Here is a 57,454-nt window from a genome sequence, read left to right as displayed (position 1 = left end):
ACCAGCTGCACTACACGCAGGCTATTGCTGCGCAGGATGCCCAGCACTTCCACCACAAGAGCACTGATGAAGACAGGCAGGAAGACGAGCACTTCTTCTGGCAAGCCGACAGTGGTGTGCGTCTGTCAAAGGTCGATCTGTATCGCGACCCTTTGGCCCCCATGCTGCAGACCAAGCCCACCACCTTGGTGCACTACAGCTACAGCACTGAGGGTGATTTAGTGTCTGTCACCAACCGCCACGGCCAAGTGGTGCGCCGCTTTGCCTGGCGCAACCACTTGATGATTGCCCACCAGGAGCGCAGCGGGCCGGAGCACCACTATGCGTATGACCGGTATGAGCCAGGCGGCCAAGCCATCGAGCAGCGCAACCAAGAGGGCTTGGATTACAAGTTCGACTACCAAGAGCTACCGGAGGTCGATGGTCAGCCTCGAAGAGCATGTGTCGTCACGGACAGCTTGGGCCGGGTCGATAAATACATCTTTCAGGGTGAAGCAGGGCTGCAGCGCCTCGTAGAACACACCCGGGCTGATGGGAGCACCATCAAACGCAAGTACAACCAGTACGGTCATCTCAGCGAAGTCACCGACCCTCTTGGCCGCAGCGTGTACATGGCCGTCAGCCCCATGGGTCAGTTGCTGGCAACCCAGGGCCCCGATGGCTCCCGCAGCAGCCAGCGTTTTGACGACACGACCAACCTGCTGCAAAGCAGCACCGATGCCGCTGGCCGCACCACCCACTACGAGTACGACTTCCACAACCGCCTGACGCGGGTGACCTTGCCGGATGGCAGTAGCGAGCAATACCACTACTCCAACATCACCGGCGGCCCCGCAGACCTGGCGACCCGCGCCAATTCCGACAAGCCCATCCGCATCACCGATGCCAATGGTCGCGACAAACATATTGCCTACACCCCCACGGGCCAAACTGCCAGCTACACCGATTGCTCCGGTCAAAGCACCCACTACGAATACAGCCGCTGGGGCCAGACCACGGCGGTGCGTAACGCGCTGGGCGAGCGGGTGGCCTACGAATACAACGAGGAGGACCAGCTGCGGACGGTGCACTACCCCGATGGGGGCAAGGAGCACTACAGCTATGACGCTCGGGGCCAGGTGGTGGAAGTCAAAGCCGGGCGCCGTGATGACAGAGACAGCAAAACCCCCATCAGCACTACGGCACCGAGCGTTCGCATGGCCTATGACCTCTGGGGCCGCCTCACCAGCCGCAGCCACGCGGGCCAGCACCTGGGCTTTGCCTACGACACGGCCGGGCGCCTGACCCAGCTCACCAACGAGAACGGCGAGCACACCCGCTTTGCATGGGATGTGATGGACCGGCTTAGCCAGGAGACCGGCTTTGATGCGCGGGTGCAGAGCTACCAATACGACGCGGCTGGCCAGCTTGTCCAATCCAGCGATGGATGGGCTGCAGAGCAAGGCCTGCCAGCGCACACCAGCCATTACGAATGGATCATCACCGGCCAATTGGCGGCCCGCCATCTACCAGCAACCGACCTGCTGCCCGCCACCACCCAACGCTATGAATGGGGCAAAGTGGGTGAGTTGCTGCAGGCGAGCGTGTGGCACCAAACAGAAACTGGCAGCGAAGGCCCAAGCCAACGTCCAGCCCAAGAAGGCATCTTGCAAAGCCAAGCCGTCATCGAACGCGATGCAGCCGGCCGGGTCGTCGGCGAAGTCCAGCGCCTCTACAAAACCCCCACCCAGGACGAACTGCAAGACCGGTTCTTTACCCCCGAGATCGAGTTTGAACACCGCATCAGCCACCAGCTAGACGCCCTGGGCCACCGCCAAGGCAGCCAGCTCCAAGGCCTGGGCAACGTCGGCTACCTGCTCTACGGCGCAGGTCACGTGCACGACATCACCTGGCAAGGCGAGAGCCTGGTGAACTTTGAGCGCGACGCGCTGCACCGAGAGATTCACCGCCAAGTTCTCACCGACATCAATAGCCAAGCGCCCGGCGAGAACACCGCCAAACCCCTCTACCGCAAGCTCAGCTGGGATGCAGCCGGGCGCATGGAAACGATGCAGTGGATGGGCCTGGAGCAAGGCAGCGCGCTGGATGACATGCTTGCCACGCCCGGTGGGCAAGCCCCGATCCGCGTTCCGCCAACCTTGCTAGGCGCCATGACCGCCCGCCAGTACTACTACGACAGCCTGGGCCAGATGGTCGGTATGCGCAGCCATGCCGGCATCAGCCGCTTTGCCTACGACGGAGCAGGACGCCTGACCGGCGCGCACACGCCGCATGCTGGCTCCCAGCGCTGGCAGTTCGACCCGGCGGGCAACCGGCTACCCATCGCAGGCCCAGAAACCCAGCCCACCGCAGCCGACGCCATCACCGGCCACCTCAACGAAACCGACCGCCTGCGCGCCCAGCAACGCGCAGCCGCCCAAGCCAACCCCATCACCAAAGAGCAACTGCTGCGCAGCGACTTCAACCCGCTCCAAGCGAACCCAGATCCCTCTCTCCACCAGCCCCTGCACACCAGCAAACGCTGGGCCGGTAACCGTGTGGCCTATTACGAGAACCAGGAAGACGCGAGCAGCCAAGGGGCAAAGATTCACTACCAATATGACAGCCGAGGCAATCGCACCCAAAGCCTGGACGAGGCCACGGGCCGCAAGCTGGAGCTGGCGTATGACAGTGGCAACCAGTTGGTGCAGGTAGTCGTTGAAGAAGCAGGTCAGCGCCACACTCAGAGCTACCGATACGACGCGTTTGGGCGGCGTCTTGCCAAGTACAACGCGCCGAGCAATGCCGGATCAAGCGAAGAGAAAGAAACCGATTACTTCGGCTGGGACGGCGACCGCTTGATCCACACCGAGCGCTTTAACAGCGCGAACCTGCAGGACAGCGAAGGCGCTGCCCGACCCGAAGTCATCCACACCATCTACGAGCCCGGGTCGTTTACCCCGCTGATCCAGCTGCGCAGAGCCACCAAAGCCGAACCAGACCTGGGCGAACAGTTGCTCGCCAACACCTCTCCAGGCGTGGTGCAAGACGCCTTGCGCAAAGCCCTGGCAGATATCAAAGAGCTCAGCGCCACTCTGCCCCAAAACATCGCCTTTAAGTCCATGTCCAAGGATGTGCAGATCTTTATGCGCGAGCAGCTGCAGGAGTATGAGCAAACCTTGAGCGACCAACGCAAAGAAGCTGCAGAAAAAGTCGAGATCCGCCACTACCTCTGCGACCACCTGGGCACGCCCAATGCCTTGATCCGGGAAGACAGCCGGCTGGACTGGGCGGTGCAATTAGATGCTTGGGGGAATGTGCGGGCGGAGCATAACCCGGGGAAGTTGTACCAACCAATTCGGTTGCCGGGACAGCATGCGGATGGGGTGACGGGGCTTTATTACAACCGGCATCGGTATTATGAGTCGGAGATTGGAGACTACATAAATCAAGATCCGATTGGTTTGCTCGGAGGGATCCAAACAAGTGGATATGTTCGTAGTCCATTAATGAAATCTGATTCTTTAGGGCTTATAGAAGAACTTGCTCACGTTTGGAATATCGGACCATTAGATGCATGGAATACAAGAGCTGATAATTCAGAAGCATTTAAAAGGACTAGAGAAAAATTTCCTCCAAGTGAACGCCATAATGGTACCGGAGACGCTTTCAGACATTGCTACTGGTCTTGCTTGATGAGTATAAGGATGGGTGTGGATCAAGCTAAAAAGGTGGGTGACACGCACGAGGTATATGGTACAAAAGAATTACAGCCGAAAAAAGAGGAAATTATGGATTATCACAATAACAGTAAAGGTCGGGAGCGCTCCGTTTTATCAAAAGATAAAAACGACTGTGAAATGAAATGCGACGAGAAATTGGGCAATGGAGAGCTATGGTTTATCGATAAATCAACAGGATTGCTTGATACGGCGATAAAAATACCGTGATCATTATGGCAAAGAGCTCTCTAGTTATTTTTCTTTCATTACTTCTGTTGATTCAGGATTCCACGATCGATTTAAATGAATCCGATTATATTTGTGTTTTCCCTCCATATACCGAAAAATCAGATATAGAAAAGGAAATAAAAAAATATGCTACATCATTTAAGATAATGCGCTATTTTGAACCTTCTATAAGCGATGTAAAAGTGACTCATGCAGTAATTCATAACAAAAAACTTATATTAATAAGAACCGAAAAAAGAAAAAACTGGTTGGAGTATGAAGAGGGCTGTCGCAAAAATCGAGAATCCACATCCACCGAATCTCTACATTGATAGATCACTGACACGCAAACGAAGACAAGTGCCGAGAACATCAACCTGCACGTATTGTAGAAAGCGGCTTATATATTAAGCTAAGTAGATAAAAAATCATCAACTAATGAAACCCCTCATTAACTACAAGTCAACATCAACCCTTTCCTTGATTGGCTGCAAAACATTGCAATTCCTGATTTCTTCATGCATGACATAGAAGACAAATACTCCAATCAGCAATCAAAATCAGTCATTCAATACGACAAATAACTTTATTCAACAAATTATTAAAGAATCTTCTGAATAGAAGCTTCATCATTATATAAAAATTAAAATCAGCAGGCTTTATCTTTTGCAGAGTTAAAACCGTTCCAACCTCATATTCAATGATATCGATCATGTTAAGCAAAAAATTATTTGCTTACTTCACAATGTCATTTGTAATTTCGATTGTCATGCTAAAAGTGGGCTTTGCATTTATTCATTCTGGAATATACATACTTATAATCCTTAGCCCTGCATACTTTTATATTGAAAACAACGGGGATGCATCAAATCCATCGCTTAAGCATCTCGCGATATATATGACTACTCAAGCTTTATATTATTTTATTGCGATGAAAACTTATCTTTTCTTCAGATACAAACTAAACAAACATGGCTGATCATCCAATGACGGCCTTGGTATTCAGACAGGATTAAAGCTAAATTTCTGCAATGCGAGAATCAGAGAGTAAATTCACGCAGTGAAGCGAGGCCATCGAAATGAATTCTCTTAAACGGTGAAGACTATATGGGCTTTCACAGTTTCAAACCCTAATGCGGATTTGCTTTGCACCAATAGCCAAATAGCGTTGCAGCGCCCTGAGGATGAACAGAGAGACGCCGCACTGCATCGAGACGGGGCTGAGCTTTTGTCATGGATATCTGAGCGCGCAGGCAAGAGGCACCTCCGTCATCCTCGACGAAGGTGATGCACGGCGAAACTTGATAGCCCGTGCCGGGCCAGCGCTCAAAGGGCCGCCAGATAACCCAAAGCCGCCAGCGGTGCCGTCTCGGCGCGCAGCACGCGCGGGCCCAGGGTGACCGGCGCAAAGCCGTTGCCGCGTGCCAGCGCTTCCTCGGCGGGAGACAGGCCGCCTTCTGGACCGGACAGAAAGACAAGGGGCTGGTTGCCCGCTTGCTGCACCGCCTGGGCCAGCGGCTGCGTGCCTTCGGCCAGCGACAGCACCAGGCGCTGCGCATCGGCCAGGCCGCCGGCCTTGATCCATTGCACCAGGTCCATGGGCGCATGGATGCGCGGCACCTGGTTGCGGCCGCATTGCTCGCAGGCGCTGGCGGCAATCGCCTGCCAGCGCTCCTGGCGCTTGGTGGCGCGGTCGCCCTTGAGGCGGGTGACCGAGCGCTCGGCCTCCAGCGGCGTGATGCTGGCCACGCCCAACTCGGTCGCCTTCTCCACCAACCACTCCATGCGCTCGCCCGCGGTAATGCCGGCCAGCAGGTGCACGGCACGGGCCGCTTCGCGCTCGATGGCCGTGTGGCCCTCAATCTGCACGGTCACATGGCTGCGGCCCATTTGCACAATGCTGGCGTCGTACTCGCCCGCCGGGCTGCCCGCCTCGCCGTTGAACAGGGTGATGCGTTCGCCGGGCTGCATGCGAAACACCTGCACATGGCGCGCCGCCTCGGGCGGCAGATCCAGGGTGGCGCCTACGCGCAGCTCAACGGGGCAATAAAAACGGGGCATGGGGATCGGACAAAGTGGATGGCGGTTAGGGGCTAGAGCTTCGGGTCAGGGCCTTAGCCCCGGCCCATCATCCAGCCGCCTTGCTCTTCAATGCCTTCGACCTCATGGATCAGGCGCATCAGCGGCACCAGCTCGCGGTAGCGCGAGGCCGTCGCGCGGATGTAGTGGAGAAAGCGGGGTGCATCGGCCAGGTAGCGCGGCTTGCCGTCGCGCAGGGTCAGGCGGGCAAAGATGCCGGCGACCTTGAGGTGGCGCTGGATGCCCATCCATTCGACTGCGCGGTAGAAGTCACCAAAATCCGCGCCAAAGCCCGAGGGGCTGTCGGCACCCAGCAGACCGGCCTTGCGCGCCTTTTCCCAGTAGCGGATGGTGATGTCCACCACAAAATCCTCTTCCCAGCTGATGAAGGCATCGCGCATCAGGCTGGCGATGTCATAGGTGATGGGGCCGTAGAGGGCATCCTGGAAATCGAGCACGCCCAGCGGAGCGCCAGCAGTGGGCGGCACCATCAGGTTGCGCATCATGAAGTCGCGGTGCACAAAGACGCGGGGCACCGACAGGTTCTGGGCCACGATGGCGTCAAAGGCGTTCTTGAGCACGGCCTGCTGCTTGTCGCTCAGCTGCACCTGGCGGTGCTGGGCGATGTACCAATCGGGGAACAGCTGCAGCTCGCGGCGCAGAATGGCCTCGTCATAGACCGGCAGCACGCCTTCGCGCGATGCCTTTTGCCAGTCCACCAGAATATCGACCGCCTGCATGTACCACTGGTAGGCGGCCTGGGAATCGGGCGGCTGCAGCTTCTCGATCACCGTCTGCGTGCCCAGATCGGACAGCAGCATGAAACCGTGGGCGGCATCCCAGTCCAGCACCTGGGGCGCATTCAGGCCGGCTTGCACCAGCAGCGCTTGCACCTTCACAAAGGGTTCGCTGTTTTCCTTGTCCGGCGGCGCATCCATGATGATGCGCGTGCCGCCTTGCTGGTCATCCACCCGCAGGTAACGGCGAAAGCTGGCATCGGCCGAGGCCAGGCGCAGGCTCTCGGGCCGCAGGCCATGGCGGGCCGCTACCGCTGCCAGCCACTGGTCAAACTGCGCGGCACGGGCGGCATCGGCCCACACGACGGGGGTAACGCCCTGTAAAGATTGCTTGGCGCTGTCAGGCTGGGGTGCTACAGAAGCTGCAGCAATAGGGTCAGACATGGGGGAAATTGGTTGGCTCATGGATAATGCAGATTCTACAAAGCCCTGCCGCCCGGCTGGGCCCCAGATCCAGATCCGTGTGCATGTATGCACCGCAGATGCACAGGCCAGTGGCTATTTCCCATGGATATTCACGCTTTCACCGATGTGGCGCCCGCCTCGCCCCGCCCTGCTGGCGCCGCCGCAGGGCTGCATGCGCGCGCAAAGACCCACACATCGCCCCGCACCTTGTCCCTCACCCCACTCCGCTTTTCCCCCACCGCCATTGCCCGGCTGTGCATGGCCATGCTCTGGGCCTCGCCCGCACTGGTGCTGGCCCAGGCGCCCGCTGGCAACGATGACGCCGGCCTGGTGCTGCGCTCCAGCCCCCGCCTGCAAGAAAGCCTGGGCTCTGACCAGCGCGGCAAGATGCCGGTCTACCTGGAAGGCGATGAGCTCACGGGCCAGACGGCGGACATGACCACCGTCACCGGCAATGCCAGCCTGCGCCGCGCCGACACCATGATCCGCGCCGACCGCCTGCGCTTTTACGAGCCCAGCAACACCGCCTATGCCGATGGCAATGTGCACATCAACCGTGCAGGCAGCGTGTTTGACGGCACCGAGCTGCAGATGCAGCTCGATTCGAACGAGGGTTTCTTCAAGGACGCCAACTACCGCCTGCTGCCCAACAACGGCTATGGCGTGGCATCGCGTGTGGATTTCATCGACCGCGAGCGCTCGGTCGTGCATGAAGGCACCTACACCACCTGCCAGCGCAACGACGAAGCCAGCTGGCAGCCGGACTGGATCATCCGTGCTGAAAAAATCAGCATCGACAACCTCGAAGAAGTCGGTGTGGCCGAGAACGGCGTGCTCGAATTCAAGGGCGTGCCGATCATCCCCATCCCCAAGATGAGCTTTCCGCTGTCGGAAAAGCGCAAATCGGGCCTGCTGCCGCCCACCATGTCGCTCGACAGTGACAGCGGCTTCACCTACGCCCAGCCTTACTACTGGAACATTGCGCCCAACCGCGACGCCACCATTACGCCGACGGCCATGGTCAAGCGCGGCCTGGCGCTGGGCGGCGAGTTCCGCTACCTGGAGCCCACCTACAGCGGCACCTTGGCCGGTCTGTACATGCCGGGCGACCGCCTGCGCGACCGCGACCGCTGGTCCTGGCTGTGGATGCACAACGGCAGCCTGGATACGCCGATTGGCGGCCTGGGGCTGAACATCAACGCCAAGCGCGTGAGCGATTCGGACTACTGGCGCGACTTCCAGGGCAACAGCTACAAGCTCAACGAGCGCCTGCTCAACAGCGAAGCCTCGGCCAGTTGGTCGCGCGACGACCACAGCCTGCTGCTGCGCGCGCAGAAGTGGCAAACCCTGCAGGATCCGCTCTCGCCAATCGTGCCGCCGTATGACCGCATGCCCCAGCTGCAGTACCGCTACACGCCGCAGAACCTGCCGCTGGGCCTGGAAGGCTCGATCGAGGCCGATGCCACGCGTTTCCGAGCCGACACCAGCCTGCTCAACCAGCCCAATGCCGACCGGGGCTATATCCAGGCCGAGCTGAGCCGCCCCTTTATTGCGCCGCAGGGTTACATCACGCCCAAGCTGATGCTCAACACCCGGCACTACAACTTTGACAACTCGGGCCTGTCCACCGTCAGCAGCGCCAGCATCACGGTGCCCACCGTCAGCCTGGACAGCGGGCTGACCTTTGAGCGCAACACGCGCCTGTTTGGCCGCAACCTGATCCAGACGCTGGAGCCGCGCGCCTTCTACACCTATACGCCCTACCGCGACCAGAGCATGATCCCGGTCTACGACACGGCGCCGTATGACTTCAGCTTTGCGACCATCTTCAGCTCGAACTCGTTCAGCGGCTATGACCGCATTGCCGACAACAACATGCTGACCGTGGGCGCCACCACGCGCTTCCTCGATGCCGAGACCGGCGCCGAGGCGGCGCGCTTTGGCATTGCCCAGCGCCTGCGCTTCTCGGACCAGCAGGTGGTCATGCCCAATGCCAGCTCGGTCAACGAGCGCTGGTCGGACATCATGCTGGGCGCCGGCATCAACTGGACGCCCAAGTGGGGCTTTGACACCACGGTGCAGTTCAACCCCGACAGCGGCCGCTCGGTGCGCTCGACCATGCAGGCGCGCTACAAGCCCGGCGACTACAAGACCCTGGCACTGGCCTACCGCTACCAGGCACAGAACAGCGAACAGATGGACCTGGGCTGGCAGTGGCCGGTCAATGAGATCTTTGGCTCCGGGGGCAAAAAAGCCAAGGGCGAAGGCCGCTGGTACACTGTGGGCCGCCTGAACTACAGCATGCGCGACAAGAAACTGGTGGACTCCGTCATTGGCTTGGAATACAGCGGTTGCTGCTGGAGCAGCCGCGTGGTGCTGCAACGTTTGCAGAACTCGCTGGTACAGGCGAACACCAAACTGCTGTTCCAGATGGAATTCACCGGCCTGACCAAACTCACCCTGGGCGCTGACCCGCTGGCCAGCATGCGCGAAAACGTGCCCGGCTACCAGTCTCTGCCCAGCGGCAACGCCTCTGCAGCGCCCAGCCGTTTCAGCAATTACGATTGAAGCATTCCCTGACCATGAAACAACGCATTCTCTCTTTGAGCGTGGCCTGCAGCCTGGCTTTGCTCGCTGGTGCCAGCGCAGCGCAAGGCTTCAAGACCAACGACAACGCATCCGCCGGCATGCGGGCGCCAGGCGCAGGCCTGAGCACCCCCACGGCCGTGCCTTCGGTGGCCGTCCCCGCTGCCTCGCTGGCCCAGCGCAGCAGCAATGCCCCCCGCTCTGCGGACTTCATCGTCGCGGTGGTCAATTCCGAGCCGGTCACCAATGTGGAAGTGCAGCAGCAGTACGACCGCCTGCGTGCCCAGGCTGAAGCCAACAACATCCCGGTTGAGACCGCGCGCCGCCAAGCGCTGGAGATGCTGATCGGCCAGAAGATCCAGCTGCAGATGGCTGCCGAGCGCAACATCACGGTGGACAACTTTGCCGTGCAACAGGCCGAAGAGTCCGTCGCGCGCCAGAACAGCATGACCATGCCCGAGCTGCGCCGCCGTCTGGCCAGCGAAGGCATTCCCGAGGAGCAGTTCCGCGCCGATCTGAAAAAGCAGCTGGTGATCCAGAAGCTGCGTGAGGCCGAGGTCGACTCCAAGGTACGCGTCAGCGACCTCGACATCGACCAGTACCTGCGCGAGCAAAAAGCCAAGGCGGGCCTGGCCAATGCCGCCACCCAGCTCAACCTGGGCCACATCCTGATCACCGTGCCGGAAAACGCCAGCGAAGACCAGGTCAAGCAGCTGCAGGCCAAAGCCCAGCAGGCAGTCGACAAGATCCGCGCCGGCGAAGACTTCAACGCGGCCGTGGCCGAATTCTCCGATGTGCCCGAAGGCAAGGGCGGCGGCGCGATGGGCCTGCGCCCGGCAGACCGCTACCCAGAGCTGTTCGTCAAGGCCACCCAGTCCACCGCACAAGGCGCGATTGCCGGCCCGGTGCGCTCGCCCGCGGGCTTCCACATCCTGAAGGTGCTGGAGAAGACCAGCGGTGAGGTGCCCGCCATCGTCACCCAAAGCCATGCCCGCCACATCCTGCTGCGCCCCAGCCCCCAGCTGAGCGAAGCCCAGGCCGTGGAACGCCTGGAAGACTACCGCCGCCGCGTGCTCGCCCACCAGGACACCTTTGAGGACCTGGCCAAGCGCTACTCGGAAGACGGCAGCGCCAAGGAAGGCGGCGATCTGGGCTGGGCCAGCCCACGCAAGTTCGTGCCCGAGTTCGAAGAAGCGCTCAACGCGCTGCAGCCCGGCGAGATCAGCCAGCCCATCGCCAGCCGCTTCGGTATCCACCTGATTCAGCTGATCGAGCGCCGCGAAGCCAAGCTCAACCAGCGCGAGCAGCGTGACATGGTGCGCTCCATCGTGCGCGAGAACAAGCTCGAGCAGGCCTTCAGCACCTGGGCGCAAGAAGCCCGTGCGCGGGCCTATGTGGAATACCGCGACCCACCCCAGTAACAGACCAGCCGCCTAAGAACGTGTTTATGATCTCCTCGCGCCGCGACAGTGTCTTTGCGGGATGGGATGCTAGGCGCAGTGCGCAGCCAATAGCTAGCTATTGGCAAGCGCTGCAACGCCGCAGACCGCCCGCAAAGACACTATCCCGCAGGGTTGGAGTGAAATCGGGCGATTTCTTCGCGCTGGCCCTTGCTTGCACCCCGGTGCAAGCTGCGGACCAGCCCTTCGAACTCATCCCGATTGCACTCCAACGCGGCTGCGTAGAGATCGTAAACACGTTCTAAGCGATGACCCTGCCCTGCGCTGTGGCGCTGCGGCGGTGTCATCATCGGCCCAGGCCTGCCAACCCAAGAGCGGTGCTTTCGCACCGCTTTGTCATTGCATGAAACACATTCCCCGCAAGCGCTTTGGCCAGAACTTTCTGACCGACCGCGCCGTCATCGACGCGATTGTCGACGCCATCAACCCGCAGCCCGGCCAAACCGTGGTCGAGATCGGCCCCGGCCTGATGGCGCTGACCCAGCCGCTGGTCGAGCGCCTGGGCAAGCTCAGCGTCATCGAGCTGGACCGTGACCTGGCCGTGCGCCTGCGTAGCCACCCGCAGCTCGATGTGGTCGAGTCCGATGTGCTGAAGGTGGACTTCCGCGCGCTGGCCCAGCGTCTGGGCGTCGCCAAGCTGCGCGTGGCCGGCAACCTGCCCTACAACATCTCCAGCCCCATCCTGTTCCACCTGCTCGAACAGGTGGATGTGGTTGAAGACCAGCACTTCATGCTGCAAAAAGAGGTGATCGACCGCATGGTCGCCGCACCCGCCACCTCGGACTACGGCCGCCTCACCGTCATGCTGCAGTGGCGCTATGCGATGGAGAACGTGCTCTTTGTGCCGCCCGAGAGCTTTGACCCGCCTCCCAAGGTGGACAGCGCCGTAGTGCGCATGGTCCCGCGCGCGCAACCCGCCCAGCTCGACGCCAAGCTGCTCGAAGAGCTGGTGCGCGTGGCCTTCAGCCAGCGCCGCAAGATCTTGCGCAACACCCTGGGCAAATGGCTGGAGGAAAAAGGCTACAGCGGCAGCTTCGATCTGCAGCGCCGGGCCGAAGAAGTGCCGGTTGCCGAATACGAGCAAGCGGCTGCCAGCCTGTCGGCACCTACGGCAGCCTGAGCACTGCCGGATAGAAGCGGCACATCCCACAAGCAAAACGCCCGGCGCAAGCCGGGCGTTTTTTCTGGGGAATCAGCCAACCGATCAGAGGAAAGAGTAGAAGCAGCGAAAGGGCACCTTGCGCTCGGCCCAGTACTCGGCCGCATCGCGGAACACATCCAGCAGTTGCTCGCGCGCTTCGCGGTCAAACTTCATTGCAGTAGGAATCTGGTCCAGCACCACGACAAACCCCGGCTGGGGGCCGCTTTTGTGCAAAGGGTCCGTCAGGCAGTCGAACAGCGCATCGAAGTTCTTGCCGTAGTGCGACGGAAAATAAAACTGCATGCCAATTAGTTCGAGCACATCAGCCTTCGACAGGGCGTGCGCCAGATTGGCGTACAAAAAGTGCTGCCCCAGGTTCTGGGCTGCATCACGCAGGTCTTCCAACCGATAGGCACGAATGGCCTGCACGATATTGGGACGCACGAAACGCAGCGATGTATCTTGTACCTGACGAAGTGGAGTGTCCATCTCCGTTGCTCTTTCCATTAGCATTTTTTAAAAACCACACCCCATCCCTGGAGCTCATTGGGCATTGTTGACTTAGCACATCACTCTGCGCAAGACATCTCTTGCGGAAAAGCGACATAGGAGGAATCTGACTGGCTAATTCACAATACGCCGAAAGCTGCTGTAGTGATCCTGGGTGTAGTAGCAAGTATCGGGCATTGTGGCGACCTGGCCACCACAAATAATGCGACGCGCCCCGCGATCGCGGGAACCGGGTGTCTTGACGGTGTATTCCCGGTAGTAACCACGCTGGTGCCTGGGCAGTATGCGTTCACGGTTACCAAATACCGAGCCGTCCTTGTCATAGGGAAAAGGGCCGCCTTCGAAGATCAGCGCATAGGTTTTGCGGCCTTGCGGCGGCAATTCGGCGACGGCCACCACGGGCCCATCGAAAGCGGATGACCCACTGCCACGGGCCTGAACCCCAGGCGGCAGCACAGCCATCACCGCAGCAAGCACGCCAGCCTTCACAGACGAGCGGGCCAGAAAACCCCATGCTTTGAGCATCAACAACACCTTTCAGAACTGCGGTCTTACCGCAAGTTCAGCCGGTCAGTGTGACGGATTGCCCCTCAAAATGCAAGAAGCCTGCCCAAAATTTGAGCAGGCTTCTCAGTATTTTTACAGTCGCTGGCGTTGCAGCATCAGCACAACTGCGCTGTAAATTCCTCTATCAGCGCGCAAAATTCGCGTCTGCAACGGCAACCGCCGTCATATTGACAATGCGGCGCACCGTGGCGCTAGGGGTCAAAATATGCACCGGCTGGGCGGCACCCAGCAAGATCGGGCCAATGGCGATATTGCCACCTGCCGCTGTTTTGAGCAGGTTGTAGCTGATATTGGCCGCATCGATATTGGGCAGCACCAGCAGATTGGCATTACCGACCAGGGGGCTCTCGGGCATGATGCTGGCGCGCTGCTTCTGGTCCAGGGCCACATCACCGTGCATTTCGCCGTCCACTTCCAGCCAGGGGGCCTGGATGCGCAGCAGCTCCAGGGTCTGGCGCATCTTGACGGCGCTAGGCTGGTTGCTGGAGCCAAAGTTCGAGTGCGACAGCAGCGCGGCCTTGGGCTTGATACCAAAGCGCATCATCTCCTCGGCCGCCATGATGGTGATCTCGGCGAGCTGCTCGGCCGTCGGGTCGTAGTTCACATGGGTGTCAACCAGGAAGACCTGGCGCTCGGGCAGCAGCAGGCCGTTCATGCAGGCATAGGTCGCCGTGCCGGCACGCTTGCCAATCACCTGGTCGATGTAGTGCAGGTGGATGGCGGTGTTGTTCCAGGTGCCGCAGATCAGGCCATCGACCTCGCCCTTGTGCAGCAGCATGCAGCCGATCAGGGTCAGGCGGCGGCGCATTTCGATCTTGGCGATCGGCACGGTCACGCCCTTGCGCTCGGCCATGCGGTGGTAGGACTGCCAGAAATCGCGGTAGCGGTCGTCATGCTCGACGTTCACCACATCGTAGTCCGTGCCTTCCTTCAGGCGCAGGCCAAACTTCTCGATGCGCTGGGCAATGATGGCAGGGCGGCCGATCAGGGTGGGGCGCGCCACGCGCTCGTCCACCACGATCTGGGCGGCACGCAGGATGCGCTCTTCCTCGCCCTCGGCGTAGGCAATGCGTTTTTTCGCTGCGCGCTTGGCCGCCATGAAGATGGGCTTCATCGCCGTGCCGGAGGCGTAGACAAAAGTCTGCAAGTGCTCACGGTAGGCATCCATGTCCTGGATGGGGCGCTCGGCCACACCGCATTCCGCTGCCGCCTGCGCCACGGCCGGCGCAATCTTCATCATCAGGCGCGGGTCAAACGGCTTGGGGATCAGGTACTCGGGGCCAAAGGACAGGTCCTGGCCGGCATAGGCATTGGCGACCTCTTCGGTCTGCTCGGCCTGGGCCAGGTCGGCAATCGCGTGCACGGTGGCGATTTCCATCTCGGTGGTGATGGTGGTCGCGCCGCAGTCGAGTGCACCCCGGAAGATATAGGGGAAGCACAGCACGTTGTTGACCTGGTTCGGGTAGTCCGAACGGCCGGTCGCCATGATGATGTCGTCGCGCACCGCCTTGGCGTCTTCGGGCGAGATCTCGGGGTTGGGGTTGGCCAACGCAAAAATGATGGGGCGCGCAGCCATGCGCTGCACCATGTCAGGCTTGAGCACGCCGCCCGCCGACAGACCCAGGAACACATCGGCGCCGTCAATGACCTGCGACAAGGTGCGCTTGTCGGTTTCTTGCGCGAAAAGCTCCTTATCTTCGTCCATCAGCTCGGTACGGCCTTTGTGGACCACGCCAACGATGTCGGTGACCATCACGTTCTCGCGCTTCAGGCCAATCTCCAGCAGCAGGTTCAGGCAGGCCAGCGCTGCCGCGCCCGCACCCGAAGCCACCAGCTTCACTTCCTCAATCTTCTTGCCCGCGACCTTGAGGGCATTGACCATGGCTGCCGCCACGGTGATGGCGGTGCCGTGCTGGTCGTCATGGAAGACCGGGATCTTCATGCGCTTGCGCAGCTCGCGCTCCACATAGAAGCACTCGGGCGCCTTGATGTCTTCCAGGTTGATGGCGCCAAAGGTCGGCTCCAGTGCGGCGATCACTTCCACCAGCTTCTGGGGGTCTTTTTCGTTGATTTCGATGTCAAAAACATCAACGCCGGCAAACTTCTTGAACAGAACGCCCTTGCCTTCCATCACCGGCTTGGAAGCCAGCGCACCGATGTCACCCAGGCCCAGCACGGCCGTGCCGTTGGAGATGACGGCCACCAGGTTGCCCCGGCTGGTGTACTTGAAAGCAGCAGCCGGGTCCTTGACGATCTCTTCGCAGGGTGCGGCCACGCCAGGCGAATAGGCTAGCGCCAGGTCATGCTGGTTGGCCATGGGCTTGGTGGCAGCAATCGCCACCTTGCCGGGGCGGGGAAACTGGTGGTACTCCAGTGCGGACTGGCGCAGCAGTGCGCGCTTGTCCAAAGCAGCGGGGGTTGAATTCTTCTCAGTCATGGCGGTCTCCGGCATCACGCAGCGTTCACTACGAAAAACAGCTGGAACATGCTGCCATCTGCATGCATGTCCCAACCGTATGTCCAAGGCCCAGAACGATTTCTCCAGCGCCGACAGCGGTGGATCGTATACAAGGCACGCTCCATTCTAGGCGCAGGCTAAAAATCAAGTATTCCAGTCGCCGACTAGAACTATGAAAAAGATTTATAACTTTTTCCAGTTAATGCATACATTGCGTAAAGAGCCCTGCTTCTGCCAGAGGCCAAGGTCTACAATGGCTAACGTTTGCGCTATATAGGCTCTGCAAGGCCTCATTTGTCATGGATTTAATGCTGCTGGTTGTTCTCATCTTGGGCGTGAGCTTTGTGCTGCGCGCCAAGGCCCAAAAGCAGCGCATCGCCTTGTTGGCCCAATATTTGCGTAATTACGACATTGAGAAGCTGATGGAACGCCTCGTCAGCAGCTATATGCGGGCGCTGGACGAGAAAGACAGCAACCGCCAGCAGCAAATCTGGGAACTGCAGGCCTCGGTGGAAAACAGCTTGGCCAGCCAGTTCAGCAGCTTTGCCGACACCCTGGCCAAGGCGCCCGAGCCCGCCAATGGCGCCACCTTCAAGATCAGCACCCAGGCCTTCTACTTCCCCTTCTCCCACCTGCTGGAAAAGGTGATGGGCAACCGCAACTCCTTTGACCTGCGCACTGCCATCCGCCTGCATGCCGACGGCATTGCCCGCGTGGTCGCCAACACCGCCGGCCGCAGCCCCAAGGAGCGCGCCTTCACCCTGCTGGCTGAGATGTATCTGATGCAGCACACCTGCCACTGGTACTGCAAATCCAAGGCCGTGGCCTCGGCGCGCATGCAGCTGCGCAACCAGACCACCTACGAGCAGGTCATCCAGAGCGTGTCGCCCGAAACGCGCCATGCCTACCTGGCCCTGCTGGGCGCGCGCTGATTTCCGTGATTGGCTGACACCTGGGCGCCGCGCCAGCGGCGACAATCAGCGGATTGACACCACCAATCCAGGGGAAGCCCATGCCAGCCATTCCAACCCGACTTGCCGCCCTGGCAGCCGTCGTTGCCACTGCCAGCCTGCTGAGCGCCTGTGACGAACGTCCCGGACCGATGAAGCCCATCTCCGGCACCGTAGCGGCCTCGCGCCAGCCCATGCCCGACAAGCCGCTGTTCAACGCGCCCATCATCGACAGCCACTCGGTCCTGCCCCATGCCAAGGCCGACACGCATGACCCGCTGCCCCCTGCCGTGCCACTGGCCTCGGCCGATGATCCCAAGACTTCCAACGGCGGTGCCACGGCCGAAGGCGGCAGCGTGAACCCTTCCGCAGGTATGGGCGCCGTCATCACCGACAGCAAGGGCGCGCAGCACGAAGCGGACGGCAAGCCTTGATGGCGGCGTAGCGGCCCTCCAACGGACGGCGGCCTCCTGAAAGCAGGCACCGTCCTTGCATGTCCTGGAAGCTATGCATCAAGCCCAAACCACTCCTTCGAACCGTCTAGAGGCCCGGCCTCTGACGGCGCACAACTTCTCGGCCTTTGGCACCGTAATCGGCCTGGCCGACCCCAGCCTGCCCAGCCAGTCCATCAACCAGGGCAACGCGCTGCGCTATGACCTGCTGCCCGATCTGCAGCTGACGGCGCAAGGCGGCTGGCCCATGCTGGCGCTGTTCCGTGCGCAGGCACGGCAGTTTCCGCTGGACGTCACCGAGGTCGAATGCCATGCGCTGGGCAGCCAGAGCTTTGTGCCGCTGGGCACGCAGCGCTTTGTTGTGGTGGTGGCCGCCGCCGGCCCAGCGCCCAAGGCGGAGGATCTGCAGGCCTTTGTGACCGATGGCCGCCAGGGCATCGTGCTCGCACCCGGCACCTGGCACCATGCCTTGCTGGCCGTCGAAGGCGGCGATTTTGCCGTCATAGAGCGGCGCGCCGATACGCTGGACTGCCGCTGCGAGGCGATCAGCGCGCCCTTGCAGGTCAGCCTGCCTGCTGACCTGGTCTAAGCCTCAAGCAGCAGCCAGCTGCTGCGCAATGGCGATCAAGCTGCGGTCCGTGCCTGCCGGGCCCAGCAGCGAGATGCCCAGCGGCGCACCGTTGCGGCTGGCCAGCGGCAGCGAGATCTGTGGAAAGCCCGCCAACCCCGCCAGGCACAGCATCTGCACCGCCTGGTTGCGGTAGGCCTCCAGCGATGCCTCATCGGCCGTGCGCAGCGGCGCAATATCGGGCATGCTCGGCATCACCAGCACGCCATCGCTGCCCAGCACATCCGCCAGATGCTGGCGGAAACGCGCACGGAACTGCTCGGCCTCCTGCATCTGCACATCCGTCACCTTGCTCGACCAGTCAAAACGCTCCTTCACGCCCGGGCCCAGCACGGGCGCATAGCGGCTGATGAAGGCGCCATCGGTCATCCAGGCCTCGCGGCCCTGGATATAGCGAAAGCTCCAGTACATCGCATCAAAGGAATCGAGCACCACCTGGCAGTCCTGCGCGCTGCCCAGCAGCTGCGTGATCTGCTGCAGCGCGCCATCCCAGGCCGGGCGCACGGCGCTGTCCACCAGGCCCCAGACATCGCTGGGCATCAGCAGGCGGGGGCGCGCGGGCAGCGGTGTGGTGTCGGGCGCCATCAGCACATCGGCCACGCGGGCAAAGGTATGGGCATCGCGGGCAAACCAGCCGCAGGTGTCAAAGCTGTGGCACAACGCCAGGGCCGATTCCAGGCTCACCCGGCCATGGGTGGGCCGTATGCCATACAGGCCGCAGTGGCTGGCAGGCGCACGCACCGAGCCGCCCGTGTCCGTACCCAGCGCAAAATCGCAGAGCCGGCTGGACACCGCCGAGGCCGAGCCCGACGACGAACCACCGGTGATGCGCTCGGGCGCATTGCCATTGATCGGTGCGCCAAAGTGGGCGTTGTTGCCATTCATCGAGAAGGCCAGCTCATCGGTCACCGTCTTGCCGGCCAGCGCCGCGCCCGCATCCAGCAGCCTCTGCACCGTCGGCGCCGTCTGCGTCTTGATGCCGGACATGGCCAGCAGCAGCGGGTTGCCGCCACCGGTCGGGTAGCCGGCAATATCGAACAAGTCCTTCACCCCAAAGTACAGGCCGCTGAGCGGGCCGGTGGCCGCATGGCGCACGGGCACATCGGGGTAGGGAACAAAGGCATGGGCAGGGTCGTGCAAGGGCATGGTGAGATCAATCCAGAGCAAAAAAGACGGTAGAAATGCAGCAGCCTAAGCGGCGGCCAACACGTTGGGGGCATAGGCAGCCGCCGTTGCAGTGTGCACGCAGCGCGCCATATGGCCAGGCGCCAGCGTGACTGGCTCCGGCACCGCTTGCAGGCAGGCAGCCGTGGCCAGCTTGCAGCGCGGCGCAAAGGCGCAGCCCGGTGGGATGGCGGTCAGATCGGGCGGCGCGCCAGCAATGGTCTGCAGCGGCTGGCCACGCTCCATCGCGCCATGGGATCGGCTTTGCAGCAAGGCCATGGTGTAGGGGTGGCGCGGGCTGCGGATCAGCTGCTCGGCCGTGCCCTCTTCCACGATGCGGCCGGCATACATCACCGCAATGCGGTCGGCCACTTCCACCGCCGCACCAATATCGTGGGTCACAAACACAATGCCCAGGCCCAGCTCACGCTGCAGCTCGCGCAGCAGCAGCAGGATCTGGATCTGCACCGTGGCGTCCAGCGCGGTGGTGGGCTCATCGGCCAGCAGTACCTGGGGGTTGCAGGCCAGGGCCAGCGCAATCATGGCCCGCTGGCGCATGCCGCCCGACATCTCATGCGGGTAGGCCTTGAGCCGCTGCTCGGGGCTGGGAATGCGCACCCGCTCGAACAGCGCCAGCGCGCGCTGCTGCGCCTCGCTCTGGCTCACGCGCTCGTGGCGACGTATGGCTTCCACAATCTGCGCGCCCACCGGGTAGACCGGGTCCAGCGCCAGCAAGGGGTCCTGAAAAATCATCGCGCAGGTCTTGCCCCTAAAGTCGTTGAGCGCGCCGCCGCGCAGCGCCAGCACATCCTGGCCCGCGACCCGGATCTGGCCCTTCATCGTGGTCTTGCGCTCGGGGTGCAGGCGCAGCAGGCTGCGCAGGGTCACGCTCTTGCCCGATCCGGATTCGCCAATCAGCGCAACCGCTTCGCCCTTGGCGACCGACAGGCTCACACCGCTGACGGCCTGGACCACTTTCTTGCCGCTGGCAAACTGCACATTCAGGTCCTGGATCTGGACCAGGGGAGGAGAGGCTGTGTTCATCGTGGTGCTCCGGGTTCAGGCGGCCAGCGCTGTGGCGGCGGCCAGGGGGTGGCCACTGCCGGGCTCATGCACCAGGCAGCGCGCGGCATGGTGCAGCTGCACCGGGGTGACGGCCGGCTCGGCCTGGGCACAAACCGGCGCCGCCTGCGGGCAGCGCGGGTGAAAACGGCAGCCCGTGGGCGGGTTGATGGGGTTGGGCGGGTCACCAGCCAGCGGTGCCACCAGGGTGCGGTGGCTGGGGTCCATCGACGGCACCGACGACAGCAAGGCCTTGGTATAGGGGTGGGCCGGCGCGGCAAACAGCGCATCCGAGGGGCCGATCTCGGCCACCTGGCCCAGGTACATCACCATCACCCGGTCGCTGATGTAGTGCACCACGCCCAGGTCATGGCTGATGAAGACATAGGTCAGGCCAAATTCGCGCTTCAGGTCGGCCAGCAGGTTCAGCACCTGGGCCTCCACCGATTTGTCGAGCGCCGAGACCGCCTCGTCCAGAATCACCATGCGCGGCTGCAAGGCCAGCGCGCGGGCAATGTTGATGCGCTGGCGCTGGCCGCCGGAGAGCTCATGCGGGTAGCGCTCGGCAAAGCGGGCCGGCGCCAGGCCCACCCGGTCCATCAGGTGGTGGGCGCGGGCGACTGCCTCCTTGCGCGAGACGCCATGCACCTGCGGGCCAAAGGCGATCGAGTCCTCGATCGTCAGGCGCGGGTTGAGCGAGGCATAGCTGTCCTGGAACACCATCTGCACCTGGCGGCGAAACTCTTTCAGGCTCAGGTCGCGCGAGCCCACCGTGCGGCCATCGAACACCAGCTCGCCCTGCGTCGGGTCCATCAGGTGCATCAACAGGCGTGCGGTGGTCGACTTGCCGCAACCGGACTCGCCGACCACGCCCAGGGTCTCGCCCTTGAGCACCTCGAAATCCACGCCATCCACCGCGCGCACCAGCTTGCCTTGCTTGAGCGGGAAATGCTTGGTCAAACCACGCACCGTCAACAGCGGCTGGGCAGGGCCCCCCACATCGGTGGCCAGCGCGGCGGTAGGGGCTAAAGAAGAATGCTGGAGCATGGCTTAACCCTTGTTGTCCATGGCCGAGCGCAGGCCATCGGAGAGCAGATTGAAGGAGATGGAGGTGATGAAGATCATCAGCCCCGGCAAGGCTGCCACCCAGGGCTGGGTGTAGATCGCCGTGCGCAAGGTGTTGAGCATCAGGCCCCATTCGGGCTCGGGCGGCTTCACGCCCAGGCCCAGAAACGACAGGCCCGAGGCCAGGATCATCGACACCGCAATCAGGCTGGTGGCGTAGACAAAGATGGGGCCCAGCACATTGCCCAGCACATGCACCCGCACGATGGTGAAGGCGCTCGCCCCGGTGGCGCGCGCCGCCTCCACATAGTCGCGGTTGCGGGCCTGGGCCGTCACGCTCTCGGCCACGCGGGCGATCTGCGGGATGAAGACAATCGTCAGCGACACCAGCGAGTTGAAAATGCCCGCGCCCAACGCACCCGACAGCGCAATGGCCAGCAGCACCGAGGGGAAGGCATAGAACACATCGATGGTGCGCATGATCACCGTGTTGGTGCGGCCACCGGCGTAGCCGGCCACAATGCCGATGCCCGTGCCGATCACAAAGGCCATCAGCACCGGGGTGATGCCCATGAACAGCGACAGGCGCGCGCCCATCATCAGGCGCGACAGCATGTCGCGGCCCAGCTCATCGCTGCCCAGCGGCAGGCCTGTGGTGCCAATGGGCTTGAGCCGCTTGAGCATGGAGGCCAGATAGGGATCGGACGGCGTGATCCAGGGCGCCAGCGCCGCCACCGCAATCAGCAGCAGGATGACGGCGGCCGCGCCCATGGCCACCGGGTCGCGCAGCAGGCGCTGCAGCACCGAGGACCAATAGCCGCGTGAGCGCTGGGCCGGCAGCGGCTGCACCTGGGCCGCTGCAGCATCGGGAAGGGAAAGACTGGTCATGGGGACGGAACCTCCGGGGGTCTGCGCTCAGCGGGCGATGCGGGGATCAAGCAGGGTCTGCACCACATCGATGATGAGGTTGAGCAGCACAAAGAAAACGGCCAGCACCAGGATGGAGCCCTGCAGCAGCGGCAGATCGCGCTGGAAGATGGCCTGGTTCAGCAGAAAGCCGGTGCCCGGCCAGGAGAACACGGTCTCGATCAGGATGGAGCCGCCCAGCAGGTAGCCCAGCTGCAGGCCCATCACCGCCAGCGCCGTGGGCGCTGCATTCTTCAGCACATGGCGGAAGATGCCCAGATGGCCCAGGCCCTTGGCCTTGAGGCCGAGGATGAACTCCTGGTCCAGCAGCTCGGCCACCAGCGCCCGCACGGTGCGCGCAATGATGCCCATGGGGATCACCGACATGGTGATGGCCGGCAGGATCATGAACTGCACATGCGCCCAGTCCCAGGCCCAGTCACCCGAGCCGCCCGGCCCCGCGCCGGTGGCGGGCAGCCACATCAGCTGCGACGAGAAGACGATCACCATCACCATGCCCAGCCAGTAGTGCGGCACGCTGACGCCCAGCATGGACAGCATCGAGCAGCTGCGGTCCACCCAGGAGTTGCGGAAATAGCCCGCCACAAAGCCAAACAGACTGCCCAGCACAAAGCCGATCAAGGTCGCCACCACCGCCAGGCGCAAGGTGTTGACCACGGCGGCCATCACCTCGGTGGTCACCGGCCGGCTGCTGGCAATCGACTGGCCCAGATCGCCCTGCAGCGCGCGCCAGACCCAGCGCAGAAACTGCTCGGGCAGCGGCCGGTTAAAGCCATAGAGCTCGCGCATCTGGGCCTGCAGCTCGGCCGATGCATCGGCGGGCAAGACCGACACCAGGGGGTCACCCGGCGCGATATGCACCAGGGCAAAGCACAGCAGGGCCACGCCCAGCATGATGGGCAGGGTATAGACAATGCGTCTGATCAGGTAGGCAAGCATGGCGGTTCAAAGGTTCGTGGGGAGAGGCGGACCATGCGGGGTCGCACTGATGGGTGGGGCCATCGGCCTGCGGCCGGCATGCAGCGGTGTCTCAGCACCGTCTGCATGCCTGGCGCGGCCCGGCTTACTTCATCGTCATCGTTGCGATATCGATGAACCAGCTTTGCGGCTGCACCACGTTGCCCACCTTGGCGGACATCGCGCGTGGGCCCACATCGTGGGCGACAAACAGGAAGGGCGACTCATCAACCACCAGGGTGTGCAGCTCGGCCAAGGCCTTGTCGCGCTCCTTGGCATCAAAGGTGGTGCGGGCCTTGTCCACCACCGCATCGACCTGCTTGTTGCTGTAGAAGCCCCAGTTGTTGGACAGCGGCGGGAAGGACTTGGTGCTGACAAAACGCACCATCGCAAAGAAGGGGTCCATGGTGGCTGCCGTCACATTGGTGGCGCTGGCCTTGTTGGCACCCGGGTCCTTGGCGCCCAGGCGCCAGCCGGAGAACAGCGTGTTCCACTCCACCACATCGAACTCGACGTCAAAGAAGCATTCCTTGAGGTTCTGCTGGATGAACTCGTTCATCGGCAGCGGCTGCATCTGGCCCGAGCCCGAGGCCGAGGTCTGGATCTTCACCTTGATCGGCTTGCTGGCGCTGAAGCCCGCCTGCGTCATCAGCGCCTGGGCGGCCTTCACGTCGTACTTGATCTGGAAGCTGGGGCTGCCGCGCCAGGGGTGGCCGGGCTCAAAGATGCCGGTGGCCGGCTCCATCTGGCCATTGAGCAACTGCTTCATGCTGGCGCGGTCCACACACAGGTTGGCCGCATGGCGCACACGCTTGTCCAGCCAGGGCGAGCCCTCGACAAAGGAGAACTGCCATGGCCAGATGTGGGGCTGCAGGTTGGAATAGACCTTGAAGCCGCGTGCCTTGATGGCATCGAGCGCATCGGGCGCCGGCGCCTCGATCCAGTCCACTTGGCCGCTCATCAGCGCAGCGGTGCGCGAGTTGGCCTCGGGCAGCGGCAGCAGCACCACCTTGTCGATGGTCGGCGTACGCTTGGGGTCCCAGTAGCTGGCGTTCTTCACCATCTCAAAGCGCTCGCGCGGCACCAGGCGTGCACCCTTGAAGGGGCCGGTGCCCGAAGGATCAGCCGCAAACGCCGTCCAGGCGGCCTTGCTGCGCTCGGCCTTGCCGCTGACGGAGGCCGGCACCGCCGCCAGCTTCTTGGCCCAGTGCGCGGGCGAGGCCATGAACAGATTGCTCAGGTTGATCGGCAAGAAGGAATCGGGCTCGGTGGTGGTCAGCTCCACCGTCAGGTCATCGATCTTCTTGGCGGACTTGAGCGTAGGCATGCGCGATGCGGTCACGCCCACCTGGGCCGGGTCAAACTGCTCGGCCTCCTTGTCCAGCACCTTGTTCACGTTCCAGACCACCGCATCGGCCGTGAAGGCGCTGCCGTCGTGGAACTTGACACCGGGGCGCAGCTTGAACAGCCACTTGGTCTTGTCCTTGGCATCCACCTCCCAGGACAGCGCCAGGCCCGGCACCAGCTCGCTGGGCTTGTCAGCCTTGCTCAGGTCCCACTGGGTCAGCGCGTCGTACATCGGAATGCCGGTGAAACGGTTGCCTTCAAAACCCTGGTCCGGCTGGCCCGAGGTGCGCGGGATATCGCCCGCAGTCATCGCAATGCGCAGCACCTTTTCCTGGGCCATGGCAGCACCAGCGCCCAGCGCCAGGGTGACAGCCAGAGCCAGGCTTTTGAGCGCGGGACGGGAGAAGGAGAAACCGGAAGACGCTTGCATCACAGGACCTTTCCAAGGAGTGGGGGGATGACAAGTCCAAAGCAAGCTGCGTGCCACATCACACATATCGTTTATCGATACAAGTGATTGATTCATCGATATTTTTGGCATGCTTTATGCGAACGCTCTGCGCATTGTTCGCCCAACCCAAGGAGTAGCCGCATGACCCCAATAGACAGCCTGCGCATTGATGAAAACCGCCTCTGGCAATCGCTGATGGCCCTGGCCCAGATAGGGGCCACGCCCAAAGGCGGCGTCTGCCGCATTGCCTTGACCGACGAGGACAAGGCCGGCCGCGACCAGGTGGTGCAGTGGTTCCGCGACGCAGGCCTGCAGGTGCGCGTGGACGAAGTGGGCAATGTGTTTGGCCGCCGCGCCGGCAGCGATCCGCAGGCACGCGCCGTGGCCACCGGCAGCCATATCGACACCCAGCCCACGGGCGGCAAGTTCGATGGCAACTACGGCGTGCTCGCCGGGCTGGAAGTGGTGCGCACGCTCAACAGCCACGGCATCCAGACCGTCGCGCCATTGGAAGTGGCTTTCTGGATGAACGAGGAAGGCACGCGCTTCACGCCGGTGATGATGGGCTCTGGTGCATTTGCGGGAATTTTTGGTGCAGACCACATCCGCTCGCAACAAGATGGTGCAGGCCTCAGCGTCGGCGATGAGCTGGCCCGCATTGGCTACCTGGGCGATGTGGCCTGTGGCGATGTGCCCGGTGGCGCCTTTGCCGCTTACTTTGAAGCGCATATCGAACAAGGCCCGGTGCTCGAAGCCTATGACAAGCCCATCGGCATCGTCAGCGGCGCGCTGGGCCAGCAGTGGTATGACGTGACCGTTACCGGCATGGACGCCCATGCCGGCCCCACGCCAATGAACCTGCGCCATGACGCAATGCTGGCCGCTGCCCGTATGGTCGAAGCCGTCAACCGCATTGCGCTGGACCAGGCCCCACACGGGCGCGGAACCGTCGGCCATCTGCAGGTGCTGCCCAACTCGCGCAATGTGATCCCCGGCCAGGTCAAGTTCAGCGTCGACTTTCGCAACCTTTCACAGACGGGGCTGGATGCCATGGACGCCGCCATGCGCGCAGAGTTTGCGCGGCTGGCCGCGCAGTGCCAATGCCAGGTGGAGATCACGCAGGTAGTGCGCTTTGCGCCCTGCATCTTCCACCCCGACTGCGTGGCCAGCGTGCGCGGCGCGGCCGATCGCCTGGGCTATGCGCACATGGAGGTGGTCAGCGGCGCCGGGCACGACGCCGTCTATGTGCACAGCGTGGCGCCCACCGCGATGATCTTTGTGCCCTGCAAGGACGGCATCAGCCACAACGAGATCGAGGACGCCAAATCCGAGCACCTAGCCGCTGGCTGCAATGTGCTGCTGCATGCGATGCTGGCGCATGCCGGGGTGGCCGCCTAATCGGCTGGTAATAGCTGGGACACCGCCCGCGCGCATTCGATCACCAGCGGCGCCAGCGCCTGCTGGGCATCGGCCATGTTCCAGCGGCTGGTGGGCGGCGCCAGGTGGATGGCGCCCACCACCACGCCGCGCGCATTGAACACCGGCGCGGCAATGCCCATGTCGCCCAGAAACAGCTCTTCGCAGTTGGTGGCATAGCCCGTCTGCTGGCACTGCACCAATTGCGCCATGACGGCATCCACCGTCGTCAAGGTGGCGCGCGTGCGTGCCGGCATGGGCGCCTGCTGCAGCAGTGCCTGGGCCTGCGCAGCCGGCAGCTGGCTCAGGTAGGCGCGGCCGCAGCTGCTGGCATACAGCGGCACCTGGGTGCCCACCGGTGTCAGCACCGGGATGTGTTGGGTCGTCAGCACCTGGGCCAGGTAGACCATGTGCGTGCCCGCAGGCTCGGACAAGGTGGCCGTCTCACCGCTTTGCCGCGCCAGCTGCGCCAGGTAGGTGTGGGCGGCGCTGATCATCGGATGCGCATCCAGGTAGTTGAAGCCCAGCTCCACCACACGCGGCAGCAGCACAAAGCGCCGCGTGCTCGGGTGCTTGCCGATATAGCCCAGCGCCTGCAAGGTATGCACCGAGCGCTGCGCCGAGGCCTTGGTCATGCCGGCAGCCTGCGCAATCTCGGCCAGGGTCATGCTGCGGTGCGCCGCATTGAAGGCGCGCAGCACCTGCAGGCCCTTGGCCAGCGAGAGGTTGAACAGGCTGTCGGAAGCTGGCTCAGACAAAGACGCCACCGGTGGGTAGGCCGGTGGCGTGTCTGGGGAGGTGCTGGGGGCGGCAGCTTCGGCAGAAGCTGCGGTGTCCGAAGTTCGGTGGTGGTCGGTGCTGGTGCGCATGGTGCGAAGGCTGGGGGCAAAGGCCTCAGCCTTCGCAAGAAACGCACCAACTTGCAGCCGGGCCCGTTGCCGGGCGGCTGCATGCCGGTCTTAGCGGCTGCTGGGGAAGCTGAACACCGCGCCATCGCGCACACCGGCGCTGGGCCAGCGCTGGGTGATGGTCTTGCGCTTGGTGTAGAAGCGCACGGCATCGGGGCCGTAGGCATGCAGATCACCAAACAGGCTGCGCTTCCAGCCGCCAAACGAGTGGTAGGCAACCGGCACAGGCAGCGGCACATTGATGCCGACCATGCCGACCAGAATGTGGTCGCTGAAGTAGCGCGCGGCTTCGCCATCGCGGGTGAAGATGCAGGTGCCGTTGCCGTACTCATGCGCATTGATCAGGTCCATCGCCTCTTGCAAGGTCTTGACCCGCACAATGCCCAGCACCGGGCCAAAGATCTCTTCCTGGTAGATCTTCATGCCGGGGCGCACGTTGTCGAACAGGCAGGGGCCGAGGAAGTAGCCGTCCTCATGGCCAGCCACCTGCAGGCTGCGGCCGTCGATCAGCAGCTTGGCGCCCTCTTCCACACCGCTGTCCACATAGGCCTTGACCTTCTCGAAATGCGGCTTGGTGATCAGCGGACCCATGTCGTTGCTGTTGTCGGTGCCCGGGCCCACCTTCATCTTGGCGATCTCGGCACTCAGGCCGGCGATCATCTGGTCGGCCACCTCATCGCCCACGGCCACCACCAGCGGCACGGCCATGCAGCGCTCGCCGCAGCTGCCGTAGGCGGCGCCCATCATCGCGGTCACGGCGTTGCTGATGTCGGCATCGGGCATCACCACCGCATGGTTCTTGGCACCACCCAGCGCCTGCACGCGCTTGCCGCTCTTGCAGCCTTCGCCGTAGATGTACTCGGCAATCGGGGTCGATCCCACAAAGCTCACGGCCTTGACGCGCGGGTCATGCAGCAGGGTGTCGACTGCTTCCTTGTCGCCATTGACGACGTTGAGCACGCCCGGTGGCAGGCCGGCTTCTTGCGCCAGCTGGGCAATGAAGAGCGCGCTGGTCGGGTCGCGCTCGGAGGGCTTGAGCACAAAGGTATTGCCGCAGGCCACGGCCATGGGCCACATCCACAAAGGCACCATCGCGGGGAAGTTGAAGGGCGTGATGCCGGCCGTCACACCCAGCGCCTGGAACTCGCTCCAGCTGTCGATGTTGGGGCCCACATTGCGGCTGTGCTCACCCTTGAGCAGCTCAGGCGCGTAGCTGGCGAACTCGACGTTCTCGATACCGCGTTGCAGCTCGCCATGCGCATCGGCCAGCACCTTGCCGTGCTCGGCGGTGATCATCGCGGCGATCTTGTCGGCGTTCTGCTCCAGCAGCACCTTGAGCTGGCCCATGATGCGCGCGCGCTTGAGCGGCGGCGTATTGCGCCAGGCGGGGAAGGCCTTTTCGCCAGAGGCAATCGCGGCCTCCACCGTGGCCTTGCTGGCCAGCTCCACGCTCACGGTCGATTGGCCCGTTGCCGGGTTGAACACCGGCTGCGTGCGGCCGCCATCATGCACGATCTTGCCGTCGATCAAATGGCCTACGGTGGCCGTCACATTCTTGTCGTGATTCATGTCAGTCTCTCTTGGGTTCAATTCAAAAACAGCACCGGCGCCAACGTAGTGGCGCCAGATAGCACATAGCTCTTACGGGTGTCAGTTGGTCTCAGCCAGCGCATCACCCAGCGCGTTGATCAGGCGGTCGATCTCGGCCTTCTCGCTGATGAAGGGCGGCGCCAGCTGGATGGTGTCGCCACCATAGCGCACGTAGAAGCCTTTTTCCCAGCACTTCATCGCGATCTCATAAGGGCGCTTGGCGGGCTCGCCTGGCAAGGCCGCAATCGTGAAGCCTGCGGCCAGACCGTAGTTGCGGATGTCGGCCACATGCTTGGCACCCTTGAGGCTGTGCACGGCGTTTTCAAAGTAAGGCGCCAGCGCCTTCACGCGGCCGGGCATGTCTTCCTTCTCCAGAATGTCCATCACCGCCAGGCCTGCCGCGCAAGCGACGGGGTGGGCCGAGTAGGTGTAGCCGTGGGCAAACTCCAGCATGTACTCGGGGCCGCCTGCGGCCATGAAGGTGTCGTAGATTTCCTTGGTCACCACGCAGCCACCCAGCGGCTGGGCGCCATTGGTCACCTGCTTGGCAAAGTTCATGATGTCGGGCACAACGCCAAAGGCTTCGGCACCGGTCCAGGCACCGCAGCGGCCAAAGCCGGTGATGACTTCATCAAAAATCAGCAGAATGCCGTTTTGCGTGCAGATCTCGCGGATGCGTTCCAGGTAGCCCTTGGGCGGGATCACCACGCCGGCCGAGCCCGAGAACGGCTCCACAATCACCGCGGCGATATTGCTGGCGTCATGCAGCGCGATCACATCGAGCAGCTTGTCGGCCAGCGCGCGGCCGCCTTCATCGGACATGCCCTTCTGGAAGGTGCCGGCGGGTGGCTGGGTGTGGGGCAGGTGGTCGGCCACAATGCCCTGGCCAAACATCTTGCGGTTGCCGGCAATGCCGCCCACCGAGATGCCGCCGTAGTTCACACCGTGGTAGCCCTTCTCGCGGCCTACCAGCACGGTCTTGCCAGCCTGGCCCTTGAGGCGCCAGTAGGCGCGCACCATCTTCAGCGAAGTGTCGGCCGCTTCCGAGCCCGAGCCGGTGAAGAACACATGGTCCAGACCGGCGGGCGTGTGCTCCTTGATCTTGTTGGCCAGCGCGAACGATGCCGGATGGCCAAACTGGAAAGCGGGTGCGTAATCCAGCTGCAACGCCGCCTTGCCGATCGCCTCGGCCACTTCCTTGCGGCCATGGCCAATGCCCGAGCACCACAGGCCCGAGAGGCCGTCAAAAATCTTGCGGCCATCGCCATCGGTGTAGTAGGCGCCCTGGCCGCTGACGATCATGCGCGGCTGCGCCTTGAAGTTGCGGTTGCCGGTAAAGGGCATCCAGTGCGCGTCCAGCCAGGCTGCATCAGTGCGCAGCGCGGAGCCTGCTTTTTGGTCGTCGATCTGCACAAAGCTCATGGTTTTCTCCTTGGAACGGCGGCGTCCCATGTTTTCCAGTGTTGATGTGCCATTGTGGGCCGGTTTTTTTCTTATTCAAATATTGACATATCAAAGCTCACTTGCGGAATTTTGCAAGTAATGCGGGTGACAAAACCGGGCGGAATGCGGCTGCCCAGCGCGGGTCTCTGCCGTTCTCAGTGGTAGAAATTGCTATTAATACCATAGCTCTCATCGTTGATGAATGAATCATTTACAGGCTGTTTCAGGCTTCATCCCGGCGTCATCTCTGCGGGCTATCTTGGCGTTTTTGTTGCCAGCGGTACCGCCACCATGAGCTCCCACGACTCTTACGCCCGCCGCCGCTTTCTGCTCTCTTCCAGCGCCATCGCAGGCACGGGCCTGCTGCCCGGCATCCTGCGTGCGCAAACGGCACCTGCCGCCATCACCCGGGATGCGGCGCGGCCACTGCTGCTGTCGGGCCTGCAAAGCGGCGATGTGCTGGCCAACAGCGCCATCGTCTGGGCGCGGGCCAGCCGCGAGGCGCGCATGCGGGTGGAGTGGTCCACCACCAGCCACTTTGCCCAAAGCACCCTGGTGCGCGGCCCCGATCTGCTGCCCGATACCGATGGCACCGGCCGCGTCGATCTGCAGGGCCTGCCCGCCGGGCAGGACATCTTCTACCGCGTGCTGCTCGATGACCTGGCCAGCAGCAACACCCGCAGCCCGGCAGTGCTGGGGCATTTCCGCACCCCGCTGGCCAGCCAGGGCCCTGCCAGCCGCCCTTTCCGCCTGGTGTGGAGCGGCGACACCGTCGGCCAGGGCTATGGCATCAACGAGGGCATCGGCGGCATGCGCATCTATGACGAGATGCGCAAGACCAACCCCGATGTCTTTCTGCACAGCGGCGACACCATCTACGCCGACGGCCCCATCGCCGAGACGGTCGCCCTGCCCGATGGCAGCACCTGGAAGAACCTGGTCACGCCCCAGGTCGCCAAGGTGGCCGAAACGCTGGACGAGTACCGGGGCCGCTACCGCTACAACCTGATGGACCAGAACGTGCGCGCACTGGGCAGCGAGGTGGCGCAGATCTGGCAGTGGGATGACCACGAGGTGACCAACAACTACTCGGACAGCAAGAGCGTTGCCAACGACAAGCGCTATTCAGAAAAGAATGTGCAGCTGCTCACCGCCCGGGGCCACCGCGCCTTTATGGAATACGCGCCCATGCGCCCCTTTGGCGCGGCCGAGCAGCAGCGCGTGTACCGCCACCTGCCGCAAGGCCCGCTGGCCGACATCTTTGTGCTGGACATGCGCAGCTACCGGGGCCCCAACAGCCACAACCTGCAGACGCTGGAAAGCGCCGAGACCGACTTCCTCGGGCGCCCCCAGCTCGACTGGCTGCTGGCCGGCCTGAAGGCCAGCACCGCCACCTGGAAGCTGATTGCCGCCGACATGCCCATCGGCCTGTTTGTGCCCGACGGCAAGGACGCCGAAGGCCGCGACCAGTGGGAGGCCATTGCCAATGGCGAACACGGCGTGCCCAAGGGGCGCGAGCTGGAGATGGCGCGCCTGTTGAAGGGCATCAAGGATGCCGGCATCCGCAATGTTGTCTGGCTGACCGCCGATGTGCACTACACCGCCGCCCACCACTACAGCCCCGAGCGCGCGCAGTTCAAGGATTTCGCACCGTTCTGGGAATTCGTCTCCGGCCCCCTCAATGCCGGCGGCTTTGGGCCCAACGAGGCCGACCAGACCTTTGGCCTGGACGTTGTCTTCCACAAGGCGCCACCCAAGGCCAACTCGGCCCCAAGCGAGGGCTACCAGTTCTTCGGCCAGCTCGACATCCACCACCAAAGCCGGGCGCTGACCGTGGTGCTGAAGGACCTGCAGGGTGCCGCGCTCTACACCAAGACATTGGAGCCGCAGCAGGCCTGAGCGGCGGGCCTCCGCTGCAAGGCGGAGCTTGGGCGCATACTGCGCCCTTAAGTCCATCTTTGGAGCAAGCCCCATGCCTACCACCACCTCACTGGTCGATGCCCTCGACCACCTGGTGCTCACCGTGCAGAGCATCCCCCGCAGCATTGCCTTTTACGAGCGGGTGCTGGGCATGGAGGCCAAAGAGTTCAAGCCAGGCCGTTATGCGCTGCACTTTGGCCGGCAAAAGATCAACCTGCACGAGGTGGGCCATGTGGTAGACCCGAACGTGAAACATGCAACGCCAGGCTCTGCCGATGTCTGTTTTCTGACCCGCATGCCCTTGGCCGAGGTCATTGCCCATTTGCAGCGCGAGCAGGTCGCCATCGTGCAGGGGCCGGTGCGGGCTACTGGTGCGCAGGCCACGCTCCAATCGTTGTACTTCTACGACCCCGATGAGAACCTGATCGAGGTCGCCAACGAGGTGCAGGCAGGCTGATGGCTAGCGCGCTAGAACTTAGCGCTTGACCGCCGCATCGCACCAGCGCTGGGCCACGGCGGGCGATGTCATGCACACCACCTCCTGGGTGACGGTCGTCACCGCTCGTTCCAGCAGCTGGATATCGGCCTCATGCTGGCGTGCCACATGCGGGTCTTCAAAGAAGATCGCGCGCTGGCAGCGGCGCTCCAGCACCAGGTCGGCGATTTGCGCATCTCCCCCCAACGGGCCGCTGTTGAAACGATCCACCCAGGGCTTGTCGGCAGGCCAGCCCTTGCTCCAGGCCAGCTCATTGAGCTTTTGGCCGGTGGTGCCGGTGCCCACGCGGCGGCGGTAGCGCGAGAGCAGCGCAAAATTGCGCTCGCAAAAGTCCAGCATCGCCGGCTTCATTGCATCGTGGGCAATCAGTGCCAGGGTCTGGTTGCCGTAGTCGTGCAGGCGGTCGGCCTGGCGGTCGGGCGCCAGCCCGGCGTGGATGCGCTCCATCTCCACCCAGTCGCGGGCGCTGGCTGCCGTCGAGATAAAGGGCTTGCCGTGGATCACGCACTGGCGCTTCAAGGCCAGCGCTTCGGGGAAGATCGAGGACGGGTCCACCGGGTCGATCAGGTAGATGGCGCCGTCGAGCACGCGGTTGTCGCCCGGCATGCCCACCACCTCGGCCACCAGCTTCATCAGGCCGCCTTCGCGGCCATAGGGGTAGCGCACCAGGCCCTTGTGGCCCTTAAGCATTTCTGCCGCTGCAATCGCGTCATAGGTGCGGCCCACCGCATGGAACCCGATGTTCAGCTCGCGAATCCCCTGCTCGCAGGCGCGCAAAAAGCTGAACAGTGCAGCATCCTCGTTCTGGTGGTGCAAACGGTTGGCGGCAAGGCCTAAAAGCATGGTCTATCCCGTGGGTGTGGCAAGCGAGTGGAAAGCATAGCGCCAAATCCGCAGCGCCGGTATGACAGCCGACTGGCGCAGTGGCTCAATGCACTAGCAAATACATAGCACCAAACCGCTACACCACGGGTATCCAGCTTCCTTTAGCGCGCCATCCCACCGACCACCGCATCAGGCCCGGCTGGTCCACCAGGTCTGCCACCGGAACCCCAGCCATAGCACCAGCAGCATGGCCGCGCCAAACACCCAGCCGCTCAGCGCTCCGGCCATGCCGCCCGACAGCAAGGTGCCGACGGTGCAACCAATGCCTGTCATGGCACCCCAACCCAGCAGCAGCCCGCCGAGCACACCCCGGCCCGCATCGCGCCCGGTAGGCAGGCGCGGCTGGAACTGGCGGCTGGCAAAGGCGGCGATAAAGGCGCCGGCCAGCAAGCCCAGCAGCACCAGCGCATTCGGCGTGGCCCAGGTCGCAGCCGGCAAGGTGGCGCAGCCGGCAAAGCCATCCAAGCCATTGAGGCGGTCAGGTACCCAGCCCTGGCCTTGCAGCGCGCCGCGCACCTGGCTGCCGATCAGGGCCGTCACGCCCAGCGGCCGCATGCGAACAATGGCAGCGGTGGCGATCAGGCCCACCAGCAGGCCGCCCAAGGCATAGTTCCAGCGCCCTTGCCACAGGCTGTGCCACAGCGCGGGCAGGCTGCGCGGCGCAGCCGCTGTGGGCGCTGTAGCCAACGGCAGGCTGCGCTTGCGCTGCTGCACATGGCGCTGCCACACCCAGGCCGCCCAGGCCGCCAGCACGCCCAGCTGCAGCAGCAGCGCGCCGCCATAGCCCAGTTGCTGCGGCAGCCAGATGACGGGCGCATCGGCCACCGCCAGGCTGTAGAGCGGGTTCCAGGTCTGAAAGCCCAAGGCAAAGCCCAGCGCCGTACCCAGCAGTGCAAATGGCGATGCCGCCGACCCCTCGGCCAGCCGGTACCAGTGCGCGCTGATGCAGGAGCCCGACACCAGCATGCCCGCCCCAAAGGCCAGGCCCGCCAGCACCAGCACCCAGCTGACCGGGCCAATGTGCATATCGGGCGGCAACTGCCCCGCCTGCGGGTTGGGCAGCCAGCTGCTCTGCACCACCGTCATGCCCACCAGCCCCACGGCCAGCGCCAGCATGATCGCCAAAATCCCGCGCGGGTCATCGCGCTGCAGCCAATCGCGCGCATGGCAATAAAAGCAAAAGCGCGAGCGCTGCAGCACCACACCCAGCGCCAGCCCAATCGCCAGTGCAAACACGAGGGTGCGGCCGCCATCGCGCTGCAGCAAGGCTTGCTGCAATGGCCACAGCGCCAGCAGCAATACCGCCGCTGCCACGGGCTGCCAATAGGCGCTGATGCCCCCGGCCGCACGCTGCCCGACTGCAGTGCCCGCGCCCCCCAAACCCAAGCTGGAATCAGTCATGGCCATCCATCCAAAAAAATGCCCGCGCTAGGCGGGCAGTGAACACAGGACCAAGGCCCATGCGGAGACATTCAATACATTCAGGATTGGGCTTACTTGGCAGCCCAGATCGTGCCGGCCGGGTTGCTGATCGGCACGCCGACGCTGTTGCCGTATTCGGTCCAGGAGCCGTCATAGTTCTTCACTTGGTAGCCCAGGATTTTGCTGAGCGCAAACCAGGTGTGGCTGCTGCGCTCGCCAATGCGGCAGTAGGTGATGATGGGCTTGCTGCCGTCTATGCCGGCATCGGCATAGAGCTTTTGCAGATCGGCCCGCGATTTGAAGGTACCGTCTTCATTGACCGCCTTGCCCCAGGGCACATTCACCGCGCCAGGGATATGGCCTGCCCGGATCGACAGCTCGGGCACACCGGCAGGTGCAAACACCTTGCCCTGGTATTCATCGGCCGAGCGGATATCCACCAGCTGCGTGGCGCCCTTGGTCTCTACCGCTGCCAGCGCATCGCCCAGGCGGGCCCGCAGATCGGTGTTGACCTGGCCCACGCGGTAGTTGGTGGTGGCGTAGTCCGGCGCGCGGTTGTTCAGCGCGCGGTTCTCGGCCTCCCACTTCTTGCGGCCGCCATCGAGCAGCTTCACGTTCTTGACGCCATACACATCAAACACCCAGGCGCCCCAGGCCGCAAACCAGTTGTTGGTATCGCCGTAGAGCACGACGGTGGTGTTGTCGCTCACGCCGCCCTTGGACAGCAATTGCTCGAACGCCTCCTTGCTGACAATGTCGCGGCGCACCTTGTCATTGAGGTCGTTGTGCCAGGAGAAGTTGACCGCCCCGGGAATATGCGCCCGCTCATACAGCCCCGGGTTCACGCTCACCTCGATCACCCGCACATCGGGCCGCTGCAGGTTGGCAGCCAGCCATTCGGTGCTGACCAGCGCGCCCGAGGGCACCGCCTGCGGCGTGTTGGCAAAGGCAGGGCTTGCGCCCCAAACGGTTGCCGCGATGGTGCCGGCAATCAAAACGCGCCAAGGCGCTGCTGTGCGGATAGTCATGCTGTGTCGTCCTTCAGTACATGGGAGAAAAGGCTGCCATCACGGCAGGGCCTGCTTGCACTGTGCATGTTGCAAGCAGCTACTCCAACTGAGGAATGCGCAGATGCATATGTGATCTGCGCGCTTGACAGGGGACAAGCATGAACGACATCGGTGCAGCGCCAGTGTGCACTGGGCTGGGCTGCTTCGACTTTGGGAGCTAGAACGCCTCCTTAGCGCCTTGGGCTAACCCCGGCCAAGCCGGGTTTCTCAAGCCTGGCTGACCGAATCCGCCCACTGCTGCGCCGTCTGCAGCCGCGCACGCGGGCCAAAGCTGCTGGTGCTGCTGAGGGTGATGTTGTGGTGCGCAATCACCTGCTGCGGCGTGACGGCGGCATTGCCGCAAGTGGTGTGCGCATCCTCCAGCAGCACCACTGGGTAGCCATGGCGCAGCGCCGCGCGCGTGGTCACATCCACGCAGTACTCCGTGTGCATGCCGCCAATCACCAGCTCCTGCACACCCAGGTTTTGCAGCATGGGCAGCAGGTCGGTCTTCCAGAAGGCATCGCCGGTGGTTTTGTCCAGGGTCAGGTCAGCGCTGTCCACCTGCAGGCCATCGGCCAACTGCCATCCGGGCGTGCCCGCTTCCAGGCCAGGCTCGGCGTGGCGCACCCAGATGATGGGGGTGTTGGCCTGGCGCGCGGCGGCGGTGACCTGGTTGATGCGGGCGATCAGGCTGGGGCAATCCCAGGCGGCGTTGGGGCCGGTGCAGAGGGATTGTTGGATGTCTATGAGGAGGAGGGCGGTGGACATGGGGTTTCGATAGGCCAGATTTAAATATCTGATGAAGGTCAGCGAAGAATGATTGCCATATTTGAGTATACATTGAGCCGGATTATAGATATCCAGCAGATACCAAATTAAACCTTTTATTAGGAAGATGGCAGGACAACGGATCTATCATATTTAAGCAAATGGTTATATTTGCACAGAAAACCTACAAAGCTACATCAGTATACAAAAATACTTATACTGCAGATTGATAGCTAAATTCATTTAATCCGCAGCACGCATGCATATCGACAACCATCGAAAATGACGTCTTCATGCACAATAAATGTGAACTCTATTCGATACAAAGGTATCTCAAAACAGACTCCCCCACCCTCTCAATACCATATCATAGAAATGAGATCAAGTGGCAGTACACTTGCTTGTGCAAACGCTTCAAACAGCCATGAAAAATTTACCATTCAAAACCTTTTCAACACCACACAGATGGTTTGATGGCAACTATGCGTAATCATAAAAAACAAACGATTGTCGTTACATTTATTGTGGGAATACTTATTTTGGGAAGTATTTTTTCACTTGTCACCAATGATGCCATTCAAGACGAATCTCCTATTCACTGTCTGTCAGCCCAAGATGCCAGCAAGCTACTGACCAATAATCTTCCTCACCCAATCGCTGACGCGCCTTTGCGAGAAGCAGATCCATCGGCCTTGCAGACCCTTAGACAAATGAAACGAGACAGGCTTTTTGACTATTCGAGATCAGGCAACTTCGCAGATACCCACCAGACTTTAAAAACTGCATTAGCCGATGACCTGATCAGTGAAAAGGAATACTATGGGGAGCTCGCACACATGCTCCATGCACCTGTTGCAAATGCCCATAATATCATTGCAGAAATCATCAAATCCAACAATGATTATGGATTTGAAGTGATGGTATCAAACCTTCAAGAAAATTATGAATTAGCAAAATCCATGAATGCAGATGAGCGCCAAGACGTTTTCGAACTATTGAACAAAAACAAACCCGAGATGGTCAGCGACATGAGCCTCTTAGGCGTTGGCAGCGTTTCAAAATACACCAGCTGGGTTGGTTCGCTGAAAGCTTTTTCGACTGAAGAAGCATTCGTCAAAAACCTTAACGATCTTATTGAAAATAGAATTTCAGATCCCCGAGAAGCGTTTGGCCTGTACGAGATTATTGTAAAAAAGAACTATGCTGAAAAAGTAAGCAACTCAGCATTGAGAAAATACAACTTTCTCATATCAACCTACAAAGAGAGCTATCCCGAGAACAGGATGGCGGAGTTGGTTTCTTCCGGTCATTGGTGAACCTGCGTTCTGCGCAGGAATGGCTTCCAGCGCAACGTCCACCAAGCGGCCTACCGGCAAGTATTTCGCCGTGCACCAGCTCTGCATGCGTACCAGTTCATCGCTGTATGCAGAACCCGCTTTCAGAGTTCGGCACCCTCCAGCCTTGCGGTCTTCTCATGTCCCCAACAGGTCACCCGGTGCCAATCCCTCCCAGCACCCAGGTCGGAATATAGGACTACGCTGTATGCCGTTCCAGCAGTCTGTCGATGCATCCCGCCTGCGCCACCTTTGACGCACGGGATCATCCACATCCGCAGCGCAAACCAACCGGACACCCACCCATGCAAAGAACCACCGACCCATCACTCACCCCCACCAGCACCGCAGCCCCCTCGCAGCTGTTCCAGCCCCTCACCCTGTCCCAGCTCACCCTCCCCAACCGCATCGTCATCGCCCCGATGTGCCAGTACTCGGCGCAAGAGGGCAATGCCAATGACTGGCATTTGATGCACTACGGCAGCCTGGCGGTATCGGGCGCGGGCATGCTGGTGCTGGAGGCCACGGCGGTGTCGGCGGTGGGGCGTATTACCGATGCGGACCTGGGCATTTATTCGGACGACAACCAGCAGGCGCTGGGGCGGCTGATGGGGTCGCTGCGCAAGATCTCGGCCATTCCGGTCGCTATCCAGTTGGCCCATGCGGGCCGCAAGGCGTCCAGCCATTTGCCTTGGGAAGGCGCTGCGCAGATTGCGCCCGATGCGCCCCGGGGCTGGGTGGCGCAGGCACCTTCGGCGATTGCCCATGCGGCGGGCGAGGTGCCGCCGGCCGAGATGAGCCCTGCCGAGCTGGCAGAGGTGAAGGATGCGTTTGTGGCAGCGGCCAAGGCGGCCGATGCGCTGGGCATCGATGGCATCGAGATCCACATGGCCCATGGCTATTTGCTGCACGAGTTCCTCTCGCCCCTATCCAACACCCGCAGCGATGCCTACGGCGGCAGCCTGGAGAACCGCCTGCGCTACCCGCTGGAGGTGTTTGCCGCCGTGCGCGCGGCCGTGCCTGCGGCCAAGCCGGTGTGGGTGCGTATCTCGGCATCGGATTGGGCGCCGGGTGGTTGGGATATCGATGGCTCGATCGCGCTGGCCCAAGGGCTGAAGACGCTGAGTTGCAGCGCCATCCATGTGTCCTCGGGCGGGCTGTCGACCGCCCAGCAGATCCCCGTGCAGCCGGGCTATCAGGTGGGTTTTGCCGAGGCCATCAAACAGGCCACCGGCCTGACCACGATGGCCGTCGGCTTGGTGACCGAGCCTGCGCAGGCCGAGCACATTGTGGCCTCGGGCCAGGCCGATGCGGTCGCCATTGGCCGCGCTGCCTTGTATGACCCGCGCTGGCCCTGGCATGCGGCCGCCAGCCTGGGCGCGCAGGTGGATGCACCGCGCCAGTACTGGCGCAGCCAGCCGCGGGAGTACAGCAAGCTTTTCCGTGGCGCAGCAGTAGGCGTGCGCTAAGAGCCACTCACACAACCCTTGATACGTCGTTGCCTCGCCGGCCGCGCCAAGCCTTGTCGTACTTCTGTACTGCCTGCGGCTTGGCGCCTAGTCTCAACCGCAAACCTTCGGTTTGCTGGGCCGTGTAAGCGGCTCTAAACAGCTTCTGTAAACACTGAGGGCGGCAGCATCCAAAGCCGCTAAGCTATGCGGATGCCTGCCCGCCCTCCCGTGTTTGCCTCCCCACCCCACCCCCCCGCCGCTGCCCGCCGCGCCCGCGCGGTGCTGGGCCAGCTCAGCGATATGGATTTGCGGCTGCTGCAGGTCTTCAAGAGCGTGGTGGAGTGCGGGGGCATGTCGGCCGCCGAGCTGGAGCTCAACATCGGCACGTCGACCCTGAGCCGGCACATGAAGGACCTGGAGACCCGCCTGGGCATGGTGCTGTGCCGGCGCGGGCGCGCGGGCTTTGCGCTGACGCCGGAGGGCCACCAGGTCTACGAGGCCACCTTGCAGCTGCTGGGCGGCGTGGATCTGTTCCGCAGCCGCATTGACGATATCCACGCTCGCATGGGCGGCAATCTGGAGATCGCCATCTTCGACAAGACGGTGAGCAACCCGCAGGCCCAGATCCACCGCGCGATTGCGCAGTTCCACGGCCAGGCGCCGGATGTGAACCTGCAGCTGCATGTCAGCTCGATCAACGCGATCGAGCGCGGCCTGATGGATGGGCGTTTCCATGTGGGCATCATCCCGGCGCACCGCAGCTCGGCCAGCCTGGTCTACCGCGATCTGTTTGCCGAGAACATGCAGCTGTACTGCGCCGGCGGCCATGACCTCTGGGAGCAGGATCACCAGGCGCTGGACTGGGAGCAGCTGCGCAGCTACCCCTTTGCCGGTTTGGGCTACCACTCGCCCAATATGGAGCTGAGCCACAGCGTGCGGCTGCCGCGCGCGGCGACGGGGTTTGACCAGGAGTCGATTGCCACCTTGATTTTGTCCGGGTGTTTTTTGGGATTTCTGCCGGACCACTATGCAGCCAGTTTTGAAAACCAAGGTTTGATGCGGGCTGTACGGCCAGAACGCTTCCATTACCGTTGCCAATTCGTGGCCATGTGGCGCTTATCGCCCGCTCCCAGCCGTGTGGCGCAGGCCTTTATTGATTGCCTCCTTGATGCCCACACAGCACTTGACTAAGTTGCTATGAAATTAACTTATCCACAGAAACCGGCTTCCCGGTGTGCATTTCTTTCCTAGAGGGAGATTGCAGGGAGTTTCTCGCGCAACAACGGCAACATTGCACAAAATTATCCACAGGCGCAAAGTCGGAGAATCCTGACAAGCACCGCGATCCGACCGGCGGCTGTGGAAGGCCGGAACCAGTCACCCACGCCAGCCGCCCACCACAGCACCTGCGCGACTGCCCCCCCCGCACCACGGGCATGCCAGGGCCGGGCCACTGCGGTTCGGCGCTACCATCGCTACCGTAACGACCACCCTGGATTGCCCCGTGCCCAAGCCTGCGCCCACCGCCACTCCATCGCGCCCCTGCCCACCCGGGGCAGCCAGCCCAGCGCCTGCCAAGGCCCGGGCCACGATTGCCGATGTGGCGCTGGCGGCCCAGGTCTCCAAGGCCACGGTGTCGCGCTACCTCAATGGCCGCACCGACATCCTCACCCCCGACATGGCCAAGCGCGTGCAAGAGGCCATTGCCAGCCTGCAGTACCGGCCCAGCCCGATGGCGCAGGCGCTCAAGCATGGCCGCACCCGCCTGATCGGCCTGGCCGTGGCCGATGTGACCAACCCCTTCTCGGTGGCAGTGCTGCAGGGCGCAGAAAAGGCCTGCCAGGCCGCCGGCTACCTGCTGGTGCTGTTCAACCTGGGCAATGAGGCAGGGCGCGAGCGCGATGCCATGCATGCGCTGTCCGCCTACCAGCTCGACGGCATGATCCTCAACCGCGTGGACACCAGCGCCCAGCTCTGGCAGGACGCGCAGCTGCACGGCAAACCCATCGTGCTGGTGGACCGGTTCCAGGAAGGGCTGGACGCCGATTTTGTGACCGTGGACAACCCCGGCGTGGTCCAGATTGCGATGGACCACCTGCAGCAGCAAGGCTTTGACGAGGTGCTGCTGGTGACCGAGCCGATTGCCGATGTGAGCTCGCGCACCGCGCGCCAGCAGGCCTTTGCCCGCTACCTGCAAGGCCAGGCCAGCAAGCGGCGCGGCAAGCCTGCCGCCATGCAGGGCGATGTGTGGGAGAGCACACCGCACAACGCCAGCGCCTTGCAGCAGCACCTGCAGCAGTGGCAGCAGCAGGCGCTGCAAGCCGGCCGCCGCCCTGCGGTACTGGCCGGCAATGCCGTGGCCAGCCTGCGCGTGGCCACCGCCGTGCACGCACTGGGCTGGGTGCCCGGGCGCGAGCTCGGCATCATTGGCGTGGACGAAACCGACTGGGCCGCGCTGGTGGGCCCGGGCCTCAGCACCGTGGCCCAGCCCACCGATGCACTGGGCCAGGCCGCCGCCACCTGCCTGATCGAGCGCATCCAGGGCCTGCAAAGCCCCGCCCGAACAGTCGAGTTACCAGGCACCATCATTGTGCGCGGCTCGACAAAATCTCCAACCAATTGATTCTTAACGGCTAAAAAAGGCGTTACGCACCAAACTAGGGCAAACCCTAGTAATCGCTCCGTAACCTTACGTTAAACTGCGGCGCTACTGAAACCGGTTTCAAACGCGCCGCATCGCCATGAACTACACGTTCCAATTCGACCAGGTCCTGGCAGCCTGGCCGCAGCTATTGCAGGGCACCTGGGTGACCATCCAGCTGTCTTTTCTCGCCATGATCATCGGCCTGGCCGTCGCGATCGTCTGCGCCTGGGGCAAGACCTCGGGCCCAGCGCCGCTGCGCTTTGTCATCAATGCCTACATCGAGCTGATCCGCAACACACCCTTCCTGGTGCAGTTGTTTTTCTTCTTCTTTGCGCTACCGGCCGTAGGCCTGCGCTGGTCGCCCCAAACCGCCGCACTGGTGGCCATGGTGGTCAACCTGGGCGCCTATGCCACCGAAATCATCCGCGCCGGCATTGAATCCATCCCCAAGGGCCAGATCGAAGCCGGCCTGGCACTGGATCTGAAACGCTGGGAAATTTTCCGCTTTGTGATCCTCAAGCCCGCGCTCAAGACCATCTACCCGGCGCTGACCAGCCAATTCATCCTGCTGATGCTGAGCTCGGCCGTGGTGTCCGTGATCTCGGCTGACGACCTGACCTCGGTGGCCGCCAACATCCAGTCCGAGACCTTCCGCAGCTTTGAGGTCTACATCGTCGTAGCCCTCATCTACCTGCTGCTGTCGCTGGCCTTCAACCTGCTGTTCAAGCTCATCTACCAGATGGCCTTGAACTATCCAGACCGCCGATAAGTCACCCTCGGAGAACAAGAAATGCGTACTTTTGGTTGGCCCGAGCTGTGGTTCATCGTTGAAGCGGCCAAGTGGACCGTGGCCCTGTCCCTGATCGCCTTTATCGGCGGAGCCCTGGTGGGCCTGGTGATTGCGCTGTCGCGCACGTCAGAGAACGGCCTGGCGCGCGGCATTGCCACCGCCTTTACCCAGATTTTTCAGGGCACCCCGCTGCTGCTGCAGCTGTTCCTGGTGTTCTTTGGCGCGCCCATTCTGGGCTTTGAGATCAACCCCTGGATTGCAGCCGCTGCTGCGCTGATTCTGAACAGCGGCGCGTTCCTGGGCGAAATCTGGCGCGGCTGTATCCAGGCGGTGCCACGCGGCCAGTGGGAAGCAGCCGATGCCCTGTCGCTGTCCTACTTCTGGCGCATGCGCGCCGTCGTGCTGCCCCAGGCGATGAAGATTGCCGTGGCCCCCACCGTGGGCTACCTGGTACAGATCATCAAGGGCACCTCGCTGGCGGCCATCATCGGCTTTACCGAGATCACGCGCGCCGGCCAGATCATCAACAACGCCACCTTCCAGCCGATGCTGGTGTTCGGTGTCGTCGGTGCCGTTTACTTCATCCTGTGCTGGCCGCTGTCCCTGTGGGCAGGCCGCTTGGAAAAGCGCCAGGCCAAGGCCCTGGCCCGCTGAACATTTTTGGTTGTCGGTTGATTTTTCTACTAGGAGACATGAGCATGCAGATTTCCCGCCGCACTTTCACCTCCGCTGCTGCCGCCCTGGCTGCCAGCGCCCTGTTGCCCCTGACCGCATCGGCCCAGTCGCTGGCGGATCTGAAGAAGAAGGGCAAGATCACCATCGGCATGCTGGTGGACTTCCCGCCCTACGGCATCCTGAACGGCAGCAACCAGCCTGACGGCTACGACGCCGACGTGGCCAAGCTGCTGGCCAAGGAATGGGGTGTGACCGCCGACATCGTGCCCGTGACCGGCCCCAACCGCATCCCCTTCCTGCTGACCAACAAGGTCGACATGCTGATCGCCTCGCTGGCCATCACGCCCGAGCGCGCCAAGCAGGTGCTGTTCTCCAAGCCTTACTCGGCCGCTTCGATCGTGCTGTACGGCGCCACCAAGACCGCCATCAAGGGCCCAGAAAACCTCAAGGGCCTGCGCGTGGGCGTGGCACGTGCCTCCACCCAGGACGTGGCCGTCACCAAGGCTGCGCCAGAAGGCACGCAAATCCGCCGCTTTGACGACGACGCATCGGCCATGCAAGCGCTGCTGTCGGGCCAGGTCGATGCCATCGGCTGCTCGGTGACCGTGGCGGCCCAGATCGCCAAGCGCGCACCTGCTGGCCAGTTCGAGAACAAGTTCCAGCTGCTGCAGCAGAACATGGCCGTCGCCCTGCGCCCTGGTCAGGACGAAGTGGCCGAAGCCGTGAACGCCTTCATCGCCAAGAACACCGCCAATGGTGAGCTGAACAAGCTGTACCAAAAGTGGTTGGGCGCCGACCTGCCCAAGCTGGACTAAAAACTGAGGCGCAAGCCGCTGTTCTCCCTTAGGCGGAACAGCGGCCCGGGCAGCGCCACACGATCATCTTCAAGAACACGACTGCTTTATGACGACCCCCTCGCAAGCACCCATCATTCGCCTCCAAGGCGTCGAGAAATGGTATGGCAACTTCCAGGTGCTGACCGATATCAACCTCGACGTGCGTGCTGGCGAGCGTATCGTCATCTGCGGGCCTTCGGGCTCGGGCAAGTCCACGATGATCCGCTGCATCAACCGGCTCGAAGCCATCCAGAAGGGCCAGATCACCGTGGACGGCACGGACCTGACGGGTGACAGCAAGGCCATCGACACCATCCGCAAGGAAGTGGGCATGGTGTTCCAGCAGTTCAACCTGTTCCCGCATCTGACGATTGTGGAGAACTGCATGCTGGCGCCGATGCGCTCGCGCGGCCTGAGCAAAGCCGAAGCGCAGGAGCGCGCGATGCACTACCTGACGCGGGTGCGCATTCCGGACCAGGCCCACAAGTACCCCAGCCAGCTGTCGGGCGGCCAGCAACAGCGCGTGGCCATTGCCCGTGCGCTGTGCATGGCCCCCAAGATCATGCTGTTTGACGAGCCCACCTCGGCCCTCGACCCCGAGATGGTCAAGGAAGTGCTAGACACCATGATCGGCCTGGCCGAAGACGGCATGACCATGCTCTGCGTGACCCATGAAATGGGCTTTGCCCGCAGCGTGGCCGACCGCGTGATCTTCATGGCCGACGGCAAGATCATCGAACAAGGCCCACCGGCCGCGTTCTTTGACAACCCCCAACACCCCAAGACCCAGCAGTTCCTGGGCCAGATCCTCAGCAACCATTGATGGTGTGGCGGCGCGGGGCGCGCGCCAGCGCCACGCCCCCGGGCCCGCACAGCGCCCATGCTACCAACTCAGACTGTGCACAACGACTTCATTGATCGCTGCTAGCGCCCCGCCGGCCGGCGGGCGCCAACGGCCAACATACATAACAACCATGGCCTTGTCCTTGCAAAACGCGGGCTCGCCCGCCCTGATCTCCCTCACCTCCTTTGGCAATGCCGAAGTGCGCCGCCACGGCCAGCTCTACTTTGCCCAGCTCTCGCACCGCGCAGGCGCCAACGGCTATGAAGTACGCGAAGAGCTGCTGCTGAACCCCGCCCAAGAGTTGCCCGCACTGGCTGCCTTTGGCCGCGATCACCAGCTGGACCTGGTCTACTCCTGCCCCCAGCCGCTGTTTGCGATGGACGGCAGCCTGAACACCGCCGCCGTGCAACACGCGATTGCCGCCAGCCATAGCTTGGGCGCCACCTGGCTCAAGATGTCGATCGGCGGCTTTGCCAGCCAGTCGGTGGCGCATTCGGCCCAGGGCTTTGCAGCGCTGAAGAGCGCCATCGATGGCGCGGGCCTGACCCTGCTGATCGAGAACGACCAGACCACGGCCGCTGGCACGGTGCAAGCACTGCAGCGCTTTTTTGCTGCCGCCGATGCCGCTGGCCTGAGCTTGCCGATGACCTTTGACATGGGCAACTGGCACTACCTGGGCGAATGCGCGCTGCAAGCGGCCCAGCTGTTTGGCAGCCGCGTGGCCTATGTGCATGCCAAGGGCGTGCAGCGCCTGCCTGCCAAATGGGTGGCAGTGCCGCTGGCCGAATCGGCCGCCGCCTGGCGCGCCATTTTGCGCGCGCTGCCCAGCGATGCACCCCGCGCCATCGAGTACCCGCTGATCGGCGACGACCTGGTCGCCGTCACCCAGCAGGAGCTGGCCGTGCTGCGCGATGCCACGGCACTGCAAGCCAAGGCCTCCTGATCAGCTCCCAACAAACCAACAGCCAACAGCACCCAAGAGAGACACGGCCATGACCACCAAGACCTTCGACATCGCCACCTTTGGCGAAGCCATGATGCTGCTGATCGCCGACCGCGCCGGCCCGCTGGAGAACGCCGAGTTCTTCAGCAAGCGCATTGCGGGCGCCGAGATCAATGTGGCCACCGGCCTGGCGCGCCTGGGCTTCAATACCCACTGGGCCAGCCGCCTGGGCGCCGATTCGATGGCGCGCTACCTCATCAACCAGATGAAGAGCGAAGGCGTGCACTGCGAGCATGTGGTGCTGGACCCGGCGCAGAAGACCGGCTTCCAGATCAAGGGCCGCACCGATGACGGCAGCGACCCGCAGGTGGAATACCACCGCAAGGGCTCGGCCGCCAGCCTGATGACCCCCGCCGACATCGACGAGCCCTGGCTGGCCTCGGCCCGCCACCTGCATGCCACCGGCGTGTTTGCCGCGATCTCGCAGACCAGCCTGGCTACTGCCCAGCGCACCCTGCAGATCGCCCGCGCTGCTGGCAGCAGCATCTCCTTCGATCCCAACCTGCGCCCCACCCTGTGGCAGGACGAGGCCACGATGCGCCGCGAGATCAATGCGCTGGCCGCTGGTGCGGACTGGGTCTTCCCCGGCCTGGCCGAAGGCGAGCTGCTGACCGGCCACAAGACGCCCGAAGCGGTGGCCAAGTTCTACCGCGACCAGGGCGCAAGCCTGGTGGTCGTCAAGCTTGGCGAAGAAGGCGCTTATTACGATGACGCCCAGGCCGGCACCGGCTATGTGGCCGGCTGCCCGGTCGAGAAGGTGGTGGACACCGTCGGCGCCGGCGACGCCTTTGCGGTGGGCGTTATCAGCGGCCTGCTCGATGGCCGCTCGGTGGCCGATGCCGTCAAGCGCGGCTGCTGGATTGGCGCGCTGCAGGTGCAGGTGCTGGGCGATTCGGAAGGCCTGCCGACCCGCGAAGCCTTGACCGCCGCCGGCTATTGATTTCAACGCATCCAGGAGCAGCCATGAGCAGCACCCGCCACCAGATTCTGGTTTTTCGTGAACTGCCCGAGGACCAGCTGGCCCGCCTGCAAGCCGCGCACGATGTGACCGTGGCCAACCCACGCGTCGCCGCCCAGCGCGATGCCTTTTTTGCAGCGCTGCCACAGGCCCAGGCGCTGATCGGGTCGAGCTACCCGATCACCGATGCGCTGCTGGACGAGGCACCGCAGCTGCGGGTGATCTCCAGCATCTCGGTGGGCGTGGACAACTACCCGCTGGCATCGCTGCGCGAGCGCGGCATTGCGCTGTGCCACACGCCAGGCGTGCTGACGGAGACCACGGCAGACACCATCTTTGCGCTGCTGATGGCCACCAGCCGCCGTATTCCGGAGCTGGCGATGTATGTGCGCTCCGGCCAGTGGCAGCGCAATATTGGTGAGGACCTGTTTGGCTGGGATGTGCATGGCAAGACCGTGGGCATTCTGGGCATGGGCCGCATCGGCATGGCACTGGCAAGGCGCGCCGCGCTGGGCTTTGGCATGCGCGTGCTCTACAACAACCGCAGCGTCGTGCCGGAGAGCGAACTGGGCGCGCTGGCCGGCCATGTGCACTATGTCGGGCGTGATGCGCTGCTGCGCGAGGCAGACTTTGTCGTCTCCGTCGTGCCATCCACCCCCGAGACCAAGCACCTGCTGGGCGCCGAAGCCTTTGCGCTGATGAAGCCCAGTGCCATCGTCATCAACGGCTCGCGCGGCGCGATTGTCGACGAGGATGCGTTGCTGCATGCGCTCGACACCGACCAGATCCGCGCCGCCGGCCTGGATGTGTTTGCCACCGAACCGCTGCCGGTCGAATCCCCCCTGCGTACCCACGCCAAGGTGGTGGCGTTGCCGCATATCGGATCGGCCACCCACGAGACCCGCTACGCGATGGCCGAGATGGCCACCAGCAACCTGCTGCAGGTGCTGGCGGGCGAACAGCCTGCGGGCGGCTTTGATTTGAGCCAGGCCTGACCCGCGCGGCTTGGAACTGGCGCTGTGGGAGGGTGGCCGCTACGATAGCGCAGCACTGCCAACCCCAAAAGCCATGACTAACTCCCCCGCCGACCCCATCACCGAAGCCATTGCACGCCACCAAAGCGGCCGCAGCGCCGCGCCCCAAGCCGCCGCCTTCCATGCCTGGGTGGCGCAGCAGCGCGGCAGCTGGAGCGGGCTGATGCCCGGCCTGGCACAGGCGCGCATGGGCCACGTCGATTTCCGCAGCCCTGACTCGGCCGTGGCCGCCACCAGCGCCAGCATGGACCGCGAGGGCGCCATCCGCGCCTACGAGGCCCTGCAGCAGCGCCAGGGGTTTGAGATGGGCGTGGGCCATTGGATGGAGCAGCGCTGCGTTTACCAAAGCAGCAACTACGCATCCACCCGCCTGGAAGGCGCGATGCGCGACTGCCACCTGGGCCTGGATCTGTTTGCGCCTGCAGGCACCACGCTGCGGCTGCCGCTGGCCGCAGAGGTGGTCGTGGCTGAAGTGCGTGATATCCGGCTGGACTATGGCGGCATGCTGGTGCTGCGCCACCAGGGCCCCGCGCACCCTGAGTTTTTTAGCATCTGGGGGCATTTGAGCCATGCATCGGCCCAGCGCTGGCAGCCGGGCGACCAGATTGCCGCAGGCAGCGAGTTTGCCCAGCTGGGCGACTTTGCGGAGAACGGCTGGTGGCTGCCCCATCTGCACCTGCAGCTGTGCCTGCTGCGCCTGCCCGACTTCAGCGACGCACCCGGTGTGGGCGAGCAGGCCTTTGCGCCGGTCTGGCAGGACATCTTCCCCAACCCGGCGCCGCTGCTGCGCGCCAACGATGAGGCGCTGCGCAGCTGAGGGCCGAGCTTATTGGCCAGCTGGGTCGCAGCGCACCTGGTTCATATAGATCGAGCAGTTGTACTTGTTGCCCTGAAAACTCGCCTGGTAGCGCGTCGATTCGCGCTGGCGGTCAAAGCCGAAGACCTGCACATGGGCTTCGGTGCTGCTGAAGTAATTGGCGGTTTTCTCGGCGATCACCTGGTCCGACAGCACGGCATTGCTGCCAATGGGCGCCACCACATCACAGCCTTGCAAGGCCAGCACGGCGACGCAGAGGACGGGCCAGGCAGCGAAGGAAAAGCGTTTGCGCGAGATGGAGGGGGTCATCGGTGCATCCTGTGGGTAGCGGCAATGCGCTACTGTCGCACATCCGGCCGCAGCTGTCAGGAGGCCTGTCAGCTGGCTTGCACGGCTACGGGCGCGGTCGCTACAGCGGCAGCCGAGCGCGCATTCCAGCGCTGCCAGGCCTTTTCATGGAAGAAGAAGGCAAAGGCCTGCACCGTGGGCTCCAACAGGCTCAGCGTGAGCGAGGCGATCAGGTTGCCGGTGACGGCATAGGCCACCATCGCGGCCACCGTGATGTGGATCAGGTAGTAGCTGGCGGTCTTCTTCAGCGTTTGGCGGTTGTTCTGCAGGCTGCGGCGGAGGGAGGACATGGCGGGCTCTTTCTTGCAATAAATCGATGGCAGTGCTGTAAATGATATTTATTAGCAATGGCAAAGGCCAATGAATCCTCACTAAAAAAACCATAGGCCTGGCTAATACCGCCAGTCGCTGGCAGGTGGCCCGCGCGCTAAGAACGTGTTTACGATCTCCTCGCGCCGCGACAGTGGTTTTGCGGGATGGGATGCGAGGGGGGCGCCCAGCCGCGCAACACCGCAGCAATAGCCGCGCTATTGCGAGGATTTGCAACGACTCAGACCGCCCCTGCCCGGGCGGCCGCAAAGCCACTGTCCCGAAGGGTTGGAGTGAAATCGGGCGATTTCTGCGCGCTCGCTCTTGCTTGCACCCCGGTGCAAGCTGCGTCCCAGCGCTTCGAACTCATCCCGATTGCACTCCAACGCGGCTGCGTAGAGATCGTAAACACGTTCTAAAGCCTGCGCTATGATGCGGTGCGGTTGCCAACCGGGCGACGTATAACACCTTCATAACAAGCCAGACGACCTATGACGACGGACCAGCAACGCAGCTATACGGCACCCTGCCCGGGTTGCGGTGCACCTGTGGAATTTGCCAGTGCCCAGTCGGTGTTTGCAGTCTGCCCGTATTGCCAAAGCTCCATCGTCCGCAATGGCGATATCTTGAAGCGCATCGGCAAGATGGCCGAGGTCTTCAACGACTACAGCCCGCTCAAGCTGAACCAGACCGGCCAGTTCGCCAAGGGCAGCGAAGGCTTTCGGCTGGTGGGCCGGCTGCAGTACAAGGGCGAGACCGGCAGCTGGAACGAGTGGCTGGCACTGGGCGACAGCGGCGAGACCGCCGTCATCAGCGAGGACAACGGCCAGTTTGTGCTGAGCCGCGCCAGCCAGGCCGCCACCAAGAACCTACCCCCGGCCGACCGCTGGCAACCGGGCCAGAGCATTGCGATCAGCGGCGTGCAGTACAGCGTGACCAGCGTGGTGCTGGCCCAGCTGATAGCGGCCGAGGGCGAGATGCCGCACCAGCCCGAGCTGGGCAAGCCCTTTACCGTGGTGGAGTTGCGCACCGAAGACGACAAGGTGCTGTCCATCGACTACAGCGACAACCCGCCTGCCGTCTACCTGGGCGCGCCGGTGCTGCTGGGCTCGCTCAAGATCGCGGGGCTGAAGACCACGTCGAACAAGAAGGACCAGGGCCGGCACTTCAACTGCCCGCGCTGCGCGGCGCGGGTCGATATCAAGCTGGACACCACCCAGAGCCTGACCTGCCCGAGCTGCGGCTCGCTCATCGATGTATCGCAAGGCATTGGCGGCGAGCTGCGCGCCGCGATGCAGAAAGACCCGGTCAAGCCCCTGGTGCCGCTGGGCAAGATAGCGACCCTGGGCGGCAGCAAGTGGCAGCTGGTAGGCTTTCAGCACCGAATTGGGATCGAGCCCGATGACGACGAATACTTTGGCTGGGACGAGTACCTGCTGTACCACAGCCAGCAGGGCTTCCAGTTCCTGGTCAACAGCAGCGAAGGCTGGAGCCTGGTCAAGACCCTGACCGGCGCACCCGACTACCGCGCGGGCCGCAGCACGGCGACCTGGAAGCAGCAGACCTACCAGCTGCAATCGCGCTACCGCGCCGAGACCACCTATGTGCTGGGCGAGTTCTACTGGCCGGTGGCCCGGGGCGACAAGACCGACAATGTGGACTTTGCCCGGGGCAAGGATGGCGCGCAGCTGCTGAACCTGGAGCAGGGCCCGCGCGAGCTGAGCTGGTCGCTGGGCCGCAAGATGACGCCCGAGTCGGTCGCCTCGGCCTTTGGCATGAGCGACCAGGTGGCGCTGTTCAAACCCGAGACCAGCAGTTTTACAGTGCCCAAGCTGGGCTGCATGCCGGTCATCATCGGCCTGTTCCTACTGTTCTTTTTGCTCATCTGGTTGTGGCCCAAGGGCTGCGATACTGCGCTGGAGCGGCGCAAACTGGCCGCCGACCCGACCTATGTGAGCAAGTGCAGCAGCAGCACGGGCACGAGCAGCGGCCGGTCGTCCAGCGGTTCATGGGGTGGCTACAGCTCCGGCGGCAGCCACAAATAAACAATCGCTGGCAACAGCACGGCGCACAGCCCAACGCGGGCGCGCTTTTGACGAAGGAGAGAGTTGTGATGGATTTGGAATGGTTCCGCCCTGCGGCGTTTTTTGGCTCCATCCTGTTCGCCATGGTGGGCGTGGTGGTCTTCTGGCTGTGCTTTCTGATCATCGACAAGATCACCCCCGTGGACATGTGGGCCGAGATTGTGGAAAAGCAGAACCTCGCGCTGGGCGTGGTGGTGGCGGCGATGAGCCTGGGCATCAGCATCATCGTGGCAGCGGCGATCGGCTAGTACTGCCCCTGCGCGGGCGCTGACGGCCATCGCTGGCAGCCGCCCTTTGCCACGGTAGCGGCGCCTGGCTTTTGCGCAGGCGCCCTGTCTTTTTTCTCTTTTTCAGCCACCACTGCGGGCGCCTGCGCGCCCTGCAAGGCTTCCGCAGCTCTCGCCCGTGTCGACTCCCACACCCGCCAACCCCTCTGCCAACGCAGCACCCAGCCCAAACCCCGGCGATGCTTTAAGCACCGACGATGCGCTGGAGTTCGGCCACGCCGCCCAGCCCGCTGGGGCACCACGCCGCGCCAGCCCGCTGGAAGTGGCGATGCTGTTCAGCGTCTTTGTGGTGGCAGCCTGCGGGCTGTTGTACGAGCTGGCCGCAGCGGCGCTCGCGTCCTACCTGCTGGGCGATTCGGTGCTGCAGTTCAGCACCATCATCGGCACGTATCTGTTTGCGATGGGCATCGGATCCTGGCTGTCGCGCTACCTGGTGCGCGAGCTGCCGGCGCATTTTCTGCGCATCGAGCTGATGGTGGCACTGGTGGGCGGGGCCTTGCCTGCTGTGCTGTCCATCGTCAATGCCTATGTGCCCAGCGCCTTCCACTGGATGCTGTATGGCACGGTGCTGGTGGTGGGCACCCTGGTGGGGCTGGAGATACCGCTGGTCATGCGCATCCTCAAGCGCAATGTGGTGCTGCGCGATCTGGTCTCCAAGGTGCTGACCTTTGACTACCTGGGCGCGCTGGCGGTGTCGCTGGCCTTCCCGCTGCTGCTGGTGCCGCACCTGGGGCTCATCCGCACCGGGCTGGTGTTTGGGCTGCTCAATGCGTTGGTGGCGGTTTGGGCGCTGTTTCTCTTCAAGGAAGAGTTGCGCCGCTTTGGCAGCCATGTGCTGGCCTGCGGTCTGGTGATTGCCGCCTTGCTGGGCGGGCTGCTGGGTGCAGAGCGCCTGACATCGCTGACCGAGGACCACTTCTACCAGGAGCCGATTGTGCTGACCCGCACCACGCCCTACCAGCGCATTGTGGTGACCCAGGGCAAGCGCGGCGCGCGCCTGTACCTGAACGGCAATCTGCAGTTTGCCCAGAGCGATGAGTACCGCTACCACGAGGCCCTGGTGCACCCGGTGATGAGCCGCTATGGCGCGCCGCGCAAGGTGGCGGTGTTTGGCGGTGGCGACGGCATGGCCGTGCGCGAGGTGCTCAAGTACCCCTCGGTCGAATCGGTGACCCTGGTCGAGCTGGACCCGCAGATGACCGATCTGTTCAAGAACGTGCCAAGCATGCAGGCGCTCAACAGCAATGCCTTGAACGACCCCAAGGTGCGCACCATCAATGCCGACGCCTTCCAGTGGCTGCAGAAGGCCGACGAGGTGTTCGATGTGATCATCGTGGACTTCCCCGATCCGACCAATTTTGCGGTGGGCAAGCTGTTCACCAACAGCTTCTATGCGATGCTGAGCCAGCACCTGGCCGCCAGCGGTTTTGCGGTGATCCAGACCACCTCGCCGCTGATTGCGCGCGAGAGTTTCTGGACCGTGGTGACCACCGTCGAATCAGTGGGCATGCAGGCCACGCCCTACCACGCCCATGTGCCCAGCTTTGGCGAATGGGGCTTTGTGATTGCCAGCCGCCGCCCCTGGAGCCTGCCGAGCACCTTGCCCGAAGGCATGCGCTTTTTGAGCCTGCCCAGTCTGCCGCTGTTGTTTGACTTTCCGCCCGACATGGCACGGGTGCCGACCGAGGTGAACCGCCTGTCCAACCAGGTGTTGGTGCATACCTATGAGCGCGAATGGGGCAAGGTGGCACACTGACATGACGGCCTACTCCTGCCCACTGCGAACCGCCCAGCCATGCAGCGCCGTTCCGTCCTGAAGGGCGCCGCCGCGCTGGCCGGCAGCAGCGCGCTGGCCGGCTGCAAGCCCGCGCCACCCAGCACCAGCGCCGCCCATATCCAAGGCGGCTTTGTAGGCCAGGCCTGGGAGCGCGGCCATGCGATGCGCGACCGCCTGGCACAAGGCCTGCCGCTGCCCGCGCCCAGCCGAACCCACCGCGTGCAGGTGCTGATTGCCGGCGGCGGCATTGCCGCGCTATCGGCCGCCCGCGCCTTGCGCCTGGCAGGCACCAGCGATGTGGCCCTGCTGGAGCTGGAAGACCAGGCTGGCGGCAACAGCCGTGGCGGCACGGTGCAAGGCCTGCGCTGCCCCCTGGGCGCCCACTACCTGCCGGTGCCTGGCGACCAGGCCCCCGAGGTGCAGGACCTGCTCGAAGAGCTGGGCGTGCGCCAGCGCGTGGCCGGCCGCTGGCAGTACAAGGACGAGTACCTGTGCTTCAGCCCGCAGGAGCGCCTTTTTATCCACGGCGAATGGCAGGAAGGCCTGCTGCCCACGCAGGACGTGGCCGCCAGCACCCTGGCGCAGTACCAGCGCTTTGCCCAGCTGGTGGACAGCGCCATGCGCGCCCAGCCCTTCAGCATGCCCACCATGCGCAGCTGGCAGGCCCAAGGCGGCCTGGCGCCCGCACACCAGGCGCTGGATGCCATCCGCTTTGACACCTGGCTGGCCCAGCAGCAGCTGGACGACCCGCACCTGCGCTGGTACCTGGACTATGCCTGCCAGGACGACTTTGGCGCCGGCTGCGCCCAGGTATCGGCCTGGGCCGGCCTGCACTACTTTGCCAGCCGCCACGGCTTTCAAGCACCGGGCATGCCGGACGATGCGCATGACAGCGTGCTGACCTGGCCGCAAGGCAATGGCTGGCTCAGCGAGCAGCTCGCGGCCCCGGTGCAGGCCGCCGGCTGGCTGCACAGCGGCCACACGGTGATGCGGATTGCCGAGACGCGCCAGGGCGTGGAGATCGACAGCTTCAACCACGCCAACCAAAGCATGGAGCGCTGGCAGGCCGCACACTGCATCGTGGCGCTGCCGACCTTTATCGCCGCCCATGTGGTGCAAGACCCGCCCGACTTTCTGCGCGCCGCCGTGCAGGCGCTGGACTGGGCACCCTGGCAGGTGACCAACGTCCACATCCGCGCGCCGCTGCGCGACCGCCCCGGCGCCGAACTGGCCTGGGACAATGTTCTTTATGACGATGTGGCCCACGGCGGCCTGGGCTACGTCAACGCCGGCCACCAGCGCCTGAATGCGATGCAGCAGCTGCCCACCGTGCTGACCTGCTACCGCGCGCTAGGCGGCAACGCGCCTGGCGCCAGCGCCCGCAGCGCCCGCCAACAACTGCTGGCCCAAAGCTGGGAGGCAGCACGCGACCAAACCCTGGCCACCCTGGCCCGCGCGCACGCCGACATCTACGAAAAAACAACCCATGTCGAGGTCATGCGCTACGGCCACGCGATGGCCATCCCCCGCCCCGGCACCCAGACCGTGCTGAGCCGCATCGGCCAACCCGCCAGCAGCGCCAAGCGCCCAGCGCTGATCAACGGCGAACGCCTCCAAGCCCTGCCCACCCCCAGCACCGGGCGCCTGCATTTTGCGCACAGCGATTGGTCGGGGTATTCGGTGTTTGAGGAGGCGTTTACGCGGGGGTTGTATGCGGGGTTAAAGGCGGGGTGATGGGTGCTTTGGAATCTGCGCCAAGTTCGGGTTGGCGCAGGCGCTGAGAGAAGCATGAAAAGCGGCACCTGGCATTCCATTTGTACATGCCTTTCGCCGCATCCCAGAGAGCGGTGAACCCACCACCGGCAAATGCTACTGGTCGAACGACTCATTCTGAAGTCCGTTTGGTGGGTGTTTCAAGAATAGAAAATTGGCCTTTGAACTGAGCGCAGCCCTCTGTCCCTTTTCCCGACTCCGGAAATCTGTAGACCCAAGCTACATCAACAACTCCAGCATCTGATTTCAGATCATTAAAGCGCTTGTATAAAGATACTTCTTGCTGCATAGAAGCATTTGCCTTAAGCACAACAATCTCCGAGCGATGTCCAACGGCATATATAGGTCTAATTTCTGCTTTCGCCTCTCTGTATTTCGCAGAGTAGTTTATTCCGAAACCGAATATGGACCAAGGAAGAAAATCGTAGAGAATGTCCAAATCTTGGGACGAAATGTTATCAATCGAGACGATTAAAACATCGTTATTTTTGACTCAACGCTAACATTTACAGGGCATGCGTAAACCCATGCGCTCAAGCCAACCAGCGCCCATAAAAATTTAATATCAATTATCTTTATCATTATCTCTCACATTTGCAGCATTAAAAATCCAACTTATGGTTTGATAGTTTTATGTCGGAGGAGACTTGAGCACACCCTCGAAACGACGGCAATGCTTTTCAAAAAATCTCACTATTTGGAATACTGTATTCCCATGCAATTGAAACTCTATCAAGAGAAATTTCAGAATAATACGAGGATAAATAACTGATATTAACCTCACTAGAGATTGAAGATTTAGGACCCAATTTTAAAATCAATGTATTTCGTCCGACTCCATGCACCTGTTGGACTCTTTTGCCATCAACAAATACATGCAGTTCCACACCGCCAGACGAAAGCACCCACGGTAGTCGGTCGTATTGAATTTCATGAGGTTTGCTCATATTATTCTTGAGACCTAATTCCAGCCTTCCGTTACCTTTCTCTATCAAGATGAAATCTACTGGACAGCTACCATCAGATAAAGACGATCTGGAAAACAAAATTATTGCAAGAAAAAAATTTTTGCACAATATTCAAAACCATCATTTATCCTTATAAGCATTTCCTCACCTAGCCAACAGTTATCAAATGTGATAACTATCTTTTTCACCCATTTATCTTTTAGCGCTTAAGAATATCAATAAAAAATTGCAAATCGAAAAAGAATGATTTGAAAGATAAACAAATTAAATTCTGAATCGTTCATACGAAAGAACTCAAAGTCTTTTTTGAACAAAATAGCCAAAATATTTATTTTAGCCACTAAAAATGACTCTGCAATCGAAATTATTAAAGATAGCGCAGCGGCCATTTGAAGATTGATGTTTTTCGTGAGAAGTTAACTTTAAACAACAGAATCGATATAAGCAGGTATACCGGTGTCAGCAATAGGTAGATGCCAAATGTGTACACGTACAGCACAACAAAATTGAATGCTTTCGTAATCACAAATATTTTTCGACCTATATCCATAAGAATTCATTTTAAGCGTGCCTTTCCCCCAGCTAGTGACGACTGTGAATTCAACTGGTCAATGCAACACAATATCTGCCTAAGGCTGAAGGAGTGTTTGTATGAAGCAAAGACCGCGGATTTACTACACCGAAGCT

Annotated in this window: 49 protein-coding genes (1 of these 49 cut by a window edge); 27 read left to right on the top strand and 22 right to left on the bottom strand. The window is 62.4% G+C overall.

Annotation, left to right across the window (positions count from 1 at the left end; all coding sequences use genetic code 11):
* On the top strand, positions 1-3,929 hold the 3' portion of the coding sequence (locus EDF71_RS19195; RefSeq protein WP_133858162.1) for a DUF6531 domain-containing protein. The gene continues 877 nt to the left of window position 1, outside the view; only the last 3,929 of its 4,806 coding nucleotides appear in the window; the start codon falls outside the window, past its left edge; the stop codon is at positions 3,927-3,929.
* Between the two features lie 5 nt (positions 3,930-3,934).
* Positions 3,935-4,261, top strand: coding sequence for a hypothetical protein (locus EDF71_RS19190; protein ID WP_133858161.1), 327 nt, complete (start codon positions 3,935-3,937; stop codon positions 4,259-4,261).
* A gap of 994 nt (positions 4,262-5,255) precedes the next feature.
* Here EDF71_RS19190 and EDF71_RS19185 read toward each other — a convergent pair.
* Both EDF71_RS19185 and EDF71_RS19180 read right to left on the bottom strand, forming a co-directional pair.
* A complete protein-coding gene (locus EDF71_RS19185) occupies positions 5,256-5,990 on the bottom strand; it encodes a 16S rRNA (uracil(1498)-N(3))-methyltransferase (protein WP_133858160.1) in 735 nt (244 codons plus the stop codon).
* Between the two features lie 53 nt (positions 5,991-6,043).
* Positions 6,044-7,189: a phosphotransferase gene (locus EDF71_RS19180; RefSeq protein ID WP_133858159.1), complete on the bottom strand. Its 1,146-nt coding sequence runs from the start codon at positions 7,187-7,189 to the stop codon at positions 6,044-6,046.
* Positions 7,190-7,312: 123 nt separating this feature from the next.
* Here EDF71_RS19180 and EDF71_RS19175 point away from each other — a divergent pair, with 123 nt between their 5' ends.
* The 3 genes from EDF71_RS19175 to rsmA all read left to right on the top strand — a co-directional run bounded on the left by EDF71_RS19175 (position 7,313) and on the right by rsmA (position 12,376).
* The gene (locus tag EDF71_RS19175) at positions 7,313-9,778 is read left to right on the top strand and encodes an LPS-assembly protein LptD (RefSeq protein WP_243854363.1); all 2,466 of its coding nucleotides are present in this window, start codon (positions 7,313-7,315) and stop codon (positions 9,776-9,778) included.
* A gap of 14 nt (positions 9,779-9,792) precedes the next feature.
* Positions 9,793-11,217, top strand: a complete 1,425-nt coding sequence (locus EDF71_RS19170) for a peptidylprolyl isomerase (protein WP_133858158.1) — start codon at positions 9,793-9,795, stop codon at positions 11,215-11,217.
* 382 nt (positions 11,218-11,599) lie between these two features.
* On the top strand, positions 11,600-12,376 hold the full coding sequence (gene rsmA, locus EDF71_RS19165; RefSeq protein ID WP_133858157.1) for a 16S rRNA (adenine(1518)-N(6)/adenine(1519)-N(6))-dimethyltransferase RsmA: 777 nt from the start codon (positions 11,600-11,602) through the stop codon (positions 12,374-12,376).
* 84 nt (positions 12,377-12,460) lie between these two features.
* Here rsmA and EDF71_RS19160 read toward each other — a convergent pair whose 3' ends face one another.
* The 3 genes from EDF71_RS19160 to EDF71_RS19150 form a co-directional block, all read right to left on the bottom strand.
* Positions 12,461-12,886 carry a barstar family protein gene (locus tag EDF71_RS19160; RefSeq protein ID WP_027010748.1) on the bottom strand — a complete coding sequence of 142 codons (426 nt, stop codon included), beginning with the start codon at positions 12,884-12,886 and terminating at the stop codon, positions 12,461-12,463.
* Positions 12,887-13,021: 135 nt separating this feature from the next.
* A complete protein-coding gene (locus EDF71_RS19155) occupies positions 13,022-13,432 on the bottom strand; it encodes a ribonuclease (RefSeq protein ID WP_133858156.1) in 411 nt (136 codons plus the stop codon).
* 166 nt (positions 13,433-13,598) lie between these two features.
* Positions 13,599-15,911: an NADP-dependent malic enzyme gene (locus EDF71_RS19150; protein ID WP_133858155.1), complete on the bottom strand. Its 2,313-nt coding sequence runs from the start codon at positions 15,909-15,911 to the stop codon at positions 13,599-13,601.
* Positions 15,912-16,231: 320 nt separating this feature from the next.
* Between EDF71_RS19150 and EDF71_RS19145 the strand changes: the two genes are divergently transcribed.
* The 3 genes from EDF71_RS19145 to EDF71_RS19135 all read left to right on the top strand — a co-directional run bounded on the left by EDF71_RS19145 (position 16,232) and on the right by EDF71_RS19135 (position 17,923).
* Positions 16,232-16,864 (top strand): hypothetical protein, encoded by a 633-nt coding sequence (locus tag EDF71_RS19145; RefSeq protein ID WP_133858154.1) that lies wholly within the window; start codon positions 16,232-16,234, stop codon positions 16,862-16,864.
* A gap of 80 nt (positions 16,865-16,944) precedes the next feature.
* Positions 16,945-17,316: a hypothetical protein gene (locus tag EDF71_RS19140; RefSeq protein WP_133858153.1), complete on the top strand. Its 372-nt coding sequence runs from the start codon at positions 16,945-16,947 to the stop codon at positions 17,314-17,316.
* A 73-nt stretch (positions 17,317-17,389) separates the two neighbouring features.
* Positions 17,390-17,923 (top strand): ureidoglycolate lyase, encoded by a 534-nt coding sequence (locus tag EDF71_RS19135; protein WP_133858152.1) that lies wholly within the window; start codon positions 17,390-17,392, stop codon positions 17,921-17,923.
* 3 nt (positions 17,924-17,926) lie between these two features.
* Here the strand turns inward: EDF71_RS19135 and EDF71_RS19130 are convergent, their stop codons facing one another.
* The 6 genes from EDF71_RS19130 to EDF71_RS19105 all read right to left on the bottom strand — a co-directional run bounded on the left by EDF71_RS19130 (position 17,927) and on the right by EDF71_RS19105 (position 24,914).
* A complete protein-coding gene (locus EDF71_RS19130; protein WP_133858151.1) occupies positions 17,927-19,108 on the bottom strand; it encodes an amidase in 1,182 nt (393 codons plus the stop codon).
* Positions 19,109-19,153: 45 nt separating this feature from the next.
* Positions 19,154-20,170: an ABC transporter ATP-binding protein gene (locus EDF71_RS19125; RefSeq protein WP_133858150.1), complete on the bottom strand. Its 1,017-nt coding sequence runs from the start codon at positions 20,168-20,170 to the stop codon at positions 19,154-19,156.
* Between the two features lie 15 nt (positions 20,171-20,185).
* A complete protein-coding gene (locus tag EDF71_RS19120) occupies positions 20,186-21,235 on the bottom strand; it encodes an ABC transporter ATP-binding protein (RefSeq protein WP_133858149.1) in 1,050 nt (349 codons plus the stop codon).
* A gap of 3 nt (positions 21,236-21,238) precedes the next feature.
* Positions 21,239-22,141 carry an ABC transporter permease gene (locus EDF71_RS19115; protein ID WP_133858148.1) on the bottom strand — a complete coding sequence of 301 codons (903 nt, stop codon included), beginning with the start codon at positions 22,139-22,141 and terminating at the stop codon, positions 21,239-21,241.
* Positions 22,142-22,168: 27 nt separating this feature from the next.
* Complete coding sequence (locus EDF71_RS19110; protein ID WP_133858147.1) at positions 22,169-23,119, bottom strand: ABC transporter permease; 951 nt, start codon at positions 23,117-23,119, stop codon at positions 22,169-22,171.
* 124 nt (positions 23,120-23,243) lie between these two features.
* Positions 23,244-24,914 (bottom strand): ABC transporter substrate-binding protein, encoded by a 1,671-nt coding sequence (locus tag EDF71_RS19105; protein WP_133858146.1) that lies wholly within the window; start codon positions 24,912-24,914, stop codon positions 23,244-23,246.
* A 162-nt stretch (positions 24,915-25,076) separates the two neighbouring features.
* Here EDF71_RS19105 and EDF71_RS19100 point away from each other — a divergent pair, with 162 nt between their 5' ends.
* Positions 25,077-26,333, top strand: coding sequence for a Zn-dependent hydrolase (locus EDF71_RS19100; RefSeq protein ID WP_133858145.1), 1,257 nt, complete (start codon positions 25,077-25,079; stop codon positions 26,331-26,333).
* Here the strand turns inward: EDF71_RS19100 and EDF71_RS19095 are convergent.
* From EDF71_RS19095 to EDF71_RS19085, 3 genes are all read right to left on the bottom strand, one after another.
* On the bottom strand, positions 26,330-27,220 hold the full coding sequence (locus EDF71_RS19095) for an IclR family transcriptional regulator (protein ID WP_133858144.1): 891 nt from the start codon (positions 27,218-27,220) through the stop codon (positions 26,330-26,332). The two genes, EDF71_RS19100 and EDF71_RS19095, sit on opposite strands and share 4 nt — an antisense overlap.
* 90 nt (positions 27,221-27,310) lie before the next feature.
* Positions 27,311-28,828: a CoA-acylating methylmalonate-semialdehyde dehydrogenase gene (locus EDF71_RS19090; protein WP_133858143.1), complete on the bottom strand. Its 1,518-nt coding sequence runs from the start codon at positions 28,826-28,828 to the stop codon at positions 27,311-27,313.
* A gap of 81 nt (positions 28,829-28,909) precedes the next feature.
* Complete coding sequence (locus tag EDF71_RS19085) at positions 28,910-30,271, bottom strand: aspartate aminotransferase family protein (protein ID WP_133858216.1); 1,362 nt, start codon at positions 30,269-30,271, stop codon at positions 28,910-28,912.
* Between the two features lie 312 nt (positions 30,272-30,583).
* On the opposite strand from EDF71_RS19085, the gene EDF71_RS19080 reads away from it, so the two are divergent.
* Together EDF71_RS19080 and EDF71_RS19075 are read left to right on the top strand one after the other, a co-directional pair.
* Positions 30,584-32,191, top strand: a complete 1,608-nt coding sequence (locus tag EDF71_RS19080) for an alkaline phosphatase D family protein (protein WP_133858142.1) — start codon at positions 30,584-30,586, stop codon at positions 32,189-32,191.
* A 73-nt stretch (positions 32,192-32,264) separates the two neighbouring features.
* Positions 32,265-32,669 (top strand): VOC family protein, encoded by a 405-nt coding sequence (locus EDF71_RS19075; RefSeq protein WP_133858141.1) that lies wholly within the window; start codon positions 32,265-32,267, stop codon positions 32,667-32,669.
* Positions 32,670-32,687: 18 nt separating this feature from the next.
* On the opposite strand, the gene EDF71_RS19070 is transcribed toward EDF71_RS19075, so the two are convergent.
* From EDF71_RS19070 to EDF71_RS19055, 4 genes are all read right to left on the bottom strand, one after another.
* Positions 32,688-33,551, bottom strand: coding sequence for a methylglyoxal synthase (locus EDF71_RS19070; RefSeq protein ID WP_133858140.1), 864 nt, complete (start codon positions 33,549-33,551; stop codon positions 32,688-32,690).
* A 171-nt stretch (positions 33,552-33,722) separates the two neighbouring features.
* On the bottom strand, positions 33,723-34,994 hold the full coding sequence (locus tag EDF71_RS19065) for a YeeE/YedE family protein (protein WP_133858139.1): 1,272 nt from the start codon (positions 34,992-34,994) through the stop codon (positions 33,723-33,725).
* Between the two features lie 92 nt (positions 34,995-35,086).
* Positions 35,087-36,043, bottom strand: coding sequence for a sulfurtransferase (locus EDF71_RS19060; RefSeq protein WP_133858138.1), 957 nt, complete (start codon positions 36,041-36,043; stop codon positions 35,087-35,089).
* A gap of 249 nt (positions 36,044-36,292) precedes the next feature.
* On the bottom strand, positions 36,293-36,835 hold the full coding sequence (locus EDF71_RS19055; protein ID WP_133858137.1) for a cysteine hydrolase family protein: 543 nt from the start codon (positions 36,833-36,835) through the stop codon (positions 36,293-36,295).
* 473 nt (positions 36,836-37,308) lie between these two features.
* Here EDF71_RS19055 and EDF71_RS19050 point away from each other — a divergent pair, with 473 nt between their 5' ends.
* From EDF71_RS19050 to EDF71_RS18995, 12 genes are all read left to right on the top strand, one after another.
* A complete protein-coding gene (locus EDF71_RS19050; protein WP_133858136.1) occupies positions 37,309-38,151 on the top strand; it encodes a hypothetical protein in 843 nt (280 codons plus the stop codon).
* Positions 38,152-38,474: 323 nt separating this feature from the next.
* Positions 38,475-39,638 (top strand): NADH:flavin oxidoreductase/NADH oxidase, encoded by a 1,164-nt coding sequence (locus EDF71_RS19045; RefSeq protein ID WP_133858135.1) that lies wholly within the window; start codon positions 38,475-38,477, stop codon positions 39,636-39,638.
* A 186-nt stretch (positions 39,639-39,824) separates the two neighbouring features.
* Positions 39,825-40,811, top strand: coding sequence for a LysR family transcriptional regulator (locus EDF71_RS19040; protein ID WP_133858134.1), 987 nt, complete (start codon positions 39,825-39,827; stop codon positions 40,809-40,811).
* A gap of 313 nt (positions 40,812-41,124) precedes the next feature.
* Complete coding sequence (locus tag EDF71_RS19035) at positions 41,125-42,243, top strand: LacI family DNA-binding transcriptional regulator (RefSeq protein ID WP_133858133.1); 1,119 nt, start codon at positions 41,125-41,127, stop codon at positions 42,241-42,243.
* 118 nt (positions 42,244-42,361) lie between these two features.
* Positions 42,362-43,033 (top strand): amino acid ABC transporter permease, encoded by a 672-nt coding sequence (locus EDF71_RS19030; RefSeq protein ID WP_133858132.1) that lies wholly within the window; start codon positions 42,362-42,364, stop codon positions 43,031-43,033.
* A 21-nt stretch (positions 43,034-43,054) separates the two neighbouring features.
* A complete protein-coding gene (locus EDF71_RS19025) occupies positions 43,055-43,708 on the top strand; it encodes an amino acid ABC transporter permease (protein WP_133858131.1) in 654 nt (217 codons plus the stop codon).
* Positions 43,709-43,746: 38 nt separating this feature from the next.
* On the top strand, positions 43,747-44,544 hold the full coding sequence (locus EDF71_RS19020) for a transporter substrate-binding domain-containing protein (RefSeq protein WP_133858130.1): 798 nt from the start codon (positions 43,747-43,749) through the stop codon (positions 44,542-44,544).
* A gap of 88 nt (positions 44,545-44,632) precedes the next feature.
* A complete protein-coding gene (locus EDF71_RS19015; RefSeq protein ID WP_133858129.1) occupies positions 44,633-45,388 on the top strand; it encodes an amino acid ABC transporter ATP-binding protein in 756 nt (251 codons plus the stop codon).
* Between the two features lie 151 nt (positions 45,389-45,539).
* Positions 45,540-46,352: a TIM barrel protein gene (locus tag EDF71_RS19010; protein ID WP_133858128.1), complete on the top strand. Its 813-nt coding sequence runs from the start codon at positions 45,540-45,542 to the stop codon at positions 46,350-46,352.
* Between the two features lie 49 nt (positions 46,353-46,401).
* Complete coding sequence (locus EDF71_RS19005; RefSeq protein ID WP_133858127.1) at positions 46,402-47,352, top strand: sugar kinase; 951 nt, start codon at positions 46,402-46,404, stop codon at positions 47,350-47,352.
* Between the two features lie 23 nt (positions 47,353-47,375).
* The gene (locus tag EDF71_RS19000; protein ID WP_133858126.1) at positions 47,376-48,365 is read left to right on the top strand and encodes a D-glycerate dehydrogenase; all 990 of its coding nucleotides are present in this window, start codon (positions 47,376-47,378) and stop codon (positions 48,363-48,365) included.
* 73 nt (positions 48,366-48,438) lie between these two features.
* Complete coding sequence (locus EDF71_RS18995) at positions 48,439-49,221, top strand: peptidoglycan DD-metalloendopeptidase family protein (RefSeq protein WP_133858125.1); 783 nt, start codon at positions 48,439-48,441, stop codon at positions 49,219-49,221.
* Between the two features lie 9 nt (positions 49,222-49,230).
* Here EDF71_RS18995 and EDF71_RS18990 read toward each other — a convergent pair whose 3' ends face one another.
* Together EDF71_RS18990 and EDF71_RS18985 are read right to left on the bottom strand one after the other, a co-directional pair.
* Positions 49,231-49,530, bottom strand: a complete 300-nt coding sequence (locus EDF71_RS18990) for a hypothetical protein (protein WP_133858124.1) — start codon at positions 49,528-49,530, stop codon at positions 49,231-49,233.
* Between the two features lie 68 nt (positions 49,531-49,598).
* Positions 49,599-49,859 (bottom strand): DUF2061 domain-containing protein, encoded by a 261-nt coding sequence (locus tag EDF71_RS18985; RefSeq protein WP_133858123.1) that lies wholly within the window; start codon positions 49,857-49,859, stop codon positions 49,599-49,601.
* Positions 49,860-50,369: 510 nt separating this feature from the next.
* Here EDF71_RS18985 and EDF71_RS18980 point away from each other — a divergent pair.
* The 4 genes from EDF71_RS18980 (at position 50,370) to EDF71_RS18965 (ending at position 55,760) form a co-directional block, all read left to right on the top strand.
* Complete coding sequence (locus tag EDF71_RS18980) at positions 50,370-51,923, top strand: DUF4178 domain-containing protein (protein WP_133858122.1); 1,554 nt, start codon at positions 50,370-50,372, stop codon at positions 51,921-51,923.
* Between the two features lie 68 nt (positions 51,924-51,991).
* The gene (locus tag EDF71_RS18975) at positions 51,992-52,210 is read left to right on the top strand and encodes a DUF350 domain-containing protein (RefSeq protein WP_021027983.1); all 219 of its coding nucleotides are present in this window, start codon (positions 51,992-51,994) and stop codon (positions 52,208-52,210) included.
* 241 nt (positions 52,211-52,451) lie between these two features.
* Positions 52,452-54,005, top strand: a complete 1,554-nt coding sequence (locus tag EDF71_RS18970; RefSeq protein WP_279586299.1) for a polyamine aminopropyltransferase — start codon at positions 52,452-52,454, stop codon at positions 54,003-54,005.
* A 39-nt stretch (positions 54,006-54,044) separates the two neighbouring features.
* Positions 54,045-55,760 carry an FAD-dependent oxidoreductase gene (locus EDF71_RS18965; RefSeq protein ID WP_133858121.1) on the top strand — a complete coding sequence of 572 codons (1,716 nt, stop codon included), beginning with the start codon at positions 54,045-54,047 and terminating at the stop codon, positions 55,758-55,760.
* Positions 55,761-55,911: 151 nt separating this feature from the next.
* Here EDF71_RS18965 and EDF71_RS18960 read toward each other — a convergent pair whose 3' ends face one another.
* Both EDF71_RS18960 and EDF71_RS18955 read right to left on the bottom strand, forming a co-directional pair.
* Entirely contained in the window at positions 55,912-56,238 is a 327-nt protein-coding gene (locus tag EDF71_RS18960; RefSeq protein WP_133858120.1) for a hypothetical protein, read from the bottom strand.
* A 241-nt stretch (positions 56,239-56,479) separates the two neighbouring features.
* Positions 56,480-56,746 (bottom strand): hypothetical protein, encoded by a 267-nt coding sequence (locus EDF71_RS18955; RefSeq protein WP_133858119.1) that lies wholly within the window; start codon positions 56,744-56,746, stop codon positions 56,480-56,482.
* Positions 56,747-57,454: the final 708 nt, after the last annotated feature.

Source organism: Comamonas sp. JUb58 (genome assembly GCF_004364775.1).
In the GTDB taxonomy this organism is placed as follows: domain Bacteria; phylum Pseudomonadota; class Gammaproteobacteria; order Burkholderiales; family Burkholderiaceae_C; genus Comamonas.
The sequence above is the reverse complement of the archived record's forward strand: the minus strand, read 5'-3'. Positions and strand labels throughout refer to the sequence as shown.

What these genes read in the sequence shown, in the direction of transcription:
- EDF71_RS19025 (WP_133858131.1), top strand. Translation starts at nt 43,055, where the DNA reads ATGCGTACTTTTGGTTGGCCCGAGCTGTGGTTCATCGTTGAAGCGGCC.
- EDF71_RS19040 (WP_133858134.1), top strand. Translation starts at nt 39,825, where the DNA reads ATGCGGATGCCTGCCCGCCCTCCCGTGTTTGCCTCCCCACCCCACCCC.
- EDF71_RS18965 (WP_133858121.1), top strand. Translation starts at nt 54,045, where the DNA reads ATGCAGCGCCGTTCCGTCCTGAAGGGCGCCGCCGCGCTGGCCGGCAGC.
- EDF71_RS19105 (WP_133858146.1), bottom strand. Translation starts at nt 24,914, where the DNA reads ATGCAAGCGTCTTCCGGTTTCTCCTTCTCCCGTCCCGCGCTCAAAAGC.
- EDF71_RS18995 (WP_133858125.1), top strand. Translation starts at nt 48,439, where the DNA reads ATGACTAACTCCCCCGCCGACCCCATCACCGAAGCCATTGCACGCCAC.
- EDF71_RS19000 (WP_133858126.1), top strand. Translation starts at nt 47,376, where the DNA reads ATGAGCAGCACCCGCCACCAGATTCTGGTTTTTCGTGAACTGCCCGAG.
- EDF71_RS19085 (WP_133858216.1), bottom strand. Translation starts at nt 30,271, where the DNA reads ATGAGCTTTGTGCAGATCGACGACCAAAAAGCAGGCTCCGCGCTGCGC.
- EDF71_RS18975 (WP_021027983.1), top strand. Translation starts at nt 51,992, where the DNA reads ATGGATTTGGAATGGTTCCGCCCTGCGGCGTTTTTTGGCTCCATCCTG.
- EDF71_RS19135 (WP_133858152.1), top strand. Translation starts at nt 17,390, where the DNA reads ATGCATCAAGCCCAAACCACTCCTTCGAACCGTCTAGAGGCCCGGCCT.
- EDF71_RS19155 (WP_133858156.1), bottom strand. Translation starts at nt 13,432, where the DNA reads ATGCTCAAAGCATGGGGTTTTCTGGCCCGCTCGTCTGTGAAGGCTGGC.
- EDF71_RS19175 (WP_243854363.1), top strand. Translation starts at nt 7,313, where the DNA reads ATGGATATTCACGCTTTCACCGATGTGGCGCCCGCCTCGCCCCGCCCT.
- EDF71_RS19120 (WP_133858149.1), bottom strand. Translation starts at nt 21,235, where the DNA reads ATGCTCCAGCATTCTTCTTTAGCCCCTACCGCCGCGCTGGCCACCGAT.
- EDF71_RS19130 (WP_133858151.1), bottom strand. Translation starts at nt 19,108, where the DNA reads ATGCCCTTGCACGACCCTGCCCATGCCTTTGTTCCCTACCCCGATGTG.
- EDF71_RS19090 (WP_133858143.1), bottom strand. Translation starts at nt 28,828, where the DNA reads ATGAATCACGACAAGAATGTGACGGCCACCGTAGGCCATTTGATCGAC.
- EDF71_RS19055 (WP_133858137.1), bottom strand. Translation starts at nt 36,835, where the DNA reads ATGTCCACCGCCCTCCTCCTCATAGACATCCAACAATCCCTCTGCACC.
- EDF71_RS19070 (WP_133858140.1), bottom strand. Translation starts at nt 33,551, where the DNA reads ATGCTTTTAGGCCTTGCCGCCAACCGTTTGCACCACCAGAACGAGGAT.
- EDF71_RS19050 (WP_133858136.1), top strand. Translation starts at nt 37,309, where the DNA reads ATGGCAACTATGCGTAATCATAAAAAACAAACGATTGTCGTTACATTT.
- EDF71_RS19095 (WP_133858144.1), bottom strand. Translation starts at nt 27,220, where the DNA reads ATGCGCACCAGCACCGACCACCACCGAACTTCGGACACCGCAGCTTCT.
- EDF71_RS19145 (WP_133858154.1), top strand. Translation starts at nt 16,232, where the DNA reads ATGGATTTAATGCTGCTGGTTGTTCTCATCTTGGGCGTGAGCTTTGTG.
- EDF71_RS19180 (WP_133858159.1), bottom strand. Translation starts at nt 7,189, where the DNA reads ATGTCTGACCCTATTGCTGCAGCTTCTGTAGCACCCCAGCCTGACAGC.
- EDF71_RS19005 (WP_133858127.1), top strand. Translation starts at nt 46,402, where the DNA reads ATGACCACCAAGACCTTCGACATCGCCACCTTTGGCGAAGCCATGATG.
- EDF71_RS19115 (WP_133858148.1), bottom strand. Translation starts at nt 22,141, where the DNA reads ATGACCAGTCTTTCCCTTCCCGATGCTGCAGCGGCCCAGGTGCAGCCG.
- EDF71_RS18980 (WP_133858122.1), top strand. Translation starts at nt 50,370, where the DNA reads ATGACGACGGACCAGCAACGCAGCTATACGGCACCCTGCCCGGGTTGC.
- EDF71_RS19110 (WP_133858147.1), bottom strand. Translation starts at nt 23,119, where the DNA reads ATGCTTGCCTACCTGATCAGACGCATTGTCTATACCCTGCCCATCATG.
- EDF71_RS19160 (WP_027010748.1), bottom strand. Translation starts at nt 12,886, where the DNA reads ATGGACACTCCACTTCGTCAGGTACAAGATACATCGCTGCGTTTCGTG.
- EDF71_RS19065 (WP_133858139.1), bottom strand. Translation starts at nt 34,994, where the DNA reads ATGACTGATTCCAGCTTGGGTTTGGGGGGCGCGGGCACTGCAGTCGGG.
- EDF71_RS19185 (WP_133858160.1), bottom strand. Translation starts at nt 5,990, where the DNA reads ATGCCCCGTTTTTATTGCCCCGTTGAGCTGCGCGTAGGCGCCACCCTG.
- EDF71_RS19190 (WP_133858161.1), top strand. Translation starts at nt 3,935, where the DNA reads ATGGCAAAGAGCTCTCTAGTTATTTTTCTTTCATTACTTCTGTTGATT.
- EDF71_RS19125 (WP_133858150.1), bottom strand. Translation starts at nt 20,170, where the DNA reads ATGAACACAGCCTCTCCTCCCCTGGTCCAGATCCAGGACCTGAATGTG.
- EDF71_RS18955 (WP_133858119.1), bottom strand. Translation starts at nt 56,746, where the DNA reads ATGAGCAAACCTCATGAAATTCAATACGACCGACTACCGTGGGTGCTT.
- EDF71_RS19060 (WP_133858138.1), bottom strand. Translation starts at nt 36,043, where the DNA reads ATGACTATCCGCACAGCAGCGCCTTGGCGCGTTTTGATTGCCGGCACC.
- EDF71_RS19170 (WP_133858158.1), top strand. Translation starts at nt 9,793, where the DNA reads ATGAAACAACGCATTCTCTCTTTGAGCGTGGCCTGCAGCCTGGCTTTG.
- EDF71_RS19080 (WP_133858142.1), top strand. Translation starts at nt 30,584, where the DNA reads ATGAGCTCCCACGACTCTTACGCCCGCCGCCGCTTTCTGCTCTCTTCC.
- rsmA (WP_133858157.1), top strand. Translation starts at nt 11,600, where the DNA reads ATGAAACACATTCCCCGCAAGCGCTTTGGCCAGAACTTTCTGACCGAC.
- EDF71_RS18985 (WP_133858123.1), bottom strand. Translation starts at nt 49,859, where the DNA reads ATGTCCTCCCTCCGCCGCAGCCTGCAGAACAACCGCCAAACGCTGAAG.
- EDF71_RS19100 (WP_133858145.1), top strand. Translation starts at nt 25,077, where the DNA reads ATGACCCCAATAGACAGCCTGCGCATTGATGAAAACCGCCTCTGGCAA.
- EDF71_RS19075 (WP_133858141.1), top strand. Translation starts at nt 32,265, where the DNA reads ATGCCTACCACCACCTCACTGGTCGATGCCCTCGACCACCTGGTGCTC.
- EDF71_RS19045 (WP_133858135.1), top strand. Translation starts at nt 38,475, where the DNA reads ATGCAAAGAACCACCGACCCATCACTCACCCCCACCAGCACCGCAGCC.
- EDF71_RS19010 (WP_133858128.1), top strand. Translation starts at nt 45,540, where the DNA reads ATGGCCTTGTCCTTGCAAAACGCGGGCTCGCCCGCCCTGATCTCCCTC.
- EDF71_RS19150 (WP_133858155.1), bottom strand. Translation starts at nt 15,911, where the DNA reads ATGACTGAGAAGAATTCAACCCCCGCTGCTTTGGACAAGCGCGCACTG.
- EDF71_RS19020 (WP_133858130.1), top strand. Translation starts at nt 43,747, where the DNA reads ATGAGCATGCAGATTTCCCGCCGCACTTTCACCTCCGCTGCTGCCGCC.
- EDF71_RS19030 (WP_133858132.1), top strand. Translation starts at nt 42,362, where the DNA reads ATGAACTACACGTTCCAATTCGACCAGGTCCTGGCAGCCTGGCCGCAG.
- EDF71_RS19140 (WP_133858153.1), top strand. Translation starts at nt 16,945, where the DNA reads ATGCCAGCCATTCCAACCCGACTTGCCGCCCTGGCAGCCGTCGTTGCC.
- EDF71_RS19015 (WP_133858129.1), top strand. Translation starts at nt 44,633, where the DNA reads ATGACGACCCCCTCGCAAGCACCCATCATTCGCCTCCAAGGCGTCGAG.
- EDF71_RS18990 (WP_133858124.1), bottom strand. Translation starts at nt 49,530, where the DNA reads ATGACCCCCTCCATCTCGCGCAAACGCTTTTCCTTCGCTGCCTGGCCC.